This is a genomic window from Halobacillus rhizosphaerae (assembly GCF_046719735.1).
Lineage (GTDB): Bacteria > Bacillota > Bacilli > Bacillales > Halobacillaceae > Halobacillus_B > Halobacillus_B rhizosphaerae.
In genome coordinates this window covers 1-57,671 of sequence record NZ_JAUTWQ010000015.1, presented here as the reverse complement: position 1 = coordinate 57,671, position 57,671 = coordinate 1, and the positions used below count along the sequence as shown (strand labels likewise).

At 42.5% G+C, this 57,671-nt stretch carries 54 protein-coding genes, 2 tRNA genes and 2 pseudogenes (1 of these 58 running past the window's edge); 8 read left to right on the top strand and 50 right to left on the bottom strand.

Translation table 11 applies throughout. The annotated features are described in order from the left end of the window. A protein-coding gene (locus tag Q7A53_RS15890; RefSeq protein WP_411790169.1) for a substrate-binding domain-containing protein crosses the window boundary here: on the bottom strand, positions 1-215 show its 5' end (the start). Its footprint begins 814 nt before the window's first position; the window shows 215 of its 1,029 coding nt (coding positions 1-215); the start codon lies at positions 213-215; its stop codon lies off the left edge, out of view. Positions 216-610: 395 nt separating this feature from the next. On the opposite strand from Q7A53_RS15890, the gene Q7A53_RS15885 reads away from it, so the two are divergent. Continuing rightward, complete coding sequence (locus Q7A53_RS15885; protein WP_411790168.1) at positions 611-2,029, top strand: YfcC family protein; 1,419 nt, start codon at positions 611-613, stop codon at positions 2,027-2,029. Positions 2,030-2,253: 224 nt separating this feature from the next. Here the strand turns inward: Q7A53_RS15885 and Q7A53_RS15880 are convergent, their stop codons facing one another. Both Q7A53_RS15880 and Q7A53_RS15875 read right to left on the bottom strand, forming a co-directional pair. Continuing rightward, positions 2,254-2,592 carry a YciI family protein gene (locus tag Q7A53_RS15880; RefSeq protein ID WP_411790167.1) on the bottom strand — a complete coding sequence of 113 codons (339 nt, stop codon included), beginning with the start codon at positions 2,590-2,592 and terminating at the stop codon, positions 2,254-2,256. A 284-nt stretch (positions 2,593-2,876) separates the two neighbouring features. Then, positions 2,877-3,539 (bottom strand): hypothetical protein, encoded by a 663-nt coding sequence (locus Q7A53_RS15875; protein WP_411790166.1) that lies wholly within the window; start codon positions 3,537-3,539, stop codon positions 2,877-2,879. Between the two features lie 496 nt (positions 3,540-4,035). Between Q7A53_RS15875 and Q7A53_RS15870 the strand changes: the two genes are divergently transcribed. Next, the gene (locus Q7A53_RS15870) at positions 4,036-4,917 is read left to right on the top strand and encodes a sulfite exporter TauE/SafE family protein (RefSeq protein ID WP_411790165.1); all 882 of its coding nucleotides are present in this window, start codon (positions 4,036-4,038) and stop codon (positions 4,915-4,917) included. A 103-nt stretch (positions 4,918-5,020) separates the two neighbouring features. Here the strand turns inward: Q7A53_RS15870 and Q7A53_RS15865 are convergent, their stop codons facing one another. From Q7A53_RS15865 to Q7A53_RS15730, 28 genes and pseudogenes are all read right to left on the bottom strand, one after another. Then, positions 5,021-5,707: a copper homeostasis protein CutC gene (locus Q7A53_RS15865; protein WP_411790164.1), complete on the bottom strand. Its 687-nt coding sequence runs from the start codon at positions 5,705-5,707 to the stop codon at positions 5,021-5,023. Between the two features lie 287 nt (positions 5,708-5,994). After that, on the bottom strand, positions 5,995-7,608 hold the full coding sequence (locus Q7A53_RS15860; protein ID WP_411790163.1) for an ABC transporter permease: 1,614 nt from the start codon (positions 7,606-7,608) through the stop codon (positions 5,995-5,997). Positions 7,609-7,634: 26 nt separating this feature from the next. Then, positions 7,635-8,516, bottom strand: coding sequence for an ABC transporter ATP-binding protein (locus tag Q7A53_RS15855; RefSeq protein ID WP_411790162.1), 882 nt, complete (start codon positions 8,514-8,516; stop codon positions 7,635-7,637). A gap of 87 nt (positions 8,517-8,603) precedes the next feature. Further along, positions 8,604-8,939 carry a hypothetical protein gene (locus Q7A53_RS15850; protein WP_411790161.1) on the bottom strand — a complete coding sequence of 112 codons (336 nt, stop codon included), beginning with the start codon at positions 8,937-8,939 and terminating at the stop codon, positions 8,604-8,606. Positions 8,940-9,056: 117 nt separating this feature from the next. Next, positions 9,057-9,176, bottom strand: a pseudogene (locus tag Q7A53_RS15845) (helix-turn-helix domain-containing protein); the annotation flags it as partial. Between the two features lie 398 nt (positions 9,177-9,574). Continuing rightward, on the bottom strand, positions 9,575-9,796 hold the full coding sequence (locus tag Q7A53_RS15840) for an SHOCT domain-containing protein (RefSeq protein WP_411790160.1): 222 nt from the start codon (positions 9,794-9,796) through the stop codon (positions 9,575-9,577). A 412-nt stretch (positions 9,797-10,208) separates the two neighbouring features. Beyond that, positions 10,209-10,895 (bottom strand): response regulator transcription factor, encoded by a 687-nt coding sequence (locus tag Q7A53_RS15835; protein WP_411790159.1) that lies wholly within the window; start codon positions 10,893-10,895, stop codon positions 10,209-10,211. Next, positions 10,892-12,355, bottom strand: a complete 1,464-nt coding sequence (locus Q7A53_RS15830; RefSeq protein ID WP_411790158.1) for a sensor histidine kinase — start codon at positions 12,353-12,355, stop codon at positions 10,892-10,894. Before Q7A53_RS15830 ends, Q7A53_RS15835 begins: the two co-directional genes overlap by 4 nt. Before the next feature lie 245 nt (positions 12,356-12,600). Beyond that, positions 12,601-13,053, bottom strand: a complete 453-nt coding sequence (locus Q7A53_RS15825) for a DUF6220 domain-containing protein (protein WP_411790157.1) — start codon at positions 13,051-13,053, stop codon at positions 12,601-12,603. A 39-nt stretch (positions 13,054-13,092) separates the two neighbouring features. Further along, positions 13,093-14,685 (bottom strand): FAD-dependent monooxygenase, encoded by a 1,593-nt coding sequence (locus Q7A53_RS15820; RefSeq protein WP_411790156.1) that lies wholly within the window; start codon positions 14,683-14,685, stop codon positions 13,093-13,095. Between the two features lie 719 nt (positions 14,686-15,404). Further along, positions 15,405-24,791: a BMQ_0737 family morphogenetic spore coat protein gene (locus tag Q7A53_RS15815; protein WP_411790155.1), complete on the bottom strand. Its 9,387-nt coding sequence runs from the start codon at positions 24,789-24,791 to the stop codon at positions 15,405-15,407. Positions 24,792-25,089: 298 nt separating this feature from the next. Continuing rightward, positions 25,090-25,341, bottom strand: coding sequence for an LrgB family protein (locus tag Q7A53_RS15810; protein WP_411790154.1), 252 nt, complete (start codon positions 25,339-25,341; stop codon positions 25,090-25,092). A gap of 97 nt (positions 25,342-25,438) precedes the next feature. Beyond that, a pseudogene (locus Q7A53_RS15805) lies at positions 25,439-25,738 on the bottom strand (LrgB family protein); the annotation flags it as partial. Next, the gene (locus Q7A53_RS15800; protein ID WP_411790153.1) at positions 25,660-25,896 is read right to left on the bottom strand and encodes a CidA/LrgA family protein; all 237 of its coding nucleotides are present in this window, start codon (positions 25,894-25,896) and stop codon (positions 25,660-25,662) included. The gene Q7A53_RS15800 and the pseudogene Q7A53_RS15805, both read right to left, overlap by 79 nt. Before the next feature lie 69 nt (positions 25,897-25,965). Beyond that, positions 25,966-28,149 (bottom strand): malate synthase G, encoded by a 2,184-nt coding sequence (locus tag Q7A53_RS15795; RefSeq protein WP_411790152.1) that lies wholly within the window; start codon positions 28,147-28,149, stop codon positions 25,966-25,968. Positions 28,150-28,194: 45 nt separating this feature from the next. Beyond that, positions 28,195-28,365 (bottom strand): DUF1427 family protein, encoded by a 171-nt coding sequence (locus Q7A53_RS15790; protein ID WP_411790151.1) that lies wholly within the window; start codon positions 28,363-28,365, stop codon positions 28,195-28,197. 24 nt (positions 28,366-28,389) lie between these two features. Further along, a complete protein-coding gene (mtnA, locus tag Q7A53_RS15785; protein WP_411790150.1) occupies positions 28,390-29,466 on the bottom strand; it encodes an S-methyl-5-thioribose-1-phosphate isomerase in 1,077 nt (358 codons plus the stop codon). A gap of 34 nt (positions 29,467-29,500) precedes the next feature. Then, positions 29,501-30,109 carry a class II aldolase/adducin family protein gene (locus Q7A53_RS15780; RefSeq protein ID WP_411790149.1) on the bottom strand — a complete coding sequence of 203 codons (609 nt, stop codon included), beginning with the start codon at positions 30,107-30,109 and terminating at the stop codon, positions 29,501-29,503. Positions 30,110-30,120: 11 nt separating this feature from the next. Further along, on the bottom strand, positions 30,121-31,560 hold the full coding sequence (locus tag Q7A53_RS15775; RefSeq protein WP_411790148.1) for an amidohydrolase family protein: 1,440 nt from the start codon (positions 31,558-31,560) through the stop codon (positions 30,121-30,123). Between the two features lies 1 nt (position 31,561). Then, positions 31,562-32,353 carry an MTAP family purine nucleoside phosphorylase gene (locus Q7A53_RS15770; protein WP_411790147.1) on the bottom strand — a complete coding sequence of 264 codons (792 nt, stop codon included), beginning with the start codon at positions 32,351-32,353 and terminating at the stop codon, positions 31,562-31,564. Between the two features lie 21 nt (positions 32,354-32,374). Further along, positions 32,375-33,262, bottom strand: coding sequence for a nucleoside phosphorylase (locus Q7A53_RS15765; RefSeq protein WP_411790146.1), 888 nt, complete (start codon positions 33,260-33,262; stop codon positions 32,375-32,377). Then, entirely contained in the window at positions 33,246-34,094 is an 849-nt protein-coding gene (locus Q7A53_RS15760) for an energy-coupling factor ABC transporter ATP-binding protein (protein ID WP_411790145.1), read from the bottom strand. Before Q7A53_RS15760 ends, Q7A53_RS15765 begins: the two co-directional genes overlap by 17 nt. Positions 34,095-34,116: 22 nt before the next feature. Then, on the bottom strand, positions 34,117-34,965 hold the full coding sequence (locus Q7A53_RS15755; protein WP_411790144.1) for an energy-coupling factor ABC transporter ATP-binding protein: 849 nt from the start codon (positions 34,963-34,965) through the stop codon (positions 34,117-34,119). Further along, a complete protein-coding gene (locus Q7A53_RS15750; protein ID WP_411790143.1) occupies positions 34,965-35,861 on the bottom strand; it encodes an energy-coupling factor transporter transmembrane component T family protein in 897 nt (298 codons plus the stop codon). The genes Q7A53_RS15755 and Q7A53_RS15750 overlap by 1 nt, the downstream gene beginning before the upstream one ends. Before the next feature lie 20 nt (positions 35,862-35,881). Next, on the bottom strand, positions 35,882-36,913 hold the full coding sequence (locus Q7A53_RS15745; RefSeq protein WP_411790142.1) for a LacI family DNA-binding transcriptional regulator: 1,032 nt from the start codon (positions 36,911-36,913) through the stop codon (positions 35,882-35,884). Between the two features lie 233 nt (positions 36,914-37,146). Beyond that, the gene (locus Q7A53_RS15740) at positions 37,147-37,923 is read right to left on the bottom strand and encodes a fumarylacetoacetate hydrolase family protein (protein WP_411790141.1); all 777 of its coding nucleotides are present in this window, start codon (positions 37,921-37,923) and stop codon (positions 37,147-37,149) included. Between the two features lie 189 nt (positions 37,924-38,112). Beyond that, positions 38,113-38,733 (bottom strand): hypothetical protein, encoded by a 621-nt coding sequence (locus tag Q7A53_RS15735; protein ID WP_411790140.1) that lies wholly within the window; start codon positions 38,731-38,733, stop codon positions 38,113-38,115. Positions 38,734-39,227: 494 nt separating this feature from the next. Beyond that, entirely contained in the window at positions 39,228-40,061 is an 834-nt protein-coding gene (locus Q7A53_RS15730) for a LysR family transcriptional regulator (protein WP_411790139.1), read from the bottom strand. Positions 40,062-40,200: 139 nt separating this feature from the next. Here Q7A53_RS15730 and Q7A53_RS15725 point away from each other — a divergent pair, with 139 nt between their 5' ends. Beyond that, positions 40,201-40,533 carry a DMT family transporter gene (locus tag Q7A53_RS15725; protein ID WP_411790138.1) on the top strand — a complete coding sequence of 111 codons (333 nt, stop codon included), beginning with the start codon at positions 40,201-40,203 and terminating at the stop codon, positions 40,531-40,533. A gap of 2 nt (positions 40,534-40,535) precedes the next feature. After that, positions 40,536-40,835 (top strand): DMT family transporter, encoded by a 300-nt coding sequence (locus Q7A53_RS15720; protein ID WP_411790137.1) that lies wholly within the window; start codon positions 40,536-40,538, stop codon positions 40,833-40,835. A 245-nt stretch (positions 40,836-41,080) separates the two neighbouring features. Here Q7A53_RS15720 and groL read toward each other — a convergent pair whose 3' ends face one another. Together groL and groES are read right to left on the bottom strand one after the other, a co-directional pair. After that, a complete protein-coding gene (groL, locus tag Q7A53_RS15715; RefSeq protein ID WP_411790136.1) occupies positions 41,081-42,715 on the bottom strand; it encodes a chaperonin GroEL in 1,635 nt (544 codons plus the stop codon). A 69-nt stretch (positions 42,716-42,784) separates the two neighbouring features. After that, complete coding sequence (gene groES / locus Q7A53_RS15710; protein ID WP_411790135.1) at positions 42,785-43,069, bottom strand: co-chaperone GroES; 285 nt, start codon at positions 43,067-43,069, stop codon at positions 42,785-42,787. 285 nt (positions 43,070-43,354) lie between these two features. Between groES and Q7A53_RS15705 the strand changes: the two genes are divergently transcribed. Genes Q7A53_RS15705 through Q7A53_RS15695 form a run of 3 tightly spaced genes read left to right on the top strand, consistent with a single transcriptional unit; the run spans position 43,355 to position 44,841 of the window. Further along, positions 43,355-44,068 carry a CPBP family intramembrane glutamic endopeptidase gene (locus Q7A53_RS15705; RefSeq protein ID WP_411790134.1) on the top strand — a complete coding sequence of 238 codons (714 nt, stop codon included), beginning with the start codon at positions 43,355-43,357 and terminating at the stop codon, positions 44,066-44,068. A 1-nt stretch (position 44,069) separates the two neighbouring features. Beyond that, positions 44,070-44,267: a YdiK family protein gene (locus Q7A53_RS15700; protein ID WP_411790133.1), complete on the top strand. Its 198-nt coding sequence runs from the start codon at positions 44,070-44,072 to the stop codon at positions 44,265-44,267. A 22-nt stretch (positions 44,268-44,289) separates the two neighbouring features. Beyond that, complete coding sequence (locus Q7A53_RS15695; RefSeq protein ID WP_411790132.1) at positions 44,290-44,841, top strand: GNAT family N-acetyltransferase; 552 nt, start codon at positions 44,290-44,292, stop codon at positions 44,839-44,841. Positions 44,842-44,916: 75 nt separating this feature from the next. On the opposite strand, the gene Q7A53_RS15690 is transcribed toward Q7A53_RS15695, so the two are convergent. The 10 genes from Q7A53_RS15690 to moaC form a co-directional block, all read right to left on the bottom strand. After that, positions 44,917-45,675 (bottom strand): HAAS domain-containing protein, encoded by a 759-nt coding sequence (locus Q7A53_RS15690; RefSeq protein WP_411790131.1) that lies wholly within the window; start codon positions 45,673-45,675, stop codon positions 44,917-44,919. Continuing rightward, on the bottom strand, positions 45,675-46,001 hold the full coding sequence (locus Q7A53_RS15685) for a PadR family transcriptional regulator (protein ID WP_411790242.1): 327 nt from the start codon (positions 45,999-46,001) through the stop codon (positions 45,675-45,677). The genes Q7A53_RS15690 and Q7A53_RS15685 overlap by 1 nt, the downstream gene beginning before the upstream one ends. A gap of 165 nt (positions 46,002-46,166) precedes the next feature. Beyond that, positions 46,167-46,754, bottom strand: coding sequence for a histidine phosphatase family protein (locus Q7A53_RS15680; RefSeq protein WP_411790130.1), 588 nt, complete (start codon positions 46,752-46,754; stop codon positions 46,167-46,169). Between the two features lie 51 nt (positions 46,755-46,805). Further along, positions 46,806-47,090 (bottom strand): hypothetical protein, encoded by a 285-nt coding sequence (locus tag Q7A53_RS15675; RefSeq protein WP_411790129.1) that lies wholly within the window; start codon positions 47,088-47,090, stop codon positions 46,806-46,808. 66 nt (positions 47,091-47,156) lie between these two features. After that, on the bottom strand, positions 47,157-47,681 hold the full coding sequence (locus Q7A53_RS15670) for a GNAT family N-acetyltransferase (protein WP_411790128.1): 525 nt from the start codon (positions 47,679-47,681) through the stop codon (positions 47,157-47,159). A 22-nt stretch (positions 47,682-47,703) separates the two neighbouring features. Further along, positions 47,704-47,892 carry a hypothetical protein gene (locus tag Q7A53_RS15665; protein ID WP_411790127.1) on the bottom strand — a complete coding sequence of 63 codons (189 nt, stop codon included), beginning with the start codon at positions 47,890-47,892 and terminating at the stop codon, positions 47,704-47,706. A 189-nt stretch (positions 47,893-48,081) separates the two neighbouring features. Further along, positions 48,082-49,482 (bottom strand): MDR family MFS transporter, encoded by a 1,401-nt coding sequence (locus tag Q7A53_RS15660; protein ID WP_411790126.1) that lies wholly within the window; start codon positions 49,480-49,482, stop codon positions 48,082-48,084. Positions 49,483-49,524: 42 nt separating this feature from the next. Beyond that, the gene (locus tag Q7A53_RS15655; protein ID WP_411790125.1) at positions 49,525-49,755 is read right to left on the bottom strand and encodes a hypothetical protein; all 231 of its coding nucleotides are present in this window, start codon (positions 49,753-49,755) and stop codon (positions 49,525-49,527) included. A gap of 238 nt (positions 49,756-49,993) precedes the next feature. Beyond that, entirely contained in the window at positions 49,994-50,647 is a 654-nt protein-coding gene (locus tag Q7A53_RS15650) for a redox-sensing transcriptional repressor Rex (protein ID WP_411790124.1), read from the bottom strand. A gap of 14 nt (positions 50,648-50,661) precedes the next feature. Further along, positions 50,662-51,150 carry a cyclic pyranopterin monophosphate synthase MoaC gene (moaC, locus tag Q7A53_RS15645; RefSeq protein WP_411790123.1) on the bottom strand — a complete coding sequence of 163 codons (489 nt, stop codon included), beginning with the start codon at positions 51,148-51,150 and terminating at the stop codon, positions 50,662-50,664. A gap of 167 nt (positions 51,151-51,317) precedes the next feature. Here moaC and Q7A53_RS15640 point away from each other — a divergent pair, with 167 nt between their 5' ends. After that, positions 51,318-53,252 carry an ABC-F family ATP-binding cassette domain-containing protein gene (locus tag Q7A53_RS15640; protein WP_411790122.1) on the top strand — a complete coding sequence of 645 codons (1,935 nt, stop codon included), beginning with the start codon at positions 51,318-51,320 and terminating at the stop codon, positions 53,250-53,252. A gap of 293 nt (positions 53,253-53,545) precedes the next feature. Here Q7A53_RS15640 and tsaD read toward each other — a convergent pair whose 3' ends face one another. From tsaD to Q7A53_RS15605, 7 genes are all read right to left on the bottom strand, one after another. Beyond that, positions 53,546-54,601: a tRNA (adenosine(37)-N6)-threonylcarbamoyltransferase complex transferase subunit TsaD gene (gene tsaD, locus Q7A53_RS15635; protein WP_411790121.1), complete on the bottom strand. Its 1,056-nt coding sequence runs from the start codon at positions 54,599-54,601 to the stop codon at positions 53,546-53,548. Beyond that, positions 54,598-55,044, bottom strand: coding sequence for a ribosomal protein S18-alanine N-acetyltransferase (gene rimI / locus Q7A53_RS15630; RefSeq protein ID WP_411790120.1), 447 nt, complete (start codon positions 55,042-55,044; stop codon positions 54,598-54,600). Before rimI ends, tsaD begins: the two co-directional genes overlap by 4 nt. Further along, positions 55,045-55,731, bottom strand: a complete 687-nt coding sequence (gene tsaB / locus Q7A53_RS15625) for a tRNA (adenosine(37)-N6)-threonylcarbamoyltransferase complex dimerization subunit type 1 TsaB (RefSeq protein ID WP_411790119.1) — start codon at positions 55,729-55,731, stop codon at positions 55,045-55,047. Next, positions 55,728-56,183 carry a tRNA (adenosine(37)-N6)-threonylcarbamoyltransferase complex ATPase subunit type 1 TsaE gene (tsaE, locus tag Q7A53_RS15620; RefSeq protein WP_411790118.1) on the bottom strand — a complete coding sequence of 152 codons (456 nt, stop codon included), beginning with the start codon at positions 56,181-56,183 and terminating at the stop codon, positions 55,728-55,730. The genes tsaB and tsaE overlap by 4 nt, the downstream gene beginning before the upstream one ends. Positions 56,184-56,187: 4 nt before the next feature. After that, positions 56,188-57,171 carry a thiamine-phosphate kinase gene (gene thiL / locus Q7A53_RS15615; RefSeq protein WP_411790117.1) on the bottom strand — a complete coding sequence of 328 codons (984 nt, stop codon included), beginning with the start codon at positions 57,169-57,171 and terminating at the stop codon, positions 56,188-56,190. Between the two features lie 121 nt (positions 57,172-57,292). Further along, positions 57,293-57,369, bottom strand: a tRNA-Asp gene (locus Q7A53_RS15610). Between the two features lie 134 nt (positions 57,370-57,503). Beyond that, positions 57,504-57,580, bottom strand: a tRNA-Met gene (locus Q7A53_RS15605). Positions 57,581-57,671 lie beyond the last annotated feature (91 nt).

The following is a 57,671-nucleotide window of genomic DNA, read 5'->3' as shown; positions in this document are numbered from 1 at the left end:
ACTGGATAAGTGGGAATTACATAAGCAATACGTAGATTTTTCTTCTTAGAAAGAAAACTAGCCGATTTATTCGGTCTGTAATTCAGTTCATCCGCCTTATCCAACACTTTTTTTACTGTTTTCTGACTTACATTTCCTCTGTTATTAAAAACTCGATCAACTGTAGCAGGTGAAATATTTAAATGTTGCGCAATTGTTTTAGCAGTTACCTTCAAAGTAACACCGCCCATCAAATTAGTAAGGAACAAAATGATTAACGTTCATCATTTTAGTTTAATAAAAAAACGATATGATGATACCGCTTTCAAATACCGTTGATACTAGCATAATTCTGTTATCTCCTAATGTCAAACTATTTTTTAAATTATCTGAATATAATCAACTGTTCAACAACCTTGTTTCTCTCCCCCCTTTTATAAAAAAATAGACCATCTCTTTTTCAAATAAAGTTTTAATCATAAAATCCTCCAAATTCCTCATTATTTGATATAATTTTGCAAATATTCCAATTTATTTATATACTATACAATATCTTTTTCAGACCAAACGTAAATACGGAATTATTGGGTGTGAAATTGTATAAATATTCAACAGAAGGGATGAGAAGAATATGAGTTTACCAGATCGATCGTTAAGTCCACAAGCAGAAAAGAAGCGAAGATGGGAAATGCCCGATACATATGTCATTCTTTTCGCAGTCCTATTATTAGCAGTAATTGCAACCTATCTCGTTCCTTCTGGTGCATTTGAACGGGAAACCATTGATGGTGTGGAGCGGGTAATCCCCGGTACATTCAGTTCAGTGGATGGGAGTCCTGCTGGGTTTATGGATATTTTCCTTGCCTTGCAAGAAGGAATGGTACAGTCTGCGGGATTGATATTCTTAGTGTTATTTGCGGGAGGAGCATTTGAAGTTGTTGAACGCTCTGGAGCGATTAAAGGTGGGATTCTGAGAGCAGTACATAAAACGAGAGGGAAAGAATTCTTGCTGATCACGGTGGTTTCTACGCTATTTGCAATCGGAGGCGCCGTTGGAGTGATTGCGAACGCCATTATTCCATTTGTGGCCATTGGGGTCATTATTGCACGAGCTCTGAAGCTTGATGCCATCGTTGCCGTGTCCATCACGTTCGGGGCAACATTCGCTGGATTTAACGTCGGTTTCTTAAATCCTTATACAGTAGGGATCGCTCAATCTTTAGCTGATATTCCTTTGTTTTCTGGAATGCTTTTCAGAATTATCGCGTTTATTGTGATTGTAGGAATCACCATTTTCTATACATGGAGCTATGCGAAAAAGCTGTTAAAAGATCCTTCCAAAAGTTTAATAGGTGTATTGGATGAAAAAGAAGCGAGACAAGAAGACTTAAAGGCGCCTTTTACTGCGCGTCATAAGTGGATCCTCACCTTTGTGGGAGTTGCGCTTATATTTTTTATTTATGCTACGATCCAATTTAAATGGACAATTAATCACATGGCAGCTTTTTTTATTATACTGGGGATCATATCAGGTCTTATTGCCGGGATGAATTATAACAAAGTTGCCTTAACTTTCCTGGATGGATGCCAAAATCTCGTCTATGGAGCGCTGATTATCGGTGTGGCACGTGCCGTTTTAATCGTCATGGAAAATGCAAAGATCCTGGATACAGCCGTAAATGCACTATCGGTTCCACTTGAGGGGCTGTCGCCTGTCTTTGCAGCACTTGGTATGTTCCTCGCCAATGGTGTCTTGAATTTCCTTGTCCCCTCAGGAAGTGGACAGGCCATGATTGCAATGCCTATCCTTTCTCCATTAGCCGATATGGTGGGAATCACCCGACAAGTAGCCGTGCAAGCCTATCAGTTTGGGGATGGATTCACAAATAGTATCTTTCCAACTTCCGGTCCATTAATGGCGAGTTTAGCAGTCGCAGGTGTTCCGTGGATCAAGTGGGCGAAATGGATGCTTCCTTTATTACTGGTCTGGGTTGTGATTGCGGTCGTTATGCTTTCCATAGGGGTGTTGATTAACTGGGGCCCCGTTTAATTAATTGTTTATCGTAAATGATAGGCGGGATCGTTTAATCTTGTTCATCTAGTTATAGCTATCTTTTCCTGCATCCATATCTCCAATAAAATAGAAATGGAAAGATGACCAGAGTCCTTCTCTCTGGTCATTTTTCCATTTCAGAATTCAGAGGATTGTCCCCCTTGGTTGACCTCTACTTAGAGTGAAACGCAACCATCATGAATCAATAATCGCTTACCCACTCACACTGAACCACCTGCATTCCAAAACGGTCGAATCTCAATGACACCATTAGCCCTTGCACAAGGTGTGTTAGAAACAAGGTCGACCACTTCCTCCACATTCTCAGCATCGATAACAGAAAACCCCGCAAGCGGGAGTCCATGATGTTCGTCGGTTCCTTCTGTTACTTTGAGGTTTTTATTCCAATTCCGAACAGCTGTTACTTTCGGCTGCACGGCTGACATCAGGTTTCCCCGCTCCTGTATCACCTTATCTTGAGCCAAGACTTCTTTCTTCTCGCTATCGTTCAATCCATTCCAACCCGCTTCATCTCCATACGCCAAGCAAAGAAACTTCATCGTTCAACCTCTCCTCTTTTAAGTTCGATATGAACTTATTCGCTAGAGCTAAAGTTATTCCTTCTATTAAGTAAACTAAGTTCTAAGAGATAAGGCCTTACCTCCTACCTTTTTATAACTGAGCATCCCGTATTTCTCAAAAGTCTAGATGCTCAACTAATAAAAAGAACCCCATGGTAACTATGAATCAGTTACCCAGAGTTCTTTCACAATAAAGATCATTTAATTACAACTAGTCTAGAATTCAATTCTTGAAAAATTATAGTTGAAGCGATTTTATAACCTTATTCATTATCGCTATTACAATCCGGAAGCAAATGAAGGATATCAAAAGTGAAGGTCGCCTTGTTACCTGCTCGAGAAGCAGCGACTAAGACAGCGACGGACTGTACTCCAGAGTTACAGAAGTCGGGACAAGGATCGGAATCTTCTAATGACGTATAACAGATCACATTATCAGCACACGTTGTTCCCGTACAGGAGAATGGCAAAGTATTGACCAGCGCGCAATTGCTCTGTCCACTATTGAAAAACGTACTGAATTCAAGGTTAAAATAATAGTTGATATATCCTACCGCTCGCACTTCATTCACGGTTACCCCCTCTACATCACCGCACGGGGTAGAAGCTGAGACTTGAACTGGAGTGATGCAGCAGTCTAAGAAAAATGGATCACTTAAAACGTTTACTATAAACGGAGGCTCCACTAAACCCGTTTGAACTGAATTAGCAGGGAACTCTATCGTACACTGATCGAATAGAATTGCAAGACAGTTGGCTTGCTGAACTTCCTGAAGATCTGTCAATAAATCAGTAAGCTGTTGGTGGGTGCTTGAATTACTAGTTTCAGCAAGCTTATCTTCAATTCTTTTAATCATTTCTTCCAGTTTCAGCCTATTATCCTGCTCAGTGTCAGTGTGTCTTCTAACGTTATAATTTTCACGCATACGTACACCTCCTTTCTTGTTTCTATTAGAGTATTCATAGATATAAAGAATGATTGGACAAATACACCCCACCCTAACTCTCGACGCTCCTATCCTTAATTATTCCTTACATGCAGGGGTTCTTTTAAAATGGACTGCGCATGGAGTGACCATCTATTGGGTTAAAATAAAAAAATTCTCCCTTAAGATTGATATTCAAAAGGGAGATTTCCGATTAAATTAAGATTTACGCCCCACTCATCCCCCTCCTTTTTCAAAAAATAAACATAACAAAAATTGCGGAAGAACATATGATAAGAAAATTATTTCTCCCACTTGTTTAAAAATAAGGAGAGGCACGACACACAAATCTCTTCTTAACCAAGAAGAGCTCTTACTTTTACTGGCTTTCGGGTTTTCATATGCTGAAAACCTTTACCAAAATATTTTTTTAAACCCAAATCCGAGTAAATGGATTGGTTTAGTTTACTTACTGAAAAAGGAGAAGATGACACACATGAGGAAATTAATTATTTTTGCTTTTGTCGGTTTCTTTGCACAACTGATTGATGGATCGCTGGGAATGGCTTTTGGTTTAACCTCCTCTTCCCTCTTACTCGCTTACGGTGTTGCCCCCGCTATCGCTTCCGCATCTATCCATATGTCTGAAATTGCAACCACAGCCGCTTCTGGGTTCTCCCATTATAAATTTGGAAATGTGGATAAAAAATTAGTACTTATTTTAATGATCCCTGGGTCAATTACAGCCTTTTGTGGCGCTGCCTTTTTAAGCAGCTTGCCGGGAGAAGCAGCCAAACCATTTATTTCCGCTTTTCTTTTAATTTTAGGATTTTATATTGTTTTCCGTTTCTTATTTCAACCAATCCAGTCAGGGTCAGAAACGAAACAGCTGAAGTGGAAGAAAAGATACTTATATCCCCTTGGAGCCATAGCTGGATTTTTTGATGCAGTTGGCGGCGGAGGCTGGGGGCCGATCAACACTCCCATTCTTCTTTCACAAAAAGGAGCCACTCCCAGGAAAGTAATTGGAACGGTGGATACGAGTGAATTTGCTATCACCATCTCAGCTACTCTTGGATTTATTTTATTTCTTGGATGGGAACAATTTAATTGGCTTTGGGTAGGTGCCTTCGTTATGGGTGGCGTTATCGCTGCCCCCCTTGCCGCCTGGTTAGTCCGGGTTATCCCTTCCTTTATTCTCGGAGTATTAGTAGGGGGGTTTATTATTCTCACTAACGCGAACACCCTGTTAAGTGAATGGAACATTAATGGAAACGCCATTTTAATTATTTATGGAATTCTTCTGGTAGGGTGGGTACTAGCGATTGGAGTATCGATCCGAAAATATAAGACACCGGCGCCAACAAATTATATTTAATTAATTAGTAAAAAGGAGAAGAGATTGTATGAACAGACTCTTCTCCCGACTCTATTTAATTATAATTTTGACCTTCACTTCATTCACTCCTAAACCAAATATTTTAATGAATGATCTGCTTAACTTTTTTAATGTTTTCTTCACTGAAACCTTGAGTTAATAATTGTCCGACTCTAAGCCCTTTACCAAAATGATATTCATCGGACTTTAAAATGCTATGTACTTTCCGTAAATTATCAATTGTTAAACCACTGCCGGGAAGTATCTTTGGACCATTTAACTCTTTTTCTAGTGTTTTCAAGTTGTATAAGGATTTAATCCCTTCAACGCAGTTAGGGGCCCCTCCAGAAGTAAGCACTCTTTTTATATTTTTTTTATACATGATCATGGAACGATAAGCCTCTTCTTGGTCTAAAATTGTATCAAAAGCTCTATGGAATGTTATTTCAATTTGGGGAAAGCAATCGAATATCTCCTCTAAATAATCTCTATCCAATGTCCCATCCTGATTGACAGCTCCCAAAACAAAGGAACGATGTCCCGACTGATAAAATATAGATATATCTTCTTTCATATTTTCTTTTTCACTTTTATTGTAGAAAAAACTATAATGATGAGGTCTGATCATAACCTGAACAGGAATATTTATTTTTTTTAATACATTTTTTATCGTTCCATATGAAGGTGTTAAGCCGTCCAGTGGAATAGCAGACACTAATTCAACCCTGTCTATCCCTTTCATTTCCGCTTCACTTGCGTCCTTTTCATTTTCAACAATACACTCAATCATCTAATAATTCCTTTCTAGCTTTCACTAATTTATACAGTAGTTTAATACCAAACCCCGACGCATTCCCTTCGTTGTTTAAAAACACCTTTGAAGTATTAGCCCTATCGATATGAATCCACTTTACATCATTATTTACAAAATGTTCAATAAAAAGATATTTTTTTGCTTCATAACTCCTGCATATTTCCATGCAAAAAAACCAATCGATGTGATAGAAGGCTTTTCACATCGATTGGGTTGAATTTTTCTATAAAGAAGGCAAGCTTATCACTATATACCTTAAAGGGTTAAGCCCCTTCTACCAAATCACGACGGCTATAACCAAAGAATCCTAGGACCATGAAAGCTATGCTGATCACAGTGATCCCAACAAATATGGACATATCAAAATGTTCCAGAGGCAATCTTGGGATCCAGCTTTGGATGGCTGTATTTGAAAACCATTCTGGCAAGTCTAATATACCTCCGAAATAGTTTAGTAAAAAGGAATAGGCAAGATAGATATACACCACTTTCCCTAGTTTTGGTGCCCAGCCGAGAGCTAATGCCGCTAAACCAGTAAAGAATAACACGGAGGGCAGAAAGTTATAGCCGGCTGCAAGAAAGTCAATCATCCCCATTGTTGATTGCTCTCCCATGACTGAAATGGCTGTCCCGCCAAGGCTGGCAGCTGCTAATAATATTCCGGCTAAGCTGGCAGTCATGGCTAAACCAAGAGTCGTCCAGTAAAACTGACTGCGCGAAACTCTTGTCGCATAAAGCTGGTTTAAGTGCGAACGGCTCTCTTCAGCATAAAGTTTGTTTACTAAAACAATGGGTAAAATGGAAACTAAACCAATCAGGACCATCATGATCGTCCCTGTGAATGATTCTTCAATGGATGCTCCTGAATGCGTAAACATCCGCTGCACGATTTCACTACTCTCCAGAAAAGTTTGCATGTCACCATAAATGGAACCATAGGCAGCTCCCAACACCCCAAAGGTAATCAACCAGCTAATGATCACGCCTTTGTTTAGCCTGATCATTAATCCGCGAACAGACAATAATGATTTCCTCGCTCTTTCTCGTCCTTCTCTTTCAGGCAGATAACCGGCTCCCACATCTCTGGCCCCTTCAAGGGTAAAGGCAAGGATCAGCATGACTACAATGAAAAGGAAGGCAAACATTAACGGACTCCAGTGATTTTCCGTAAAGGGATAGGTTAAATAGGTCCACCCCATCGGATTTAACATGGACAGATCCACATTGGAGACGTCTGTTCCCGCCCGAATAATGTAAAGTAAACCGATCATTCCAAGTGCTGAACCTGTAGCTCCTGAGGAAGCAGGCATTACCTGCGCCATAACGAGAGCAATGCCGGCACCGATAACCCCAGCCATTCCAATGGAAGCGCCGAATAAAAGGGATCCTCCCACCGTAATCGTCTCTGCTCCAAAGCTCATCATTACACCGCTGATAAACAGAGCTAATAGGACGTTGATCAACACCACTTCCATTATTACGGCAAAAGAGTTTGCCTGACGTCCGATTTGAAAGGAGCGCACGATTTCAGTGAGGCCGAGATTTTCCTCTTTTCGAGTGTGGCTGACTACGTGTAGAGCAGCTATGACCATGGCAAACAAGCCACAGAACAACAGCATTTCATGAGAATACATAGCCCCCAACGTATAACCCGCAGCGTTTTCCACCGGTGTCGGTCCTACCATAGCGATCATCGCTGGATTCTTGAGCGTTTCATACATGCCCGCAAACCCCTGCCCTTTCCCGATTTCTTGAAAAGCAGGTACGTAAGCCGCGGAGAATAACCCAAGACCGAACACCCAGACCATGATTTTTTTCCAATCGCGTTTAAGGTAGAGCAGGAACAGTATAGGCCAACGTGCAATTTTCTCTTCCATCGTATTTCCTCCCCCTTTCAAGCCGATTACCCTTCATAATGGCGCATGAACAAATCTTCAAGCGTAGGCGGCACCGATTCAAACTTCTTCACCCCGAGCTTGCTTGCTTCCCTCAAAATATCATCGAGGTATTGATGCTCCGCCGAAAAGATTGCTTGTTGACCCTTTTGCTCAAAATTAAACACGCCCTTCACCCCGGCCATTTCAGCTACATCCCTTTCTGTTGCTATCGTAATGGTGGACCGAGTCAAATGGCGCAATTCCTCTAGACTGCCTTCCTCCACGATCTCCCCCTGGCGAATGATAACCACCCTGTCCGCCAAGCGCTCTACTTCACTCAATATATGAGAGGACAACAGAATGGATTTCCCTGCTGCTTTGAGTTTTTCCACTTCTTCCTGAAAAATGGCCTCCATTAAAGGATCAAGTCCTGAAGTCGGTTCATCAAAAATGTATAAATCCGATTCAGCAGCTAAGGCCGCGATCAGGCCAACCTTCTGGCGATTCCCTTTCGAATATCCCTTGGCTTTTTTCTTTGGATCCAGCTCAAACCGTTTAATTAAATCATCACGTTTTTCCTTGTCTCCCCCTCCATGCAGTTTCAGGAACAAGTCGATAATTTCCCCACCACTCAAGTTCCCCCACAAGTTGACGTCTCCAGGAACGTAGGAAATACGTTTATGAATCTCCAGGCTGTCTTTCCACACGTCCTTCCCAAATATTTCTGCCGTACCTTCATCTCGCTTAATAATTCCAAGTAAAATACGGATGGTCGTCGATTTACCAGCACCATTAGGACCAATAAAACCAACCACTTCTCCAGCGTTTACCGTAAATGTGACGTCACTCAATGCCTGAAATTTACCGAACTTCTTTTGTAACCCCTGAATATTCACAAATTCCGACATAACACTCCACTCCCATTCAAGTATTAATCTCCTATGGACTGTTCTGGCTGCGAATCGTTCACTCTCAAGACGTGTTTTATTCTAACCTTATTTATAGAAGCTGAGTTTTAGTATTTCCGCGTAATACTCCCATTCTTTGAGATACTGCTCTCCGAATTCCCTCATGTTTTCAAAGCTGCTGATTTGCTGAATGACTTTATCCCCAAATCCGAACATCGTCCAATTCAGAATTTCAATCGCCCTTTCAATATCCAGGTCTTCACGGAACTTGGAATAATCGATATCCTGATAGATAATCTTTGTGCCTCGCGCATAGACTTCATCCACTTTACTCTTAATCGTATCCTTTACTTCAGGAGAATCCTCCTGGACACACTTCGCAAGGAAATCAAAGACGTGAGGGAATTTATTGTGAATGTACAATTTCTGTATTCCAATATTTTCGAGTCTTTTAAAAATATCCCTTTCTGTTAAATCTATGTGTTCATAAAGCTGCTCAATCATTTGCACGCTGTAATCAATTAAATAAACATAAAGATCTCTCTTGTTATTAAAATAATTAAATAATGAGCCCTTCGAGATTTGTGCTTCTTTGACAATGTTGTTTGTGGAAGCTTTATCAAATCCATTTTGAACGAATTCCTTGATCGATGCGTTAATAATTAGCTCTTTCTTCTCATTGATTAATTTATGGAAATTTGAATTAATGACTGCACTCTCCCTCCGTTGCTCATTTGACCAATCTGGTCATTTAAAGAATAGCACCAATGACCACATTGGTCAATATCATTTAAGTAAGGTGGAAAAATTATCTATGCCCAGCTTAAAATGAAGATGAATCTTAGTGAATCCTAGAATAAAAAGCCTCTCACAAGTTCCAGTGAACTTGTGAGAGGCTAATGGATTTAAAAGGTTATTTAATACTGGACGTCCATACCCTGAGCATCATGTGAACAAATGCCACGGCACCACATACTTCCGGTAATAAAACAGCAGTCATCATTGTATGGGTGGCTGCTGAATTTATTAAAGGACTCCTGCATAGTCTTCCATTCTACTTAGTCTTCCTCGAAAACTGCCTTTAATCTCTTATATTCATCCACATCAATTTCTCCTGAAGCTAAACGTCTCTCAAGAATTGCTCGGCCTCCTCTTTGGTCCGGACCGTAAGAACACCCCCACCTTCTGCGTCTCCACATGATGATATTGGTGATAAAGAAACCAAGAAATAAAAGAAAGAAGAAGAAACCAAACGGTGGGAAAAATCCCCATTCATGCACATTAATCAACTCCTAATTTTTTATGAATTTGCTGTACTAGTTTGTGCCATGACAAGAGCCAGCTCGGTATAAAAATAATTTGAAGGGCACTCTCCATCGAATTAAGTTAAATGAGACCTTCAACATCATTTTTTGGTTAACCATCTTACAAATTCTATTGTAACGGGCACTTCTAAACTCCCCCTTAACCAATTATTAAAAGTTTATTAACTAGGGAACTTACTTATAGAGGCTAATAAAGAAGGCTCTTAAACATGATTAAACCCGAACAATGAAGGAAGACCACTCCCATCGTTCGGGTTTATCTGCAGGGATTCTTGAGGTTTTCAGAGGACGCTCTATTAGGTTTCCCCCTTTATTCATCCGACCTTAAATTTGTTACATTTTTACATATTATTTGAACAGATTAAAGTTATCTCTTAAAACGATATCCTGCTCCCCAAACCGTTTCAATAAAGGCTGGGGATGCGGGATCAGATTCGATTTTCTCACGTATTTTTCTCACATGGACTGTAACCGTCGAAGTATTCCCCATTGCATCAATCCCCCAGATCCGCTCAAAGAGATGCTCTTTACTAAAGACTTGATTAGGATGTATCGCTAGAAAGGTAAGTAAATCAAACTCCCGGGCTCTTAACTGGACTTCATGACCTTGAATAAATACTTGTCTCGAGGTACGATTGATCGTAAGTTCACGAATATGAACTTCATCCTCGGGGCTGTCTTTCCGAATTAACCGCTCATATCTTGCTAAATGTGCTTTCACCCTTGCTACCAGCTCACTTGGGCTAAAGGGTTTGACAATATAATCATCCGCTCCCAATCCCAACCCTCGAACTTTATCAATATCTTCATTCTTGGCTGTTACCATAAGTATAGGGATATCCGTTTTCTTTCGTATAGTCTTACATAAATCAAATCCGCTCACTTCAGGCAGCATTAAATCCAATAAGATTAACTGAAAGTCTTCTTCTTCCATAGCTTTTAGTCCTGAATGACCGTCCCCTTTTAATTTCACTTCAAATCCTTCGATCTCTAAATAATCTCTTTCTAATTCCGCGATACTTCGTTCATCTTCGATAATTAAGATCCGCTTCATAGACTCTCACCTTCTCCATCCATTTTCGGAAGTGTAAATACAATACTTAGACCATGCTCCAAGCCATTTTCAGCCCAAATTTCACCACCGTGAGCTTTTATGATCTGTAAGGCAATGGCCAAGCCTAAGCCGCTTCCGCCTGTTTTAGAACTTCTTGATGGGTCACTGCGATAAAAACGGTTGAAAATATTCGAAATCTCTTCCATAGATACACCTGAGCCATTGTCACTAATTCTTATCATGACCGTTTCTTCCTGCTCATTCACATCGATTTCTATACGTCCTTTTCCATTTTCCACATAGTTCACACTATTATTTAAGATATTATTCAACACACGGATCATCTTGTTCCGATCTATTGAAACAATCGCATGAGCAGTCTTTTGAACATTTAATGATACTTGTACATTTTCCTGAGCTAATTCAAACTTCAATTCTTCTACATAATCTTCTATGAATGGCGATATTTTGACCTTTTCAAAATTGAATGGCTCTTTTTTTAAGTCAAGCTTTGAATAAAGAAACAATTCATTTATAAGGCGGTCCATATACTCGGCTTTACTACGAATGGTACCTAAATACCGTTCCAGTTTATCCTCTGTTTTAGCAACTCCGTCTTGAATCCCCTCTACATAGCCACGGATAGAGGTGAGCGGGGTTTTTAAATCATGGGAAATACTCGCAATCAGCTCTTTACGATTATTTTCATAGTGTTCCCTGAGTTCCAGTGATTCTTTTAACTTTCCTCTCATATCGTCAAACGTATTCACCAATTTTCCTAGCTCATCTTTATTCTTCGACTCCATGTAAAAGTCCAGGTTACCTTCACTTATTTTATCAGCAGCCTCTGATAATTGCCTGACTGGTTGTAGAATGCGCCGCGCCATGAGATAAGAAAGGATGATATTCGTAAGCACCACAATTAGAAATATGCCAATAAAAATCATAGGGAAGAACCTGCGAGCAAAGTGAAAAAAACGCTCGTTTTTATTAATCAGATACACAGAGCCTTTTGTACCATCTTTGAAGAAAAAGTCATGCTGTCTTATTGAATACTGGTGATGCCCTGCCCATACCATCGGATTGTAGCCTTCGTTCCCGAAAGATGGCAGCTTTTCACCCATGGTATTTTCAAGAATTTCAGATTGGTACACCACTTGATTTTCTTTTCGGACAACGATACCTGAATGATCTTGTTGCAAATTATCAGATAAAGGGTCAAGATAAGCCTTTGTGATTAACTTCTCGGAATGGAGAGAAGCTGTTTTCTTAAGATTAGTAAAGGTTTCATTATCTTCCACAGCTGGCTGAGACTTCCACCCTTGATGAAATTGATTGGTAAAGGTGCGTAGCTCATTCCCAAAAAATAAGTTAAGTAAAATAACATAAAGAATTAACATAATAATTGGCATGAGAATCATAGCTGCATTTGATATAAAGAGACGTTTACGTATGGTCATATCCTTCATCCTCAACATTTTTGATTAACCTTAATTCATGTTCTTCGCGTACTTATGAGTATAATGGAATGAATACTCACACTTGCCTGGGCTTCTTTATCTAATATAGCCTGAGAAATTGATTAAATCCATTCTTAGTAAACCCAAAACAGACAGATAAACGCCTGTTATAACGTGCCATTAACTACAAAAGTATAAATCTAGAGAGGTGGATCAAAAAAAGACAGGCAATCTACCTGTCTTCTCTATCCACCCGTTTGGATGGAATCTTTCACTGTTATCTTTTTCCAACTCATTCGTACTGTATTCGTGGAGGCACCAAACAACATAAGCGCGAATATTACATGTAAAGCTGATAAATAAGGCACTACATCTGTAAGGTTTGCGGTGATATATTGAAGCACAATCATTATGATCATTGCGGTGGTCACTGAATAAAGATCTTTCCCTAATTTTCCTATAATGGCAAAAAGGAGCATGAGTAGAGGAAGAAAATTAAAAATCCTTACGAAGGCCACGTGCTTAGACCAGTTTACAGGGTCTACAAATACGGCCATTCCGGCTAGGAAAACCTGAGTGACGATACACACCACAAAAATAATGGCTGCCCCTAGAAAAAGATACCGTCCATATTTTGTACTCTTCGACAGGACTGGATCTTGCATTAGATTATTCTTGGAACTAGATAATTTCTCCATATTGTCCCTCCTCTTTATTCTTACAAACCCTAAACCGTTTTAATCTTTTTCTTGTACATAGAATAAACGTTCAAATACTTCGTCCATCAGTTCAGCAGGATGATCTTTCATTTGCATAGACCTCCAGGCAATGAAACCGTCAGGACGGATTAGAACCGCTCCATCTTTTTCAATCGTATAGGTTTCTAAAAATTTCCCTCCATCGTTTAAGTCCCCATTGGGTCCAAGCTTATAGCTTGCTACTTGATTAGCCCACTTGGACTGCTGTATAGCTTCTTCCCATTTTTCCCCGTTTTCTCCAGTAAGCATCACCCACTGATCGAGGAATAAGTCGATCGTTGAAACACTTTCCCCACTCCCCTTTAAGTCCAGGTGTGGCGCCCGTGCTCCAGGTACCGCTGTCGGGTTATTCGCATTTTCAAATATTTCTTGATTGAATTGTCCAGTTTCAGGAATAAGACAACCAGATTGATATCGATACCCAAATACCACATAATTATCTGGAATGATTTTCTCTGCAGGTGGAAGTTTGTTACTCGGGTCTTTAAACCAAGCTTGCAGTCGTGCTAACGCTTGCTGCATCGTCTTATAAGCAACGGGTTGTCGTTCTTGTTCATAGGTCGTTAGTAAGTCTTCACCTGCTGGACCTTTAATAACTGCTCCCAGCTTCCAAGCAAGATTATAAGCATCTTGAATGCCAGTATTAGCACCAAAGCCGCCTGTTGGAGGGATGACATGGGCGGAATCCCCAATAAAAAAAGTTCTCCCGACTACAAACTGCTCGGCAATCCATGCAGCCGCTTCCCAACTTCGAATATCGACAATGTTTCCTTTCACCTTATCCCGGCCCATTCCTTTTTTTATTAATTCCTTACATCGTTCCTCGTTATAGTCACTTAGCTTTTCCCCCTTTTGAGGAAAATACTGTACGGACATCGACCACCGTGTTGACCCTTCTCTAGGTACCAATGAACCATTAATATCCTCTAACATCGAAGCCGTAAAAGTGTGGCCATTGATCATAGGTTCGACATCAGTATTAAAAATCACATTTAACCAATTCTGTAGAAGACCAGGTCCTTGCCGATTGACCCCTAACCTTTCTCGTGTTTTACCATTTGTCCCATCAGCGGCAATGACATAAGCTGCATGAATATCCGAAGTTTGCTGGTTACTTAGGTTTTTAATCGATACTTTCACCTTATCCTTGTCTTGTCTTATATCAGTAACCTCTGTATGGAACCTAATATCCGCTCCTAGTTCTACCGCTTTTTCTTTTAAAATCGGTTCTAGTCGATCCTGTTCACAAGTCGCGTGACGGATGGGACTTAGCTGACTAGTGTCCGCCTGTTCAATTTCCATGATTCTATAATCCTTATCTTGCAAATTTTTAGCGATGATCACATTATTGGATTCTTGTCTTTGCCGCTGTTCTCTAATTTCTTTTTCAATTCCTACCTGACGATACAACTCCATAGTCCGAGCAGAAATCCCACTGAACTTATATTGAATGGAAGTCGTCCGATGCCTTTCAATGACGATACAGTCTATATTACGATTGGCTAAAAATAACGCAGCTGACAATCCACATAACCCACCACCAATGATGAGCACGGAAGTTTTCGTTTCCATCTTTTCACACTCCTTAATAAGAACTTTTTTGAAGGCAATTTAAATGTAAAACACGCATCTAATCTCTCTATTAAGAAAATCTTAACTTTTTCTTAAACGTCCATCCTAAAGCGATCTATGCTGGGATACCGGTTTAGCGATCCTGATGCCTGAGTCATATTTTCGAATAAATAAAAAGGCTATCAAAAGTTTTAAAAACTTTTGATAGCCTTTTTATTTTTAGTTGAGTTTTTAAATTTTACTGCCCGTTTGTTATCAAAACCTACGGCGGAAGTGGCTTTGGCGTTTTTCATTATGCCGCCCATGGATGCGCTTAAGTTAATAAAGGGGAATAACCTATAAACGGATGGTTAAAAGCAATACACTTAGGACTATGTTAAAGTTCAGTAATAAAAGAAAATAAACATACCTTTAGATTAGTATGTCAAAAGGTATGTCATTTGTGAAAGCCTATAAAAAATAGTGGATGACTGTAAAAGGTTCCATATGTTAAGAAAGATCACAGCATCTCCTTCAAGCTAAAAGAGTAGTTCATCAATAACCTTTGCATTAAAGTATTATCTTTTCACTGGGTATATAAGGCACTGAAATACAGTATTGCCCCTGAGATTGCCATCAATTTTAAGAAATTCCCCTTAAATTAGAGCTTAATGAATTTTAGAACGCCATCATGATAAAATGACGAAAAAATGTGTTCTGGAAATAAATTATCATATACCTTAACTAAAGTTACACCTAAAAATGAGCCTCTCTCCATCAATAATTATCTCTTTCTCTACACATATCTGAATCCAATCAAGAACACGTGTGACGTTTACACATATATCAGTCTCATACTGCTGCTCTTCCACCTCTTTACCTCTAGCTGAGTTTAACGTACCACCTAATCGCACGGTTGCGTCAGTTTGAGTTTGAAGACTTTGGTTCCAAAATAATCGAAGAATAACAGAACTGAGGCTTCCATTTCTACACTCAAGGTCTACTATACAATCACTTAAAGCGACTGAACAATGGATATTAGTGTCTGGAGGCGCACACATGAGCACTTGGTTACAAATTGTCCGTTGAACCGGATCACTTACACAAACCCCATTTGTACCCTCTATGGTAATGGTTACATCAAAAGTTATAGCTACATTTATGAGTTGCAATTCTACTTGTTCTCCATTCGGCAGCTGCACCGTAACGTTTTCTCTCTGAGTTGGATTCCCAGTCTCATGGCATATGAGATTCTCAATGGTACAGAAGCCCCTTTGATTTTCAAGCAGACACGGATCTCCTACCTCTAATTCGATACGAACATAGGTTGTTTCACCGTTCATTACTTCAATAACCACCGTTTCTGTTTCGTATCCGATCTTGGAAATACGTAAGCGGTAGGTTCCTTCTGGCACATCTTCAAAGTTGAATAGTCCTTCTTCATCTGTAGTGAAGGAAGCAATAATAGTCCCTGCCGTATTTATTAACTCAACGAGTGCTCCGGTTATCGGAAAAGTAGTTTCCTGATCCACAACCTGACCAATGACCCTCCCCAGTGGAATACGCTGAAGAGTGATGGTTAATTCCAATACTTCGCCTGAACCAATTACGATAGTCTGAGTTTCCGGAATATAGTTCTCCCCAGCTACAGATAGGAGAAGCTCGCCCGTTGGCAATCCTGTAATAATCACATCTCCATTGCTGTCCGTCACACCAGAACCGACAACAGTTCCATCAGAGAGAGTAACAGTAACACTCGCACCTGAAATCGGAACTCCTGTCATACGATCTCTTACATTCACTGATAATGTACCAGGTTCCTCTTGAAGAACTATTGTAATCATCGTCGTTTGTCCAGCGGTAATTATGGCGCTTACAGAGGCAGTTTCATACCCTGGTGCTGAGACAACCACTCGATAATTTCCTGGTTCCAAATTCAATACGGTAAATCCACCTAGATTATCTGCCAACAGCGTTTCCACCAGACGCCCTTGTTCATCAAAAATTTGAATACTTATCCCTTGTTCCATAATAGGAAGCCCTTCTGAATCTAATACTTGACCTTCGAGTGAGCCCGTTAAGGAAGTCAATGGAACATCCACTCTCTCGGTAACGTCTGCTTCCACCACAACAGCAACCGTATTCGGACCATATCCTGTAGCGCTTGCGGTGACCGTATAAAGTCCTGACGAAAGTCCAGACACCATATACCTTCCATCCGAATCAGCAGTGGTAGTAGCCACTACAATGGACGTATCCCCAATTACCCTCCTAATGACTAGGTCTGCGCCGATGATTCCTTGTTCCGTTGCCGAATTGAAAACAACTCCTGCAATCGCTCCCGGATTTGGCTGGAGCACCGCATCTACCCCAGTCTCTTCTTCTCCCTGGGAAAGAATGACTCCAATAACCACACTCCCGAATCCAGATGCGCTAAAGATGACAGTATGTGAACCCGGTGGGAGATTACCGATTACATAGGAACCATCAAATGCAGTAACCCCTGTTCCTAAGACCGTCTCATTTTGATCGACTACACGTACTGTCGCTCCTTGAATAGGAGAGCCATCATTGGATGTGACGGTCCCACTGATGGAAGCAGGATTAGGAATTAAGAAAATATCGGCAATCGTCACTTGATTTTCAATCACGGTTGCCCCAACTGCTCCCCTTGCATAACCAGTTAAAGAGGCCGTAACAGTATATTCCCCAGGTGCCACTCCGCTGAACGAATAGAAACCGTCCTGATCCGTTACAGCATTGGCAACAGGAATAAGACTTTGTGCCGGAAATAATTGAACAACTGCTCCGGAGAGCGGAAATTCACCAAACGCATCCAATACTTGCCCTTCAATCATTCCAGGCGATGGATTAAGAGCTGCATTAACAATCAAGGTTTCATTAGCCAGAATCATTGTTCCGATACTTGCTATTTGGAAAGATGGGTGGAAAAATACTAGCGTATAGCTTCCTGGACTCAGCCCTTCCACCCGGTAGCTTCCTTCACTATCAGTCTGAGTAACAACGACAAGAACACCGTTAACATCATACACCGAAACCCTTGTATCCCTTAATCCTTCTCCGGTAACTGCAGAAGTGACGATCCCTTCTACAGCTCCTGCGTCAGGCGAGAGAGCGAGCGTAACCATCGTCGTTGTATCTGCAGTAACGGATACTGTGGCGGTTCGCGAGCCGTAGGAAGGGATGAAAGCAGTTACCGCGTATACCCCTGGGTCCAGCCCCATGACCAGAAATTCCCCATTGCTGTCTGTTGCGGTAGTCTGAATAATGGGTCCTGTCGGAGAAAATTGGCGGATGATAACCGTAACACCGATGAGCGGCTCCCCAGTAAACTCATTAATTACAAGCCCTTGAATGTTACCAGGGTTCTCACTCAGTATAAAATCAGCTTGCGTTAATTGATTCGACGCAATGCGCACATCCTGAACAGCAGTTCCGAACCCAGTAGCCGAGACAACGATTCGATAGATCCCTGCTGATAAGCTGCTGAATTGGTAGACCCCATCAGGGTCGGTTACCAGTGTGGCTACTAAAGCCCTCGTTCCATCAAAAATCTGCACCACGGCTCCAGATATAGGGTCACCAATTCCCTCAGCCGTTACCGTTCCCGTTACTCCACCCGGGTTAGCCACTAACGCCAGTGTTGTTGAAACCGTTGCATTTGGAGTTAGCAAAACTGCAGTCGATGCCGCCCCATATCCAGGGGCAACAGCAGAAACTATAACGGTGGTTGGCGGAAGGCCAGGTATAGAAAAGTTTCCATTTTCATCGGTTACTGTATTTGTGATTGGGAGTCCATTTACATCAGTTACAGAAACGATTGCCCCACTAATAGGAGCAAGTGTATCTGCATCAAAGACTTCGCCGATGATTCGGGCAGGATTTGGGCTTAAAGGAACAAATAGGAATGTAGTCTCCCCTGCTTCAACGAATGCTCCGACAGTTGCCCCCGCAAAATTTGTTGCCGTAATAGAAAGCTGATAAGTTCCTGGAGATAGCCCTGAAATTAAGAATTCTCCCTGGGAGTCTGCTAAGACGGTTTGAATAAGATTTCCTGCTTGATCAAACACTTTAATTTCGATGAAGGAATTCAATATTGGCATTCCTTCTTCATCGGTTACAACCCCAGAAATACTGCCTGCCGCAGGCGACAATGCGATGTCCACCGTTGTCGTCTGCCCGCTTTCAACTAGAGCACCCACGGCGTTTATTGCATAGCCAGCCGCAGAGCTCGAGATCGAATAGGAACCAGGGGCTAGCCCTCCAATCATATAATTCCCATTTCCATCAGTCACAACTGACGCTACAATAACTGGAATACCTCCAACCGTCCTTGCAACTGTAACGGCGCCAATAATCGGCAAACCAGAGGTAAGATCGGTTACTTGCCCTTGAATATTGCCCGGGTTAGGAGTCAGTACAAAATTAACGTTGTTCAATTGTTCCCCAGGAGTTAATATGATTCCTCCAACAACAGTAGCAAACCCTGGTGCACTTACAATAACCTGATGATTCCCTGGAGGCAGATTAGACAATGCATAGTCCCCAAATTCATCTGTAACTGTTGTGCCTAAAACAGATTCGTTTTGATCAAGTACCCGCACAGAAGCGTTTGATATAGGATCCCCCGAGGTGTCACTAACATTTCCTGTAATCGTTGCAGGATTCGGTAGTAAAATAATCGTCGAGCTGCTCGTTTGATTAGGCAATACGCTGATCCCTGTTTGCCCAGTCGAGTAATTTTCAAAAGTAGCGATGAGGGTGTAGGAGCCGGGTGATAATCCAGACAGAGAAAACGTACCGGTACCGTCTGTGATAAGCGTAGCGATAGGTAGTAAGCCTATGGAAGGAAATACCCTTACAGAAGCCCCGATTAACGGATTTGCTTCGGAATCGAGCACCTGACCGATAATTGCTCCTGGATCTGCTATTAAACTCGCATTCACTACTGCCGTTTCATTTGGATTCGTCATGAAGCCAATCGATTGAGTCTGATAATCTGGTCGACCAAACGTAATCGTATACTGACCAGGTGTAAAACCTTCAATTCGATACGTCCCATCTACTTCGCTTTGGAAGGAACCAATCAGTACTCCATTCGTATTAAACAATTGAATAAGTACGTTTGGCAACGGATCTCCTGAATCTGCGTCAGTCACCGTCCCTTCAACATTGGAAACCAGCTGGGTTAAAGTGAAATTCTGTATGGCCATACTTCCAGGTTCAAGCAAAACAGAAGCCGTCTCTGTACCATAGCCTTGAGCAGTTACAATAATGGTAAATGACCCCTCTGGCAGTGAAGGAATTAAATATCCCCCATCCGCATGAGTAATAGCAGTGGCGATAACTGGTCCAGCTGCTGTAAACTGGCGAATCACTATTTCTGCTCCAACGATAGGGTCCCCGTTTTCATCAGTAACGAGTCCTTGCAGGGTAGAAGGGTTCGGGTCCAAGGCAAAACTAGCAATAGAAATTTCATTGGGCTGAATAGTGAAGCTGATGAGTTGATTGCTGTAACCATTTAAACTGGCTACGGCTGTATAACTTCCAAGAGAAAGATTGGTTGCTACATAATTGCCTAAAGCATCGGTTACAGTCGAGAATAAAAAGGCACCAGTCTGGTCAAAAATTTGAACACTTGCTCCTGCAAGCACTCCCCCAGTAACTCGATCGATCACAGTTCCACTCAACGCTCCCGGGTTCGGTGACAAGGACAAGGTTGTCGTAGAAGTTCCTCCCGCCACTAGGAATACAGCCGTCGAAGCGGAACCAAAGTTTGTGGCTGAAGCAGACACGTTATACGTCCCAGCTGGCAGTTTGTCGATTCTAAAATTTCCATCTTGATCCGTGATGGCCGTCCCTACAATCACTCCTGTAAGCGGGGTGATTACTGTCACGGTACTTCCTCTAATTCCCATACTAGATTGAGCGCTGATCACCTGCCCTGTTAAAATAGCCGGGGAAGCATTCAGAGGAATAATAGTTTGCGTCACCTGCCCCGCTTCAACTAGGACCCCTACAGAGCCGGTCTGGTAACCTGGGGCAGTTCCCGTAATGATGTACGTACCCGGGACGACATCCAGAAACATGAAACTCCCATCAGGGTTTGCAAGAATGGTAGAGATGACAACATTAAAGTCGTTCAATAAACGCAATTGCAAGTTTACACCGGTAATTGGATCCCCGTTCGAGTCCACCAACTGTCCATCAATTGACCCACTTAATTCTGATAGGGAAATATTAGCGTTCGTAGTCATGTCACTGACGACTACTGCTCCAGCAGTTTGAGTGCCAAACCCTGTCAATGAGGCCGTCACCGTATAGCTCCCCGGTGCCAACCCGGTAACCGAATAGTTACCAAATGGACTTGTCGTAACCGTAGCTACAATTTGATCCGTCGCCCCAGCTTGGCGAACGACAACAATGGCATTAGCGAGCGCACTTCCTGTATCCACGTTCGTAACCTGACCGCTGATTGATCCAGAGTTTGCAATTAAAGTAAAATTAACATCCGAAACACTTGCCCCTGGTGTCAAAATAATTCCGGATACCACATGACTATATCCAGGAGCTGAAACAACAATGGTTAAGGAGCCTGCCGGCAAATTGCTGACAGAATAGAATCCGCTAGCATCCGTACCAGCCAGACTTATAGGAACTTCAGTCGCATCCAATACATTAATAATGGCGTTAGGAACCGGGTTTCCACCTTCGTCTACTACCGATCCAGAAAACGATGCAGGATTAGCTACCAAAGTAAAGTCCACGACCGTTGTATCGTTTGCATTAACCACTGCCCCTGCAGCAATCGTCGTATAATTAGGAGCACTAGCGGTAAGAATATAGCTTCCCGGAGCTATATTCGTAAATGCATAGACTCCGTTTACATCTGCTAACACACTGGCGATAAAAACGTTATTCGCCGTATAGAGCTGGACAATGGTGTTTAGTTGCATTGGCGTAACCGTTCCACTGATGGCCCCAGGTGAAGCTAAAAGAGAAAGGTTGACAACCGTCGTAGTATTAGAAAGGACAATCGCTCCGCCGACTTTGGTTTGAAAACCTTCCGCACTTGCAATGACATTGTAGTTACCCGGTGCCAAACCAGTCACCGAATACTGTCCAAATTGATCTGTAATCACAGTGCCAAGCTGTACATTGTTCTGGTTAACAACCTGAACAATGGCACCTACAAGTGGATCTCCCGTTGCATCGGAAGTAAGAGTTCCCTCGATAGTTCCTGGATTTGGTGTCAAAGCAATAAGGATGCTCTCCTGTCCCCCAGGGGGGACGGTAACAGTCGCAACATTCGTTTGGAAGAATGGCGCGGAAGCTAAGACAGTATAGGTTCCTGGAGCCAATTGATCCACCAGGAATTCCCCGCTGTTATTCGTGAACGTCGTTTGAACGACTGCCCCATTGATATCCAGCACTCTGACTTCAATCTGAGCCCCTGTAATCGGATCCCCTGTTTGCTGGTTAATGACCGTGCCAATGATGGATACAGGGTTAAGCTCTAAAACGAAGTCTGCCATTGTCGTCATGTTGGACTGGATTAAGACGCCTTGAGAAGCTGTTTGGAAGTCAGAGGCTGTAGCCGTGACGGTATAGGAACCCGGTGCTAATTGAGGAATGGTGTAAAAGCCGCCCTCATCTGCTACTCCTGTACCGACCACTATATCTCCTACACTCGTTCTTACCGTGATCACCGCTCCAGGGATTGGATCAAGGTTCCCTTCCGTAACCGTACCTTGAAGAATGCCCGGATCCTCCAATAAAGTGAAGTTTACTATAGAAGTTTGAAATTCACTCACTAAAGTACCAAGTACCTGGGTTTGGAAGTTCTCAGCAGAAGCTCGAACCGAATAATTGCCAGGGGCAAGATTTGGAAACGTATATTCTCCTGACTCGCTGCTAATGGTAGAAGCGATAGCTACTCCGTTAAGAATTAGCTGCACAACAGCACCACTTATGGGCTGATTATTACTATTTTCTACCGTTCCCTGAATTACACCTGCACGCAGGGTGAGCTGCACATCCAGCACCGTCAGTCCATTTGCAACAATGATTACCCCAAGTGTTTGAGATGCATACCTGGGTTGACTAACGGTCACTGTATAAGACCCCGGAGGAAGATTATCAATGGTATAGTTACCAGCCATATCTGTAGTAGCTGTTGCAATGGTAACCCCGCTCTGGTTAATCATCTGGATAGAAGCCCCCTGAACAGGGTCTCCCGTTGTATCGTCTGTGACTTCACCAGATAATGTTCCTGGCTGATCGATTAAAGTAACATTCTGCATGACGGTCTGGCCTTGAGCAACCGTAAACCCAAGCAGACTTGTTTGGTACAAAGGTGCTAAGGTCCTCAATGTATAGGTTCCAGAAGCCAATTGATCGATCGTATACATGCCTAAAGCGTCAGTGGTTGTAGTCGCAATGACATTATTGGCGAGATCCAGAACTTGAACGGTGGCATTTGGTATCGAGACACTGGCTTGATTTCGAACTGTCCCAGTTACCGTTCCCGGCGACCCTGGGAGTTGGAAATTTTCCACTGTCACCGAATTGGACTGGACTTCTGTCCCCCTTGTTTGAGATTGGAAAGTTGAAGCACTCACCGTAAGAACGTACGCTCCTGGTTGAACGGGGTTAAACGAATAATCCCCTTGGGCATTCGTAACCTGTGTAGCCAAAACCGTATTAAAACTATCGATCAACCGAACTTGCGCTCCTGAGATAGGAACGTTGCCAGCTGTGGTGACAGTTCCCGTAATTGAACCAGGATCTGGAGGCAACAACACATTGACGACTTGGGTTTGACCCGATGCTACCGTAGTGGAACGGGTCGTTGTCATGTAATTAGCAAGGATATAGGTTAACGAATAAGTTCCAGGAGTTAGTGAGGTAAAGTTATAGGCTCCACTACCGTTTGTGGTAGTCGTCGCAATTAATACATTCATGGCATTACGCAACTCAACCATAACGCCTGTTAAAGGTAGTCCATTTAAGCCTGAGGTAACCTGCCCTGTAATCGCCGCAGCGGATTGGACACTTACGGTATTCGATACCGTCTGAACTGGTAGCTGTCCCCCTGTAAAATCGTCAATTCCTGTTGCCGTAATTGTATTCAGCGTTCTCGTTCCGGAAGTTGTAAACGTACCGGTAAGTCCATACGTCAATGTAGCCGTCTGACCAGGATTTAAATTTCCAATATTCCAGGATAAAGTCCTTGTAGAACTGTTAAAAGCTGTCGTCCCCAATGATGAAACAATACTATTAACATTAGTTAACTGATCAATTTGGAAAAGATCATTGATAAATACCTGCCTAGCTAAAGAACGGCCGGTATTCGTAATAGTGACTGTCTGTGACCAAGTCCCTTCATTTCCATTTAAAATACTAAGAGGTCCCGATGTGATTGATTTAGTCACTGAAAGCTCAGCTCGAACATCGACATCCTCTGGAGGTACAGGATTCGTCAAGGCATTAATAAACTGAAATCCTTCACTTACACGTAATGAATCTTTGTTGTAATTATTCGCATTGGCTGATGAGAATATAATAAATTGAAGCGGTGTGCTCTCTGTAATCCCTAACGTCTGAAAAAAGGTACTGGCAGAAAACTGAAAATCTAAAAAATAATCCGGATTCCCACCAAAGTTGGATCCATCATTTGTCAAATTGGCACGAGCCACGTCAAAATTGACGATTGGTCTTGAAAAATTGGGTGCTCCCTGACCATTCGTCCCCTCTGCAGGATCATTCCAGGAGTTGAACTGCCTTACTGTATTTTGAACAAGATTAATGGTGCTATTCAGCCCATTGACGTTCACCAGCCAGTCATACACCCCTGGCGTCCCTGAGGTGTTGACAAGTACCCCCCAGGCAAAGTTTCTAAATCCTGTGAGCTGGTTATTAATGGGATTCGTATTCAGCCGGATCCGAAAATAAATATTCTGCCCGTCGTAGGCGAAAAACCCGGCGGGAAACTGGGTATTACCTACGATGTCCGTTGAACTTGGAGCTTCATCACCTACCACATCAAAGATAGGTTGAGCGCCTAATAATAATGGTTGAAACTGATTATTAGACGGAAATGCCATTCTTTTTCTTCCTCCTTTTTTTCGTTAACATATTGATATTAGTCTATTTTCATTCTGCCTTTTTGACTGTCCGCTTACCCAGTTGTTTAAGAACAATTACAAGTGATTAATTTATTCCGAGGAAAACTCCCACTTATTTCACGAACGGAGTAAACCACTTAGGGTTAAAGATGAAAACCTCTCAAAAGTTTAATGAACTTTTGAGAGGCCAAATTAAATTTATGAAATCATTCAATAAACCCTTCTTGCTCACAATAAGACAATCTATTAATGTAAATGCTCTCCTTGTAATCGTTAATTAAATGAAAAGGGCTATGTAAATTTTAAAAAGGAACAAAAAAAGACACCATTCCCCTACAACAAAATCCACACCAGCGAGGTGCCAATCACATGTGAACCGCCCCCCCATTCCAATCCCCTTCCCAAGATAGTGGTTGATGCCGATCCACTTGAAAAGAGGTGACGCAAAGATAGCTCCGCTGATGCCTACTATGATGACAAACATTCCTGCCATAAATAGAATTCCACCCAGGCTGCTCGCGACATCCATAGAAACTGGTGTCCTGGAGTTTTTCTGAATGATCCGTGTAGATGATGCGTTCACAGAAATGGGTCCATTTCAGAAGAAAAACGGCCGATGTAATGCCCGAGACTGCACCAATGGCTACACTCGACAGAATGGATGTAAGATAACTTTTAAGTATGGATCGTTGTTTGTATAAAGGGTAGGCAAAGGCGACGACGGCCGGACTAAGGAGTTTATTGATCCAATTTGCACCTAACATATAGCTCTGTAAGATACGTGGCAGATCAGTAAAATGATACGAGTAGAATGGTAGAGATAAATACCGGTAGTAAAATGGAGGTTTTATGCGCTTATATAGTTTCGTAGATAGGACATATATGATAAGTGACGGATCAGCAGGTTCGATCCTTGAGCAATCCAATGGGGACTGATCAGTTTGAAAGAGAGCCCCGGAAACAGAAGAAACATAACGATAATGCTCCCGTGAATGAAGAGATGGAATAGTTGCTGAATCCACGTCCCCAGCATATAAAAGAAAGACAGTATGATCAGATGAATTCCATACTTCACTAGTTGCATAGCAGCCCCTCCTATTCAATAGATAGAAAAGAATCACTACCCTTTACCAGGCAGTGATTCCTAGAATGGTTACATCGTTCGCGAAAACTTTTTGGCTTTTGCCTGAATTCTTGCACGATGCAAGATCGGCTCGGTATAACCGCTCGGCTGGTTGACCCCGTCGAAAATAAGACTCCGCGCTGCTTGAAAAGCGACCGATTCGTTATAGTTTGGAGCCATCTTTACATAGTGAGGATCTCCCTCATTTTGTTGATCAACAACGATCGCCATGCGCTCAAGCGTTTCCTCTACCTGTTCGTTGGTGACAATTCCGTGATGGAGCCAATTGGCCATATGCTGACTGGAAATACGAAGCGTGGCGCGGTCTTCCATCAGCCCTACATCATTGATATCTGGCACCTTCGAACAGCCGATTCCTTGTTCAACCCAGCGAACGACATAGCCGAGAATTCCTTGCGCGTTGTTATCAAGCTCCTGCTTGATTTCTTCTTCGTTCCACTGCTGGTCAGGAGAGGTTGGAATATGCAGTACTTGGTCTGTAAAGTCTTGGGGATCGTTAGCCATTTCTTTTTGCACTTCATTGACATTAATGGTGTGATAATGAAGTGCATGAAGAGTAGCTGCTGTTGGAGAAGGAACCCACGCTGTGTTCGCCCCCGCTAATAGCTGGCTGCCTTTTTGATCTAGCATTTCCTTCATTCGGTCTGGCATCGACCACATTCCTTTGCCGATTTGAGCGTGACCTTGTAAGCCTGTCCCGAGTCCTACGGTTACATTGGATTTTTCATAGGCTTGCAGCCAGATAGAATTTTTCATTTCGGTTTTGCGAATCATGGCTCCTGCTTTCATAGAGGTATGGATTTCATCCCCGGTACGATCTAAGAAACCAGTGTTGATAAAGACGATTCGTTCCTTCACTTCGTTGATACAATTTTTCAAATTCAACGTAGTTCGCCGTTCTTCATCCATGACCCCTATCTTAATCGTGTGACGCTCTAATCCTAGCATATCTTCAACTCGGTTGAAGAGCTTGTTCGCAAAGGCCGCTTCTTCAGATCCATGCATTTTCGGCTTAACAATGTAGATCGAACCTTTAGCTGAGTTTTGTCGGCCCCCTTTACGCAGAACATCGTGCTTGGCGACAAGACTGGTAATCACGCCGTCCATGATTCCTTCAGGTATCTCGTGCCCATTCGAATCGAGTATGGCATTGGTCGTCATCAGATGACCTACGTTGCGAATAAACATGAGAGAACGGCCATGCAGCGTTTTCGTTCCGCCAGATGGCGTGGTATAGGAACGATCCTCTCTCAAAGTTCTCGTCACGGTTTTTCCGTTTTTGCTAAAGCTTTCTGATAAGTCGCCTTTCATCAAGCCTAGGAGATTGTGATAGACGAGTTCCTTATCCTCCGCATCAACAGCTGCGACAGAATCTTCACAATCCATTATCGTAGTGGTCGCAGATTCCATCAGGACATCCTTCACTCCCGCATCATCTGATTGGCCGATTGGATGATTACGGTCGATTTGAATTTCAAGGTGTAATCCATTGTTCTTCAATAGGATGGCTGTTGGTTCTTCTCTATTTCCCTGATAACCGATCAATTGGGATGGTTCTTCTAGTGTAGCTTTTTCCCCATTAGCTTTTCTTCCTATCAATTCTCCTGATTCAATTAAATAAGTACATACCTCACGATGAGAAACACCCTGGAACGGGACAGCTTGATCGAGGAAATTCTTCTTGCTGTACTCCACTACTTCGCTTCCTCTTAACGGGTTATAGGAAGATCCCTTTTCCAAGCCGTTCTCTCCACTGATCACATTTGTACCATACAACGCATCATAGAGACTCCCCCACCTGGCGTTTGCTGCATTTAATGCATAGCGGGCGTTATCGACAGGGACAACTAATTGCGGTCCAGCTTGGCTTGTAATCTCTTCATCGACATGACTTGTGGTAACAGCAAAGTCTTCCACTTCTTCTTCTAAGTAGCCAATTTCTTTTAAAAATTCTTTATAAGAATGGTCTTCCTTTGATGCATGACTCTCGTGCCATTCATCAACTTGACTCTGCAATTTTTCTCTTTTGTTTAATAGAGATCGATTCTCAGGGTAAAGATCGTCGATCAACTCTTCAAAATCGCTCCAAAATTGTGTTCCTGATAGATGTGATCCAGGTAAAGCCTGTTCGTTGATAAACCTGTATAGATTCGACGCAACTTGCAAATTCCCCACTTTAATATATTCGGTCATGCATGTTCCTCCTTCTCATTTTCGGTAAGTACTCTTCATCAAAAGTTAGAGGAGGCGGTAGGAAAGGAGTTCTACGATTTTCCCGCCTACATATACGCCCGCTACCCCTAACACGCCTGCGAGTACAGGTGGTGCCGGCAAAGGAAGCTTGATTACTTTAAATACAATCCCGATAAACATGCCGGCTAGTAAGGCCAAGACAGCCTCTTTTACCATAGGGCACCTCCATCATCTATTATCTTAGCTTTGCAGAATTCTTTCCAAATCCAGTTCTTTCTTTAAATTGGTCTCGTAAGGCGCTGTGAATACCCCTTTTTCTGTGATAATGCCAGAAATTAAGTCATTTGGTGTAATATCAAAGGAAGGATAGAGGGCATGTGTCCCTTCCGGTGCTGTTGGCAGACCGTTAAAATGGGTCACTTCCTTTGCTGCTCGCATTTCTACCTCTATTTGACTGCCGCTCTTCGTATGAAAGTCGATGGTATGACTGGAAGTGGCGGTGTAGAACGGCACTTGATGTGCTTTAGCAGCAAGAGCGTGCATGTACGTTCCGATTTTGTTAGCCAAGTCTCCATTAGCCGCGACGCGATCAGAGCCTACGACTACTTTTTGAATGCGTCCCTGACTCATGCAAAACGCGGACATGCTATCGGTAATCAAGGTATGTGGAATGCCAAATTTCTTTAACTCATAGGCGGTAATACGGGCTCCTTGCAGATAAGGACGGGTCTCACATGTATAAACGTGAATGTTTTTGCCTTGTTCATGAGCTGTTCGAATGACGGATAGAGCTCGTCCTCCATAGCCTGATCCCCCTAGTGCACCTGAATGGCAGTGAGTCATAATGGTATCACCGTCTTCGATTAACGATGCGCCATGCTCACCGAGTTGGTATTCGAATAGCAGCTGCCGTTCTAATACTTCAATTGCTTTATCCTCGAGCTTTTCAATCAAATCCGCTCCTGATCCGCTGGCAGCTGTAAGCATTTCGTCTACGGTTTTCATTAAATTAACTGCAGTTGGACGGGTACTCTTAAGCAGGGCACCTGCCTCTTTGACAAAGTTCTCATCTCCATTGGATTGCAGGGCGGCAAAGAACATTCCGTATGCCCCACAGATGCCAATCGCCCCAGAACCGCGAATCGTCATGGACCGAATCGCTTCCGCTAGTTCATTTACGGTTGAGAAACTGTAGACCTCTTCCTTAGATGGAAGCTTCTTTTGATCAAGCACCTTTAAGCGATTATTCTCAAACCAGATAGGAAGAGCTAACTGTTGTTCCTGTAATCGTTGGACCAAATGTTCCATTCGTTTCATCTCATCCGCTCCTTTTCAAATCATTTGGAAAAGCTTAGTTTGGGACTGGGGCTTTTGAATGGGCGCGCAGCTGGGAAACGATATAGGCTTGTTTGGCTGTAGCTTCTGCCAAATCGACGACATTGTAGGCTTCTTCCAACGTTTTCCCTACAGAACAGACCCCATGATCTTTCATTAGAGCAATGCGAATATCTTGATTCTTCACGTAAACGTCAGTCACATATTGAGCGAGTTCCTTAGAACCTGAAGGAGCTTCTTCTGCTACTGGGACATACCCCAGTAATTTGCGTGCCGTCACGGTTGGCAAAGGCAGTTCCATCCCTAAACATGCATAGCCAACCGTATAATTTGGATGACAGTGAACAACGGCATTGACATCAGGTCGTACTTTATAGATACCTAAATGGAACCCGATTTCCTTCGAAGGCTTTCCTTGCCCTTCAACAACCTCTCCGTCCATGTCGACGATTAGCGCGTCCTCTATGCTAACCTCTCCTAAACTGACACCGCTTCGTTTTATTAACACATGATCCGTACCAGGTATTCGAACACTAATATTCCCACCCGTCGCTTGGGTAAAGCCCTTTTGATAAACTTTATGAGATACATATTGCAGCTCTTTTTTTAATAATTGAAGATCCATTTAAACGCCTCCTATTGATAAAAATCTTGATAAAATTGTTTTACATATGGCTTGAGTAAATCAGCAAACTGTAAAGAATCCTTACTATTAGACATCCTTTGTTCCGTTCTTTCCTTGATCCGGTCGATCACTTCTTGTTCGTCAAAGCTGATAATCTGTCTATTCCGCAGAATCCAATCCCCTTTGATCATGACAGATTCGATCGAATGACCTGTCTCTTGAAAGACAAGCTGAGAGAGGACATCTTGTGTGGGAGCCCACGGGATCGTGTTATTTGAAAGAAAGACGAGGTCAGCATCATAGCCTTCCTTAATTTTCCCCCGGAGACTCCCGCTCTCCATGATGGACGCTCCCCCAACCGTCGCCATGTTCAATGTCTCTTTTGGGGTGGGCCAGGTTTCATAATCTGGCTGGTTGAGTCGAGGCAGCATGGCTGCGAGTCTCATCGCTTCAAAAAGATTGTGCTGTGTTCCGCAGTTGGATGAATCGGTTCCAAGCCCGATGGTCATGCCACTTTTCACATAATTAGATAGAGGAGCTCTTCCGCTGCCGAGCATCATATTGCTAACAGGGTTATGAATCACTTGGACTTGTCTCGCTTTCAGAAGTTCCCTTTCTTCTTCAGTTACCCACACTGCATGGGCAACAGAGAGTCGGTCGGTCAGCAGCCCCTTATCCTCCATAAATCCTATAATGCCATTGGGATATGTTTGATCCCCTATCTGTTTTTGCATTTTGGTTTCGAGCAGATGGGTGTGCACCTTCAATTCATATTGATCACGTAGCTCTCGACATAGAGTTAACATCTCATCTGAACAGCGCTGAGGTGCATTGGGTCCAAGCATGATATGAATCCTGTCGTGTTTTCGGTGCCAGCTTTTGATTAGTGAATCATAAAGGTCTTTCATAGCCTCTACGGACATGGGCTGTTGCTGATTTAACTTAGACTGAATAGAAGGTGGAAAAGATAGAGACAGGAATTGATGGTCCGTCACATCCTGCATCATTGGAGCAAAGGATACTTGCATCCCTGATGTCTCATAGGCGTGAAGCGCAGACTCCATTCTAGGGAGGTGGGGAAAATGATCGACGCACCCTGTCACCCCTCCTCGAATCATCTCGCTGGCTCCTAGCAATACAGCCAAATAAATGTCTTCATCTGTAAGTGAATGGCCGTAAGCTACAGTGTAAAGAGACCATAATTCCAACGGGAGCTTATTCTCGGTCCCTTTTAATAAATTAGAGTAAGAGTGGTAATGGGCGTTGGTCATCCCCGGCATCACCAGTTTTCCTTCACAATTGACCACTTCATCTAGGTCATCCCCTGATATCTCATCCCCAGCAGGAATCACTCGAGCGATCTTTCCGTCTGTGATTAAGACGTGCCCCTTCAATAAGTCAACATCCTTGTCCATGGTTACAAGTTCAGCATTCTTGATAAGAGTTTTCATTTTAGTTTGCTGAGGCGGCTAGCTTGTCTTTTCGAGCAGATAATGCCCGTTGATAGGCATCATGAGCAATCGAAGGCTGATCTTCTTGGATCATTTCGATCGATTTCAAAAATAAGTCTTTTAACTTTTGTTGATTATCTTTGACGACATTTTTGTGGGTATCTAAGTCTGGCGGTACCTCTGTAGTCCCTGCAGCTAAATCGGTAGAGAGGCATACCACGGCGTAGGCAATTCCAAGCTCTCTAGCAAGGGCTGCTTCAGTTCCATTGGTCATGCCGACCACATGCATCCCCCAGTTTTTATATACATTAATTTCTAGAGCTGTCTCGTAGCGCGGACCATCTACGCAAATGTAGTTAGCTGTTGGACGTATGGTCAACCCAAGCTCACCGGCCGCTTCGATTACGTTTTGGCGGAGGTTAGGACAATACGGTTCGGTCATCTCTACCGAATATTGATCAAATGTATTCACACGATTGGTGGTGACATCCATAAACTGATCTAAGAGTGCCAGGGATCCAACAGGGATTTCGGTTGTTAACGAACCTACCGCACACATGGCAAGGACGTGATGGATACCCAACTGTTTCAGTGCCTTCATGTTGGCACGATAATTAATTTGATGAGCCAGGCTGTCATGGTGCTTTCCGTGTCTAGGTAAGAAGTAAATATCCTTATCCTTATAAGAGCCCTTGTAGACAATCCCTTCTCCATACTCCGTGTTCACACGAAGTTCTTCCATTTCATCTACTAAATCATAAAAACCTGTTCCACCAATAATCCCTACTTTCATTCCGGTTCCTCCCTGCCTTAATTATTTTGGAGCGATGACTTCTTTCTCTTTTTGTACCTCTGAAGCTAATAACGATGGAAAGAAGTACGGCTTTCCTGAACGTTTCTTCAGTTCGTCCCAGTGGCTCAAAATTTTTACCGCTTCGGTTGCAACAGCAATCGATTGTTCCACTCCGCTTCCTTTATATTCAAATTCATCACGAACTCGATTGGCGACAGCTGTGAAAATAGCTCCAGCACGTAGTTGGAATAAACTGCTAAGCGTTAACACGGTAGCTGCTTCCATTTCAAAATTCTTCACGCCTGCATTCTGCATATCCTCCATGATCGTCTCCATCCAGCTTTGTTGATAATTGTTGAAGCCGGGACGTCCTTGACCACAGAAGAAGGAGGCAGCTGTGTAACCAATACCGACATGGTACGTCACTCCTAAGCGTTCAGCTGCTTCAATTAAAGCCATGACCACTTCCTGGTTGGCAATAGCCGGATACTTGGCATCGACATATTGATCCGATGTCCCATCATAGCGAACAGCTCCTGCACAAATAATCAAGTCGCCGGGATTAATGTTCTCTTGCATCGCTCCGCAGGTTCCTACTCGGATAAAAGTATCGGCACCAATCTCCGCTAACTCTTCCAGGGCACTAGCTGTGGAAGGTCCACCAGCTCCAGTGGAACAGGCAGAAATGGGTACTCCTGAAACATCGCCTGAATAGGTCACGTGTTCTCGATAGGTAGCCACATGCTTCTTCGTATCCCAAAGCTCAGCCATACTCCCTACTCGTTCTGGGTCACCTGGTAGTAATACATACTTTGAAACATCACCTGGGCGGCACCTTATATGATATTGCGATTGATCGGCTGATTCGGGGCGGTTTGCTTTAGCTTTCCATTTAAGATCCTGTACCAATTTTAACGTCCTCCTTTTGATTAACTGCTATTTCTTTAAGTATGGAATCGATGGTTAAGTACGTTTGTTCTTGATTCAGAGTTGAGATTTTACTAGCAAAGGTAGTAATCTGCGGAGGCTGCAGTCCGGCTTCTTCCATAATCCCTTTGTCGGAAAAGACCTGATCTGCTTTGTCATCGGCAATAATTTCACTTTGGTTCATGACAACAGTGCGGCAATTCAACTCACCAATTAAATTCATATCATGCGTAATTAAAACCACTGTGTGTCCTAAATCCTTGAACATTTGCACCAGATGCAGAACCCGTTTACATCCCTTATGATCCTGTCCTGTGGTAGGCTCATCCAGCACAATCACTTTTGGAGACACGGCCATAATCGAGGCCATGGCTACTTCTTTCCGTTGACTCGAATTCAAATCAAACGGGTTGTCTTCCAAGCGATCATGAAGTTCGAATAATTCAATCGCTTTGTCTACTCGTTCTTCGATTTCATCCTCCTCCATATTTAAGTTCTTACATCCATAAGACAGCTCTTGTTCGACCGTCGAGAGAAAGGTTTGGTGGTTAGGGTTCTGAAAAACGTAGCCAACGAGGCTCGATAAGGTTGAGATCTTTTCTTTTTTGGTATTTAATCCTCCAACTTCAATTGTTCCTTTGGTCGGCTTGAGCAGCCCATTGAAATGTTTTACAAGCGTTGTCTTGCCTGATCCATTACTGCCCAGTATTGCGACAACTTCTCCTTCATAGATTTCTAGATTTATATCTTTAATCGCTGTAACTCCATTTTTGTAAGTATGCGAGACATTTTTAATGGAAATATACGCATCCAATCTAGACACCTCCCAGGGGATATTAATTGTATTCGCTTTCAAAACTGGTAACAGCTTCTCCCACCGTCGTAGCAAGCTTGGCGCGTCGGTTAAATTGGCGGTTGTATTGATAGAGAAACCCCGTTACTTGTGGAGCATTTAACTGCAGCTGCTGAAGCAATTCAATTTGAGTGAACACTTCTTCCGGAGATCCAAATGCTTTGACTTGCCCTTCATCTAGAACGAGAATCTTGTCACAATAGGTGGCGATTCTTTCTACTTCATGGTCGATAATGATTCCAGTCATATTAAATTCCTTTAAATTCTGAAGCACGTCATAGACCTCATTTTTCCCTTTCGGATCGAGCATCGAAGTAGGTTCATCCATAATCATGATGGAAGGTCTCATCGCCATAACAGAAGCAATTGCCAGGCGCTGCTGCTGACCCCCAGAGAGGGCAAGCGGGCTGCGTTTTTCAAAGCCGCTCAGACCAACCTGTTCAAGGGATTCCTTAATTCGGTTAATCATTTCCTCTCGTGCCACACCTAAATTTCCCATTCCAAATGCAATTTCTTCTTCAATCGTCATTTGGCTTAATTGATTTTCTGGTTCCTGAAACACAAAGCCCACATGTTCTGAAATCTCAGCGACAGAAGTTTCATTTATGTTTTTTTCTTTTACAAACACATCTCCTCTTAATTCTCCCTCAATGACTTGAGGAACTAATCCATTTAAACACATCGCTAAAGTCGACTTTCCGGCACCAGTTGGGCCGACAATCCCGAGAATCTCTCCAAAGTGAAGAGTGAAATTAATATTCTTCAATACTTCTTCTTCCGTATCAGGATACTGAAAGGTTAAATTCTCTACTCTTACGGCTTCATTGGTCACTATGACACCTCTCCTCCGACCATCCCATGTAGTCGTTTGTATAGGAATTTCACAATCAAGAAACTAAAGATAATCCACGTTCCAATAAGTGAATCAATTAATAACGAGTTCGTTGTAAAGTGAACGGAGCTCATCATGAAGAGCTTTAAGTAAACCTCAAATAACAGGACAACAAGCATAGCTAGTAAAAAACTATAATCAAGTGAGGTAATCTTAGTCTCTCGAAGACTTGTTTTCGTCCCCTTTCTACTGAACGCTCTGCACTCTAACACGTAGGATAATTGGTGTACCTTCATGAACGTGATGATGAATAATGGGGCAAACATCGGAACTAGATTTTTAACTCGTTGTACTAAGCTACCTTTCACATCCAGGCACCTCGCTTGCTGTGCCTCCATTACGATTTTTGCTTCACGAGCAATGATCGGGATGATCTGGAAGGTAGATAATAGGATAAACGCAAATGAATGAGGAACCTTCCATTTCACTAGCGCCGCTGCCATATCAGATGGATGAGTCGTCATCACAAACAATACGGCCGCTGTTCCTATCACTAAGATCCTAAAAGACATGACGGAGGCAAATACCATCGATTCATATTTGAACGTAAATTCTCCGAAAATTTCAAAGATCGGTGTTTTCCCAACCGGATTATAGATGCCGTGAACGGTCATAATTAATACGGCAAACAAAATTAAAAATTGGATGGAAATGAGGTACGGCTTCACCAGCTTGGACATGACCACTAGTGGAAGAAGTGCCGCTAATAGAATCAATTGCAGCGCTGGATCATTTAAAAGGAAGGAACTAATCACGACAAACAGGACGAAAATCATTTTAGTACGCGGGTCTAAACGATGAAGCAAGCTATCCTTTGGGATATACAAGCTATTCATGTTCGACTTCCTCCTTTACGTTATTGAATTTTTCTAATTACCTCTTTACTAAGAGCCTGTGTGGATTGCTGCTCCATCAAAGTAGGTTCGAAGGTAATCGTTTCTTTAAAGTTCTTCTTATCTTCTGCTATCTCCACAATCAGTTGGACTGCTTTTTCACACATTTCTTGAATCGGCGTTTTTATTGTCGTTAATTTTGGATAAACAATCTCAGAAAACAGAGAATGGTCAAAACCAACGACGGATATATCCTCAGGGATACGAAGACCAAGTTCTCTAGCAGCGTTGTAAACTCCTACACCAATGGCATCATTCCCTGCAAAGATTGCCGTTGGGCGGTTCTCTTGGGAGAGCATTTTCTTACCATTTTTATAGCCGCTGTCGACTTTAAATTCATCTAAGATAATGTTCTCTTCAGAAGGAGAGATCCCATAATCTTTTAAGGCTGTTTCATATCCTTTTTGTCGTTCAATGGTCGAATACGATTCCGGTTGACCGCTGATATAGCCGATTTGTTGATGACCTAATTGCAGGAGATGTTCCGTGGCCAAATATGCACCCTGGAAGTTATCGACTAAGACTTGATCCACCTTCGCCCCATCGACTTCACTGCCTAAAAGAATAATAGGAAGGTCCGGCTTTGCTTTGACGAGTTCACGGATGTTCTTATCCTCGACTTCTGGAGTTGAGAAAATGATTCCGTCGATTCCTTTCTGTACAAGAAACTCAATATATTCCCTTTCTTTATTCAAGTCATTGTCTGTATTACAAAGAATGACGTTAAATCCAAGTTTGTGAGCTGTATCTTCCACTGCTCTTGTTAAATCACCATAAAATACGTTTTTAATATCCGGGATGATTAAGCCAAGCGTTGCTGTTTGCTTACTGATCATCGCAGCAGCAACTAGATTTTTTTGATAGTTCAATTTTTCGACTGCATGATATACACGATCTTTCGTATCTTGACTTGTATATCCGCTATTGTTTAAAACTCTGGAAACGGTTGAAATGGATACATTTGCTGTTTTTGCAACATCTTTTATCGTTGACATCTTCCCAACTCCTATTATTATGTGGAAACGTTTCCTCAAGTTAAGAAAAAAATATAGAACCACTAGAAACATTTCCCAATTATTAAATCACCATTATACCCTCTACTATTTATTAGAACAATGAATTCGAATGAATATTCCGATATTTTAATAGCCAGTATTTCTAGTGTGGGCTTCTATGAAAACCTGTTTCCACATAATATCATCACCACTTTAGGATAGGGCAGTAAGGGTTATACTTTCGCTTTTTGATTAACTTGAACAACTGAATTAAGTAAAGAACCAATTCCATCGACGACGCACTCAATGTGATCTCCGTCTTGTAGAAACTCAGCTCCGACTGGGCTTCCTGTTAAAATCACATCACCTGGCTGAAGCGTCATAACTTTACTTAAGTAAGAAATCATTCGGTTTATCGAAACAATCATGACGTCCACACCACTATCCTGTTTCTTTACTCCATTCTGGACTGCCTTAATTCGAGCAGTTTCCACATCTAGATTTGTTTCGATCACAGGTCCTAGCGGCGTAAATGTGTCAAACGATTTTCCTAGCGTCCAGTGTCCATCCTGATGGAAATACTGAGGCGCCGTCACATCATTTCCGACCGTAAACCCAAGAATATAATCGGAAACTTCATGCTCCTCTATATCTTTTGCTTGTTTACCGATCACGACAGCAATTTCGGATTCGAATTTCACCGAATCAATGTCTGCAGGGATTTTAATCGTATCCTCCGGTCCAATGACAGAAGAAGCAGGCTTGAAGAAAAATACCGGCATCTCTGGAGGATGACTTGGAAGCTCTTCTTTACTTTTAACGAAATTCGCGCCAATTCCAATCACTTGATTAGGCTCGATTGGAGCTAGTAAGGTCACTTCATTTAATAAAAACGTTTCTCCTGTATAATGCCAGGTAGAAAACAAATCCCCGCTGATTTCTTTAATTCCTTCTGTAGAAAGAACCCCCATTTTCACAGTAGATTCACTAGTAAAGCGGACAAATTTCACTTATTTTCCTCCTTCAAAAGTAATGATAGGCCAGAGTAGCGATCAACCTGACCTATGCAGGAATCTTTATTTTCAAATTCTTTAATCTTTTTGTTTGATCTCCAATCTATTCTTCTATAAGATTGGGATTAAGGTAGGAGCATCAATCAGCGAATGGTCTCAAGCAGTCGTTGATTTGATGTTCTTTTTTTATGCAGAGATTTTCTTTTTGCTTCTTTCCCCTTTTTTAACTATGCCGATCTTACTTTTAATCTCTTTAGCATTCGGTAAAAAGCGAACAGGAAACATCTTAAGAATCATCCATACAATCCAGAACGTAAGTACTTTATCAACAATGGTCCCAGGAAGGGTCGCCATAAAAGCAGCATTGAAGATTTTTTGTCCAGATGCAATGAGTCCAGCTGTCAGTACATCCATCGTATGACCAGAGAATCCTCCAAACACATAAACAGAAATAATAGTCGCAACGGCTGACGCCACTATACCAGTGATAGCACCGGAAGTAATTACCTTCCAAGACTTCTTATACCATCCTTTTCTAAAGAAGAAATAAGATAAAAAGGCAACAACAACACCTACTAATGCGAACGGAAGATAAGTCCACCGTACAATGAGTGCTAAAATGACATTCGTCATGATTGCGGTTACTGCGCCCCATACCGGTCCAAGTACAATCGCATTTAACACCGTACCGATATTGTTTAAAAACAATGGAAGCTTCAACATTTCGACGATCGAGTTCGCTACCCAGTTTAACGCAATACCAGCAGGAATCATCGCCACTATGAAACTCTTATTTTTTCTTAACATGTGGTCCCTCCTATTTTTTTGTTAAGGTAAGCTGTTTGAATTTCCCTCCCTTCCCATTTTGAATCCAAATCTATGCTAGAGACTGGGATGGACCGAAAGCTCGTCCTATCCGTTTGACATAAAAACGTTTCCACATTTTTGTAAAAAATTAGGGCTTAATTAGTCTGGAAACCACAATATCTGAGATAGATTCCAAAGAATAAACCAATTTATGTAAGCCCTTTCAACTTCTGATATGTTGTGAAAACGTTTTCTTATGATTTGTATTATACGCATCGATTTTTGTAAATTCAACACTATTTTTACAAAAATCTAAAAAATCTAAAAATTATCAAACCCCCATCTCTTCCGTTCCTCCCCAGATCCGAATGGGGACATTGGGGACAGGAACCTTGTCCCTTCGAGTTTAGTTACCTTAAAAAAAGGAGGTTGAATATTGAACGATATAACAATCTTCCAATTAGGTTTTGAGTATTCGGAAGGTCTAATTTTTATTAAATATCTGTAAATAGACCATTCAAGTAATCAAGGTTCTCATACGTTCTCGCATAAAGATACAAATCTCGTTTAAAAGGGGTGTTTTGAATCGGTAAAAACACCACACCACGAAATTCCACTTGTTGGACCATCATCTCTGGAAGGTAAGCGATGCCCATTCCAAGTGCCACCAATCCTGCCATGGCGTGGTACTGGGTTTCCACAACTTCACCTGTAAATTCATAATCCCGCATAACGATCTGCAGTTTCTCAGATAAAGGACCTTTTGTAGGGACGATTTGCGTTTCTTCCAAACATTCCTTGAGAGTGACTTCTTGTTTCCCAGCTAATGGAGAAGAGATAGGGATGGCGGCCACAAAATGATCAGTGAGCAAGTAGGAAGACAGAAGCTTTTGATAAGAAGGTGTGTCCTGTATGATTGCTGCATCAATTTCCCCTTCCTCTAGTAATGGAAGAAGATCTTTACTATCATCTTTAACTACAGTCACATGTAGATTCCCTCTTGCAAGCTTTTCGAAATACTTGGGCAAATAATAGGAAGTAAGCACAGGCGTGGAACCAAAACGAATTTTATCTTCATGAAATTGGTATTGTTTTACTGTTTGATGAATACGCCCAAATAGCGGAGTTAGCTCGTCCACCATTCCTCTCCCTTTCTCCGTCAGCTCTACTCCGTAAGAAGCCCTGTTGAAAAGCGAGAAGCTCAGTTCGTCCTCCAACCTTCTCATCTGTTTGCTCAGTGCTGGTTGAGAAATGTATAAAGCTTCCGCTGCTTTCGTAAAACTCTGTTGTTTAGCTACTTCGATAAAAGCGTTTAATTTCTTCAGCAAGCTGCCTCCCCCTTTCGTTATTTCCTAGCCACTTCTATTATAACCTCAGGTTATGATGTTATGACAAATCCATTGTTCCTATCTGCCTTGATTTTCTATTATCCTAAGTATAGACGAAAGAAACGAGGAGGGATCGACCATGAAAACCTATCTTTTATTAGGGATTTCCATTTTGTTTGAAGTTGCCGGAGCGACAGCCATGAAATATTCCGAAGGGTTTACAAATTTCACTGCCAGTATGGTAGTCGTTGGCTGTTATATTCTCGCTATTTCTATGTATATATTTATTACAAAAGACAATGAAATCGGTATGATTAACGCCTTATGGTCTGGCGGTGGTACGCTCCTTGTTATGTTATTAGGTGTCGGATTATTTCATGAATCGGTGACGATGTCCAAAGTTGTCGGACTGACGCTGATTATAGCAGGAATGATGGGGCTGACTGTACCTGGAAAAGAAAGGAGTGTATAACTATGGGTTATTTAGTCCTTTCCCTAGTATTAGCGACCATTGCCAATATTTCAGTAAAGTTCTCATCGGGCTTTGAGCGTTTATTTCCTAGTATCACTTCGTTTATTTTTTTCGGTGCCTGTCTATATTTTCTTACGATGAGTGTACAGACCATCGAAGTCGGAATCGCTTATGCTATTTGGGGCGGTGTCTCCATTATGGCCACCACATTATTTGGAATTCTTCTTTTTAACGAAAGAGCTAGCAGAAAAAAATTCTTCTTTATCAGTTTCATTATCCTTGGAATCGTAATTATTAAATAAAAGGAGAGAGGGACTCCTTTCTCTCCAGTTATGAAATACTTGAATAAAAGAGCAAGTTTAAACCGATGCAGAATCTAAAGGCAGTAAATATGAGCTTAAATTATGGTTTGTTTCAGCTAAAAAAGCAATAAAAAACCACTCTTAAGATAATTATCTTAAGAGTGGTTTTTAACTAGTTATAGAAATTAAGTCAAAACCTATTTACAAAGTAAGAAAACCTTGTCATACCAGTGTTTGGGGCATGATTACATCATGCCGCCCATTCCGCCCATGCCACCCATGTCAGGCATACCGCCACCGCCGTTGTCTTCTTCTGGAAGGTCAGCGACTACTGCTTCAGTAGTTAAGAACATAGCTGCTACGGAAGCTGCGTTTTGCAGTGCGGAACGAGTAACTTTGGTTGGGTCTACGATACCTTGTTCAACCATGTTTACCCATTCGCCTGTTGCTGCGTTGAAGCCTACTCCGACTGCTTCGGATTTCAAGCGTTCAACGATGATGGATCCTTCAAGACCAGCGTTGTGAACGATTTGGCGTACTGGTTCTTCAAGCGCGCGTAGAACGATGCTTGCGCCAGTGCCTTCGTCGTCGACAAGACCTAGTCCTTCAACAGAGCTGATGATGTTCACAAGAGCTGTACCACCGCCGGCAACGATTCCTTCTTCTACTGCTGCGCGAGTAGAGTTCAGGGCGTCTTCGATGCGTAGTTTGCGTTCTTTTAGTTCTGTTTCAGTGGCAGCACCAACTTTGATCACTGCTACTCCGCCAGTAAGTTTCGCAAGGCGCTCTTGTAGTTTTTCTTTATCGAATTCAGAAGTAGATTCTTCTGATTGTGCACGGATTTGTGCGACACGAGATGCGATTTGGTCTGGGTTACCAGCACCTTCAACGATCGTTGTGTTTTCTTTCGTAATAACCGCTTTAGTTGCACGGCCAAGCTGATCGATAGTTGTATTCTTCAGATCAAGCCCAAGGTCTTCTGTAATAACCTGACCGCCAGTTAATGTAGCAATATCCTCAAGCATTGCTTTACGGCGATCACCGAATCCTGGTGCTTTAACGGAAACAGCGTTGAATGTTCCACGTAGTTTGTTCACAACAAGTGTAGCAAGAGCTTCGCCTTCTACGTCTTCAGAGATAAGAAGTAAAGGTTTAGACTGCTGAACAACTTGCTCAAGTACAGGAAGAACTTCCTGAATGTTGTTGATTTTCTTATCTGTAATTAGAATGTAAGGGTCATCAAGAACCGCTTCCATTTTATCCTGGTCAGTAACCATGTATGGAGAAGCATAGCCGCGGTCGAATTGCATACCTTCAACCACTTCTAGTTCTGTATTGAAGCCTTTAGATTCTTCAATTGTGATAACGCCGTCGTTTCCTACGCGTTCCATAGCTTCAGCAATGATTTGTCCAACTTCATCATCAGAAGCAGAGATGGAGGCTACCTGAGAAATGGACTCGCGGCCTTCGATCGGCTTAGAGATTTTGCGCAGTTCTTCTGTTGCGACAGCGACTGCTTTTTCAATTCCGCGGCGGATACCGACTGGGTTAGCACCAGAAGTAACGTTTTTAAGACCTTCACGGATCATTGCCTGAGCAAGAACCGTTGCAGTTGTTGTACCGTCACCGGCTACGTCGTTTGTTTTAGAAGCTACTTCAGAAACAAGCTGAGCACCCATGTTTTCGAAGTGATCTTCAAGCTCGATTTCTTTGGCGATGGTTACACCGTCATTGGTAATTAATGGGGAACCGAATTTCTTATCCAGCACCACATTACGTCCTTTTGGTCCTAGTGTTACTTTTACAGCGTTTGCTAATGAATCTACCCCGCGAAGCATCGCGCGGCGTGCGTCTTCACTAAATTTAATTTCTTTAGCCATAACTATATGTCCTCCTTATCAAACTCGTATCGAAATCATGTATTGTTTTTTAATAATTACTCTAAGTAATTACTGAATAACGGCTAGTACGTCAGATTCACGAAGAATTAAATATTCGCTTCCTTCATACTTCACTTCAGTACCTGCGAACTTAGAATAGATGATACGGTCGCCTGTAGCTACTTCAAGAGCGACTTTCTCTCCATTGTCTGTGATACGGCCTGTACCCACAGCAACGACTTTACCTTCTTGCGGCTTTTCCTTTGCTGAATCCGGAAGTACAATTCCGCTTGCAGTTGTTTGTTCTTCTTCCACTAATTCAATAACAATACGATCACCTAATGGCTTTAACAATTAGGACACCCTCCTCGATAAGGTCAATTATCATTTTTTGTCGATTATTAGCACTCAACACTCACGAGTGCTAACACAATTATTATCATAATCAATTCGCTATCATTTTTCAAGTAAAAAAGCTGAAATTTTTAACATCTTTTTCTTGTTCAGAAACCGTTATTCTTATGTGAGGTTTTTAAATTGTGATAAAATACATAAAGTAAGAAAAGTGGAGAGCGGCCGTATGGTATTCAACCTGCGAAATCCTCTTTCCTGCTAACATAGAAAAGGAGCCGTGAACCTATGCCTAAGCGTTATTGGGGTATTATACTCAGCTATGTACTCATTGCCCAGCTGTCTGCCATTGTTGGGGTTAAATTTCTATATGAAACAACCGGGCTAGATAAATACCACGCCGTGGCGATCTGGTCTGTGATTTCTTTTGCGATTACAACCTTAATTACTTTACTGTGCTTAAGACCGGATATGAAGGAAGCATCAATGAGAAGCGATAAGGCAAGCGCTGGGAAAACAGCCTTGTGGGCCATTGCCGGTGTCTTCTTAGCTTTATTCTCTCAAGCAATAGCTGCCTATATTGAAAGCTTGTTCGGCATTAAATCCGCTTCGGAAAATACGATGAGTTTAATGGAAATCGCACGCAGAGCTCCCATTTTCATTCTTATCCCAGTGATTTTTGCGCCGATTCTAGAAGAAATTATTTTTCGGAAGATTGTCTTTGGATCCATTTATAAACGAACCAATTTCCTCATAGCTGTTGTCATTTCAGCACTGGTCTTCGGACTGTTTCACTTTGACATTACTCACTTATTTGTTTACTTCGCCATGGGAGTCGTATTCGCCTTCCTTTATGTGAAAACAAATCGAATTATTACTCCGATCATTGCTCATATGGCGATGAATTTACTGGTCGTACTGACGCAGTTTAATTTAACGGAGGAGAAAATCAGACAGCTTCAGGAACAAATGCAAACCATATTTACTGGAGGCTTTATGTAATATGAAAATTTCCCCGTTTGTTATGGCCCTTCTATACTTGGGAATGGGGGCCGGGTTTACCTATATCGCGTCACAGGCGGTAGAGGAAACGATCTGGAATGCAACGACGTTGATTCTAGCGATGGTTGCTACCGTGAATATTGCGGTATCGATCCGTCTGTTCAATCTTCATGTCCGCATTCGCAACTCACAGAAATAAGTAATCAAAAAGGAGAATTCGGATGACTCATTTATTAACTGGTTCCCGTATTAAACTTTCTACTTTAACAGACGAAAACTTACACGTACTTTCTAGCTGGTATTTAGATTCCCGATTTCTCCGACTCTTTGATGCTCTGCCGCCAAAACCTAAGACATTTGAAGAGTGTAAGAACTGGCGCGATGAAGCTTATAAAAGTGATAATCACTTCTTATTTGCGATTCACGAATCTAATCAATTTATCGGCTACATAGAATTAGAAGGGATCATTTGGTCGCGCAGAAACGGATGGATCACCATCGGCATTGGAGATGAAAACCTGCAAGGCAAAGGTTATGGTACGGAAGCCATGGAACTGATTATGGAGTATGCTTTTCAGGAATTGAATTTACACCGTCTGCAGTTAACGGTCTTTGAATATAATCGACCCGCCATTAAGATGTATGAAAAATTAGGTTTCACCTATGAAGGAGCTCACCGTGAATTTATCCTGCGGGATGGCGAAGGGTATGACATGTGTTTATATGGAATGTTGAGACGGGAATGGTTAGAAAAGCGCAAAGAAAAAGAGTGAAATATAAAAGAGGCAGCTCCCCTATTTAAGGAAGGCGGCCTCTTTTTTTTAGTCTTAGACTTCTAACCCAAGCGATTAATTTTCGCCAGCATACAATTTCTCTTTCCTCCATACCATTAACAAGTAAACAGCCATGCCGATAAACACAACCAGGCTTGATAAGATTGCTTTCGTGCTTTCTTGAACATCTACTGCCTCCAGGACGAGATCAGGGATAAACAACAGGGCAGGAATGATGATGGTGATCCATGTCTTTGACCAAATCGCCATACCGATAAAAACAGCGATAGCGAAACCAGCCGCAATAATGTTCCAAGTCATTGTAAACACGACGGTGGGGGTGCTATATGCCTTGTTTAAAACCAATAAACCTACAAATAGAGCCACCGGGATGATCCCTATCATTGAAAATAAAACCCACTGCCTGATTATATTTATACCGGAGACGGCAATATAACGAAATGACATAATAACAACTCCCGTATAAAACACCGCAATAAACGGATAACCAATCAACTGCAAAAGAGAGTACTCGATACCTCCTTTAATCGCATCTCCTAATAGAATATAAGCAAAAGCCCCCACTACAATCAGCACACTGTATTTGAGGATATCCTTCATACCTAAAGGCAGCTCACCTGATATTTGCTGCAAATACTCTTTCGGCGACTGGCCGATCACATCGTCCACACTTTTGCCTTGTTGTTCTGCCTGAAATAAATGATCCTGCAATTCATGTACGATTTCGTCAATGTCCTCCTGCTGCTTACCGCTTGAGACTAAATACAAGCGTAAATGATCTAAGAATTCCCGACTTTTACCCGATAATTCCATTACCCTTCCTCCTCAATGAGCCGATTCACACTCTTCGAAATAGCACTCCAATTGTGCTTAAATTCTTCTAATTCCTCCTGGCCTTCTAGGGTGAGCCGATAATATTTCCGTTTCGGGCCGCCGGAAGGTAATTTCTTCTGAGTGGTCGTCACCAAGCCTTCCTTTTTCATTCTTAGTAACAGAGGATAAATACTGCCTTCTTTCACCATGTTGAATCCATAATCATTCAATTTCTCAATCATTTCATAGCCATACGTTTCGCCTTTACCAATAATCGATAACAGGCATCCTTCCAATATTCCTTTTAAAATTTGAGTGGATGACAGGATTTCTTCCTCCGTTTCCTTTTAAATATTAACTTGTTATACAAGATAGTTATCTAAAAAAACACTTGCAATACAATATAGTTTTATCTTAGCAAAGTATTCCAGTAAATCAACACTTTATTTAAATCTCCCGCGGTCAGCAGCTTGATGGTCCAAACTGCCATTTCAATCCACTTCAGACTCCCGCTGCTGAGTCAAAGAGTAACTCGTACAATTCCAATGCTTCGCGCCTGGCCTTCTCCTGCCTGACCACCCCTTCTTTCTAAGCACTCGTGCGATCATTCGATTAAAGAATCCATGCCCCACTAACACCACTGTTTGATGGGATTCTGCGGATTCAATTAATTTATCTGCTGCTTGTAATGCTCTCCTCTTCGTAGATCTATAAGACTCGCAGCCTTTGGAATAACCAAGAAGCCAAATCACTCGTAAACTGACTGCCCACAAACCAGGAGGCATTTTCACCTTAAGAATGTCTCTATTTATGTGAGGCAGCTCCGCTTCCCGAAATAACGAATCACTCACCGTTCCCTCTGCATTTAATAGAGTTGCCGACTCTACTGAACGAGGTAGATGACTGGAAAACACAATGCCAGCTGTTGAAATCCTTGTTAGGGCGACTAGTGGATACTCGACCTCGTCCAGAACCCCCGCAAGGTTATAGTTATCGACCCATGACTTAAAAGCAGAACTCTTCATACGATTCTTCACTACATAAGTGGATCTGCCATGCCTAATGATTGTTATTTCCATAATGATCTCCTGAATTGTAGAATTTAAATATCACTCTGATAAACGGACTTATCAGAAATCTGTAAGAGTTATTAATAGAACTAAGGCAATAAAAAAACCTACATATATAATCAGCATAATGATGTCATGGTTACTTCGTTTCGTATTATAAATAGAGAGCTTACAAAGATAAAAAATACTGCCTGTGAAGGTAACAAGTAACAACAAAGCATTCTCGAACTTTTCATTGGTTGGAAGAGCAATGAGAATGATTAATAATATGCCAAGAGCTTTTTTAGTGTTTGAATGTCTATGTTTATTAAAGATCACTTCTTTTATTGATGTTTTCTCTTCCATAACTCCCTCCAATCTGCAAAACCTAATCAATGGAATCCTCATATCGTGTCTTTTCACGGGTCTCAATTAAACAAACTTATACATTAATACATCATCCGCATAACGGTCCTCAGAAAACTTGATATCTTTAACTTTGCGACCTTCCTCCACAAATCCAAGACCCTCATATAACCTGATGGCCCGTTCATTTGTAGAAAGCACACCGAGACAAACCTTTTCGATAAGCGGGTTTTCAGCTGCCCAGTCTAAGATATACATAATCAGCGCTTTTCCTATTCCTCTGTTTCGAAAGGAAGGCTTGATCATCATCCCTATCGACCCGGTATGTGCTAATCTGCTGCGTGAACTCGTTTGGAATGCAATCCAGCCAACTACTGCTCCATCTATTTCAGCTGCAACAATCGTTTCTCTTTCACTTTGTATTACCTTATGTATCCATTCCTGTTGTTCTTCCACCGTTTTATTAAACTCTTCCGGCGCAGTAATTAAGTAATCTAGTTCCGCTACTACACACTCTTGAATATCTAGAATTACAGCTGCATCCGCTTCTGTTGCTTCTCTTAAAATCAAATTATTTTTCAGTATTCCCATCCTCTCTATGGCTTAGCTTATTTTAATTAGAAGTCATCATATGAACGAATCGTACAAAGCCTCGGAGCATCCAGAAAACCATTCTCGCCAACAGTACAAACAGGCCTGGCACCCAATCCAATAAATCAAAGACAAAGTCCCAGACCGAATAATGACCGGTTTGTTTACTTTTTCTCAGCACGACTCTTTTACTCTCGAGCCATTCTTTCATCTTCCAGCCCCTCCCTTAAGGTCCTCTGCTTTTTTACGTATCACAACACAGGAAAGTTTCATTCCTCTACATTAACAATACCATAAAATGGCAGATATCGATCTGGAAGCGATTAAATTCCCAGATAAAAAAGCAGTTCACCCCAGCGTACAATGCTGTACACGAGTTGAACTGCTTGAGCACGTCTACCTATTCTTTCTCACTTTCCACTCCCTTTAAAATAAAGGAAAACGGCAAGGCAATAATCAGCACTGCTGCCGATACTAAGAACGCTTCATTCAGCGTTTGCAGCGCAGCCGCCGTTTTGTCCATATCTGTGACAGACATAATCTGCGCGCGTCTTACTTCATAATAAATCGAGAAGAACACGATCCCAAGCGATGAGGAGATTTGCCGGATAATATTGTTCATCGCTGACCCTTGAGCGACGAGCGACTCAGGAATCGCGTTCATTCCTGAAGTTGTGGCTGGCATATTTCCCATACCCATTCCAAGTCCGCGGACCGTGTTCAGAGCAAGGATCAGCCAGTAAGGCGTCGACAGCTTTAACATACCTAACCCTATCGTCGCCGCAGCCATAATTGCCAAACCGGGCGGCACGACGTATTTTGGTCCTTTTTTATCAAGAATTCTCCCGCCTATGGACATAAATATTCCGCTTGCCGCTGCAGCAGGCAGAAAGAGTACCCCTGTCATGACTTCATTTAATCCATACACATTTTGAATTAATAATGGCAGCAGGAAAATCCCTGAAAACAGGCCGATCGAGGCCGATGAAGTGACGAGAATTGAAACGGTATAGGTCGGCACTTTGAAGACAGATAAGTTGAGCAGCGGATCGCTTTGCCGGTTTTCATAGAAAACGAAAGCAATAACCGCTGCGATTCCTGCAATAATTAAAGTCAAATTCAGTGGATCTACAAGATTTTCAAGCGTCTTTCCCCGGCCTAACGCATAGAGAACACTTCCAATGCCGAGGGTAATGATAAGAAACCCAACTAAATCAAACTTCTTCTCTGGATCTGTTTCTGTCCGCTCCAGAAATTTAAAGGATAAAATAAGTCCCGTTAAACCAAATGGAATGTTGAAAGCAAACAACCACGGCCAGTCCAAATACTGAATTAAAAACCCGCCGACAGTTGGCCCAACAGCCGGGGCTACCATCGCTGCGACACCGTAGACTCCTACGGCCAGCCCTCTTTCATGACGGGGGAATGAGTTGAAAATCAAAGCCATCGCAATCGGCATCATCAAGCCGCCGGCCATGCCTTGAATGGCTCTTGAGATAATAACCATAGGCAGTGTACTGGAGAAAAAACCAGACAACGAACCGAGAATAAAGATGGAAAGTCCGGTCAAATACACCTTTTTCTTCCCAAACCGATCTCCAAAGTAACCAGTTAAAGGCATCGTCATTCCCATGGAAACCATAAAAATGGTAAGAATCCAGCCTACTGCGACCGCATTAGAATGAAAGATCTCAATAAACCTGGGGAGGATCGGATTTAACATACTATTGTTTAATATCACCGTAAACGTTCCAAACAAAACGGATACAACCACGAGCCATTTATTCTGTACCTTACTCATCATAGACCCTCCAATCTTTCGCCTTACGAAGTTCCCCTTAACCTAAACACTTACAAATATATAGAGCTGAAACAGCTGAATGATCAGAATAAGTCCTAGACAGATCACATTTGATTTAACATTCTTTTTCAAGAAGATCAAGTTCAAAGCGGTAAGAAACCCAATGATTCCTATAATGATAGCTAGGTAAATGGTTAAGCCTGCAACTGTAAAAGTAAACGTAAACAAAGGAAACAAAAACATTAAAGAGATGTGATCCTTTTTTCTGTCCATAATACCCTCCTTTAACGTAGAGCCAGCATATGCGATTGAACTTGCTCCCTCACTTATCGTCTCTCCCACACTTTTATGTGAAACGGTACCGTCCGTTATAGAAGAGACCAATCAAATACTCCCCGTGCACCCACTCAACCTTTTCTTGTTATTCTACGAACCCTTATCATCTTCCCTTTTACCCTCTATTAGAATTCCAGACAAAAAAAGGACAACCAGAACGGTTCCCCTTTTTTCTTCATTCATCCTCCTGCATTTCTGAGAGCGGATAATGCTTCAAGAAATAAACAAGCGCTTGTAATTCAATAGACAAATCAATATGGTGCACCCTGACATTGGCAGGAACGCTGATCCGCGCCGGTGTGAAATTCAGGATACCAGATACCCCGGCTTCAACCAGTCGGTCGGCAATCCCTTGTGCTGCGGATGCCGGTACCGTTAAAATAGCTACGGACAGATCTCCCATTTTCTTTTCCAAATTATCAATATGTTCAACAGGTACTCCGCCAACTTCCTGCCCGACCCGGTCGTAATTCGCATCAAATGCCACTTCGATCTTCGTATTATTATTTTTCGTAAAGTTATAGTTTAGAAAAGCGGTGCCCAAATTCCCAACACCAATCAATGCTACCTTTGTGGTTTCATCCTGATCCAGAGTTTTTCTGAAAAAAGAGAGTAAGTATTCAACATTATAGCCGTAGCCTTTCTTGCCAAGTGCCCCGAAGTAAGAAAAGTCTCTGCGTATCGTTGCGGAATCGACCTTCACCGCTTCACTAAGCTCTTTGGAAGAGACTCGCATTTTTCCCTGGCTGTGCAGATTATTTAAGAAACGGTAATAAAGCGGAAGCCGCTTTGCCGTCGCCTGGGGTATTTTGGTTTGTTCAAGATCCATTTGACTTCCTCCTTCTACCGGTCTTTCCTCTGGTAATCTCCGTTCTTCCCGCCTGTCTTCTCTTCCAGGTAAGTCGGTCCGATTACCATCCCTTTATCTAACGCCTTGCACATATCGTAAACCGTCAACGCCGCTGCGGATGCGGCCGTTAGCGCTTCCATTTCCACACCGGTACTTCCCTTTGTTTTCACTGAAACATGGATGTGCAATTCCGGTTGTTTACCTTCCACGTCCCAATCGAAGGTTACATCTACGCCTGAAAGAGACAGCGGATGACACATGGGAATCCAGTCGGACGTTTTCTTCGCTGCCATAATGCCTGCTACCTGTGCGACGGCGAGCACGTCCCCTTTTTTTATCGAGTTATTCGCTATATGATTATAAATCTCTGCATTGACCTGCACACTCGTACGTGCGGCAGCCGTGCGGACGGATTCTTCTTTGTCAGAAATATCGACCATTCGTGCTCGGCCCTGAGTATTAAAATGGGTAAACTCAGCCATTTGAATGCCCCTTTAACTATTAAATTTCACAATCTCAACACTGAAAGACTACTCTTATTCTACCAAAAAATCAACCTTAAGTCGTTAAAGATTTCACAAACTGCGAACTAGAACCTTGCTACTCTCTTCCTATATAAGATACACTTATTTCATTGAGGTGAAACGACATGATTCTCATGCAGCTGAATCAATTAACGAAGCGCTTTGGCGCGGAATTAATTTTATCGAATATTAAATTGGAAGTACAAATGAATGATCGAATCGCGATTGTCGGACGGAATGGAGCCGGAAAATCGACGCTGTTGAAAATGATGGCGGGCGAAATGAGCCATGATTCCGGTGATATTTTTAAACCGAAAGAAACGACCGTCGGTTATTTAGCGCAGAACACAGGTCTGCAGTCAGATCAAACGATTTATAAGGAAATGGAAATGGTCTTTACCCATTTAAAGCAGCTGGAAGCAGAGCTGCGAACGATGGAAGCGCAAATGGCCGATCCTGATTTATTAGATAACCCGCAGCAGTACGAACAGCTGCTGGCTGAATATGACCGCAAGCAGGATTACTTTAAGACCGCTGGCGGCTATCAGTATGAAGCGGAGATTAAATCCGTGCTGAACGGGCTGAATTTCACTAAGAAGGACTGGGACACGGCGATTACGTCGTTAAGCGGAGGCCAGAAAACACGGCTCGCTCTCGGCAAACTGCTGCTGACCAGTCCGGATGTCTTAATTCTGGACGAACCGACCAACCACTTAGACATTGACACACTCGCCTGGCTCGAGGGCTATCTGCAGTCTTATCAGGGAGCTGTAGTGATCGTTTCCCACGACCGCTACTTCCTCGATAAGATCGTCAATACCGTTTACGAGATTGCTTACCAGGCTTCTAAGAAATATCCAGGCAATTACAGTGATTATTTAAAGAAGAAAGAAGCAGACTTTGAGCTTGAAATGAAACGATTTGAAAAGCAGCAGTCGGAAGTAAAGCGGATGGAAGATTTTATTCAAAAGAATATCGTCCGGGCCACCACCAGTAAACGAGCGCAAAGCCGCCGAAAGCAGCTTGAGAAAATGGATAAACTGGAAAAGCCGAAAGAAGACGGCCAATCAGCCAAGTTCAGCTTTCAAATTAACCGCAAAAGCGGCAATGATGTGTTAAAGCTCCGAGATCTTTCGTTCAGGTATCAGGCAGATAAGCCGCTGCTGTTTCAAGATTTGAACGTGGATTTAAATAGAGGGGATTCGGTCGCCTTAGTGGGGCCGAATGGTGTTGGAAAAACTACGCTGCTTAAAACGATCCTGGGAACTCTCACTCAAGCGAACGGAGACGTGAAGCTTGGCACCAATGTGCAAATTGGCTATTACGATCAGGAGCAGACGAACCTGAACCCGAAGAAAACTGTACTGCAGGAGTTATGGGATGACTATCCGCTTACGAATGAGAAAGATATTCGCACCGTGCTTGGAAACTTTCTCTTTTCCGGAGAAGATGTGCTAAAGCCCGTATCAGCGTTAAGCGGCGGAGAAAAAGCCCGCCTCTCCCTTGCCAAGCTGATGATGCAGAAGGCGAACTTTCTAGTGCTCGATGAGCCGACCAACCACCTGGACCTCGATAGCAAAGAGGTCCTAGAAGCAGCACTTGTCGATTATCCCGGGACCCTTCTGTTTGTCTCTCACGACCGCTATTTCATTAACAAAATAGCGACCCAGGTCGTGGAAATGCAGCCGGATGCAACGCGCATGTTCCTCGGAGATTACGATTACTATGTTGAGAAAAAGCGAGAGGAATATGAGCTGGAGCAGTTAGAAGAGCAAGAACGCCAGCAGGCAGCTGGTCCAGAAGAGGAACCGAAGGCGAAAAACAGCTTTGAACAGGATAAAGCGGCTAAGCGTGAAGAACGTAGAAAAAATCGCCGAATTGAAGAGATAGAAGAAGAGATTGAGCAAATTGAAGCACAGTTAGAGGAGAATGAAACGCTGCTGTGTGATCCTAAAGTATTTCAAGACCATGAACGTTCCATGGAAATCACCGAAAGCAACGAAGCACTGAACACCCAGCTGGAAGCACTCATGGAAGAGTGGGAATCTCTCCATAGCTAGATGTTAAATCCCCCGAAGGCTTATACCAATGGCCTACGGGGATTCTTTTTTATTCTGTTTGTATATTGTTGTATGAGAGGCAAATATATTATCCACAGTTCTATCCACTTATCAACGTTGATATTATCGAACTTAAATCATTTATGCACATTATCCACATTTGTCCACAGAGTTATACACATTTATGTTAACGATTTCTTTACACAAATAAACATACCATTAACAACTTATCCACTGCATAATTATTCATCTGTGCATAACTTTTCAGCTAAAAAAAGACCTTTCTTAGACTCCTAAGAAAGGTCTTCCTTATAACTCATTAATTTTCTATCTCCATAATTTTCAAGATCTAAGCCCGGATTTGCATTTAAATCCCAGCCTGCCCTGTGACCCTGATTAAACGCGACAGCCCCTGCTGCAGCAATCATCGCCGCGTTATCCGTGCAAAGGTGAAGGGGTGGAATAAGCAACTCTGCTCCTGCGTCTTTGAACTTTTCCTGAAGCGCTGCACGCAGTCCTTTGTTAGCAGCAACTCCCCCGGCAACGATCACTTGTTTCACGTTGTAATCCTGCGCCGCTTGATATGCTTTTGTGGATAACACATCAATGACACTCGCCTGAAAACTTGCAGCAATGTCTTCTGGCTTTAATTCTTCGCCTTTTTGCTTGGCATTATGAAGCCTGTTGATAACTGCGGATTTCAAGCCGCTGAAGCTAAAATCGTACGATCCTTTTTCAAGCCAGGCTCGCGGAAAGTCTATTGATTCCTCTCCTTTTGCTGCGAGCTGATCTATATACGGCCCTCCTGGATAAGGGAGCTTCAGCGTGCGGGCCACTTTATCATAAGCTTCTCCAGCTGCATCATCTCTCGTTTCTCCAATCACTTCAAAAGAACCATGTTCCCTCATCAGGATTAGTTCCGTATGACCGCCTGAGACCACTAAAGCAAGCAGTGGAAACTCAAACTCTTTTTCTAATCGATTGGCATAAATGTGGCCGGCAATATGATGAACACCGACGAGCGGTTTCTGCTTGGCAAAGGCTAATGACTTCGCAGCATTTACACCGATTAACAATGCCCCTACCAGACCAGGTCCTTCAGTAACGGCAATCGCATCCATATCCTCAAGCGTAAGACCAGCTTCGGTAAATGCTTCCTCTAACGTTAAGGTAATTTGTTCAATATGGTGTCTGGAAGCAATTTCTGGAACCACTCCGCCAAATCGCTTGTGACTCTCGATTTGAGAAGCCACAATGTTCGTAACAAGTTCCCGTTCATTCTTCACAATCGCCACTGCGGTCTCGTCACAGCTGGTTTCTATTGCTACAATATATTGATCATTTTTCATTTTAATCCCACCCACATTACTAAAGCATCTTCTCCATTATCGGTATAATAATTTTTTCTAATTCCTCCAGGGACGAGCCCGAATTTACGATATAAGTGCTGTGCTCCTGTATTGGATACCCGTACTTCCAGCGAAAGCTGCACAGCCCCCCGGTCAATCGCTTCTAATAAGGTTTGTCTGAATAACTCTTCTCCGTACTTCATTCCTCGAAATTCGGGATGTATGGCGATGTTGGTAATGTGCGCTTCATCAATAATCAGCCACAAACCACAGTAGCCAACAACCTTCTCATCAACTTCTGCCACAAAATAGTGAGCATACGGATTATCATTGATCTCGTTAAAAAAGGTTTCCTCAGTCCAGGGCACAGCGAAGGAAGCGTACTCCACCACCATGACTTCCTTTATGTCCTCATCTTCCATCGGTCTAATCAGCACTGTCATTTATTTGTTCTCCTGCTGGGCGAGCCACTTGGCTTCTGCTTCCGGCAGTCGTAAGTAATTGGGCACAAGTTCATGAATGGAACCAGCTTCTTGCTTCATCCCTGCCAAAGCTACAGCTGCCGGTCGTGCGTAGTGGTAAGGGCTTTCCGGAATAACCGCCTGCTCCCCTAAGATCTCGCGAATCAATGCTTCATGGAGTGATAGATCCTGACTAATGAATAGAACCTGCTTATCCAAACCTTGCAGCTCCTTCAGCCAATCCTCCATCAATACGTTGACTTCCTTCTTCTCCAGTTCCATGGAGCTGTTATAAAGCCCAGTATAAACCAGCCCACGTCTCGCATCAAAAAACGGACAGATATATCCATCAAAAAATACTCCCTGCCGCGCTGCTGCCTCAAGACTGGAAACTCCAACTACAGGAATGTTTAAGGCCCACGCCATTGTCTTCGCCGTCGTTAATCCGATTCTCACGCCTGTATAAGAACCCGGCCCTTGTGCAACTGCGATCCTATCCAGTTCTTCAGGTGCCGTACCTGTCTCCTTCATCAAATCGTTGATTGCCGGCATTAAACGGACGGAGTGATTCTTCTTAATATGGGTAACCAACTCCCCGGCAACGGCACCATTTTTTAAGATTGCCACACCCATTACATAGTTTGATGTATCTATGGCCAATATGTTCATCTGCCTAACTCCTTACAAACCTCTTCAAAATGCTGTGAAGAAGCTTCTAGCATTATGGTACGTTTTTCGTCATCCACATACTTGATCTGGATGGCCAAACGCTGTTCCGGTAAATATTCTTCAATAAAATGCGCCCACTCTACCACCGTGACGCCCTCTCCTTCAAAAAATTCCTCAAATCCTAAATCTTCATCACTATCTTCCAGACGATAAACGTCCATATGGTAAAAGGGCATCCGCCCCTTATATTGTTTAATAATAGTAAAGGTTGGGCTATTGATCGTACGCGTGACCCCGAGGCCACGCCCCAAACCTTTTGTAAAGGTCGTTTTTCCCGCCCCAAGATCTCCTTCTAACGTTAACACATCTCCAGGGGAAAGCTCCCGTCCTAACCGTTCAGCAAATTCCATCGTTTCTTCAGGAGAAGTGGTTTGCAGTTCAAAAGTTGTCAACGTATTATTCTCCTCCTTTTAAATGCGTATAACCCGATTTTTTAAGCACAGCAGCTTCGCTATTTTTATGCAGGATAACTTGGCCAAACTCCTTCGCTTTTTCTTCGACTTGACCGATGATGTGGATAGGAAGATGCAATTCATCGGCTGCTGCTTGTACTGCTTGCCAATTCTCTTCAGCGACCGTACCTAGAAGTTCAAAATCTTCTCCGCCCGACAACATCCACTCTTGTGAATCATTAGGAAACAGAGCAGCTAAGGCTTGGGAACAAGGAAGCCAATTATTCTCAATATGAAGATCAACCTGAGAAGCTGCCGCAATTTCATTTGCTTCATTGGCTATCCCATCACTTACATCATTTAACGCAAGTCGATCGATATCATGGATCGAAGCAGCGAAACGCACACGCGGAGATGGCTGTCGATGTCTCTGTATTAAATAAGCAGCTGCCTCCGAAGAACTATCCATTTGGTTAAGAAGTAATTCTAAACCACCCCTGGAATCACCCAGAGTACCGGTTACAAAGATACGGTCTCCTGCTTGAGCGTGAGAGCGATACCGAGCTTCACCTATTTTAACATAACCCATTACAGTAATGGAGATCGACAGTTCCTTGCCAGAAACCGTGTCTCCCCCAATTAAATCTACCTGATAAGCTTCAGCGAGTTCCTTCATCCCTTCATAGATCCCTTTCAATTCCTCATGGCTGTAATCTTTAGGAACGACAAGCGACACGAGATAAAAAGCAGGCACACTCCCCATCGCTGCAAGATCACTTAAGTTAGCCGCAAGGGCTCTGTATCCAATATGGAAGGGCTCCATCGTGTCTTTAGAAAAGTGTACACCATCCACCATGGTATCCACAGTAGTAACCACATCCCTATTACCAGGACGAAACACCGCAGCATCGTCATCAATTCCTTGAATAAGTGATTTCTGATGAAGATAGGCAGGGCGGATAGATTGTATAAATGCAAATTCATCCACAAACATTCACCTCAATTACTTCCATTCACTATTTCTATTATACCAATGGAAGCGGACAATTAAAAAAATCCATAACAAAAGCCTTAGGAAAAGTTCCTAAGGCTGAAAAATTAAAATTAAATGGCGGTCCGGACGGGACTCGAACCCGCGACCTCCTGCGTGACAGGCAGGCATTCTAACCAGCTGAACTACCGGACCACTAAAATGAAATACTAGTAAAAAAATCCTCTAATAAAACTACAAAATTTAATGAACTACTAAGTAATCCATTAAATAAATTGGGTTGCACTTACGTGCTATATTGGATGCACTGAAGTGCTGCGGTTTAAAATTGGTTGCGGGGGCAGGATTTGAACCTGCGACCTCCGGGTTATGAGCCCGACGAGCTACCAGACTGCTCTACCCCGCGATAATGTAAAAGCGGTAATGCTCTTACTAAATATATGAAATTTAAAATCAAACAACGTGGCGACGTCCTACTCTCACGGGGATCGACCCGA

Bases quoted from the DNA above. Each gene is read 5' to 3' on its own strand.
- Q7A53_RS15885 (WP_411790168.1), top strand. From the start codon at position 611: ATGAGTTTACCAGATCGATCGTTAAGTCCACAAGCAGAAAAGAAGCGA.
- Q7A53_RS15880 (WP_411790167.1), bottom strand. From the start codon at position 2,592: ATGAAGTTTCTTTGCTTGGCGTATGGAGATGAAGCGGGTTGGAATGGA.
- Q7A53_RS15875 (WP_411790166.1), bottom strand. From the start codon at position 3,539: ATGCGTGAAAATTATAACGTTAGAAGACACACTGACACTGAGCAGGAT.
- Q7A53_RS15870 (WP_411790165.1), top strand. From the start codon at position 4,036: ATGAGGAAATTAATTATTTTTGCTTTTGTCGGTTTCTTTGCACAACTG.
- Q7A53_RS15865 (WP_411790164.1), bottom strand. From the start codon at position 5,707: ATGATTGAGTGTATTGTTGAAAATGAAAAGGACGCAAGTGAAGCGGAA.
- Q7A53_RS15860 (WP_411790163.1), bottom strand. From the start codon at position 7,608: ATGGAAGAGAAAATTGCACGTTGGCCTATACTGTTCCTGCTCTACCTT.
- Q7A53_RS15855 (WP_411790162.1), bottom strand. From the start codon at position 8,516: ATGTCGGAATTTGTGAATATTCAGGGGTTACAAAAGAAGTTCGGTAAA.
- Q7A53_RS15835 (WP_411790159.1), bottom strand. From the start codon at position 10,895: ATGAAGCGGATCTTAATTATCGAAGATGAACGAAGTATCGCGGAATTA.
- Q7A53_RS15830 (WP_411790158.1), bottom strand. From the start codon at position 12,355: ATGACCATACGTAAACGTCTCTTTATATCAAATGCAGCTATGATTCTC.
- Q7A53_RS15825 (WP_411790157.1), bottom strand. From the start codon at position 13,053: ATGGAGAAATTATCTAGTTCCAAGAATAATCTAATGCAAGATCCAGTC.
- Q7A53_RS15820 (WP_411790156.1), bottom strand. From the start codon at position 14,685: ATGGAAACGAAAACTTCCGTGCTCATCATTGGTGGTGGGTTATGTGGA.
- Q7A53_RS15815 (WP_411790155.1), bottom strand. From the start codon at position 24,791: ATGGCATTTCCGTCTAATAATCAGTTTCAACCATTATTATTAGGCGCT.
- Q7A53_RS15810 (WP_411790154.1), bottom strand. From the start codon at position 25,341: ATGGATGTCGCGAGCAGCCTGGGTGGAATTCTATTTATGGCAGGAATG.
- Q7A53_RS15800 (WP_411790153.1), bottom strand. From the start codon at position 25,896: ATGCAACTAGTGAAGTATGGAATTCATCTGATCATACTGTCTTTCTTT.
- Q7A53_RS15795 (WP_411790152.1), bottom strand. From the start codon at position 28,149: ATGACCGAATATATTAAAGTGGGGAATTTGCAAGTTGCGTCGAATCTA.
- Q7A53_RS15790 (WP_411790151.1), bottom strand. From the start codon at position 28,365: ATGGTAAAAGAGGCTGTCTTGGCCTTACTAGCCGGCATGTTTATCGGG.
- mtnA (WP_411790150.1), bottom strand. From the start codon at position 29,466: ATGAAACGAATGGAACATTTGGTCCAACGATTACAGGAACAACAGTTA.
- Q7A53_RS15780 (WP_411790149.1), bottom strand. From the start codon at position 30,109: ATGGATCTTCAATTATTAAAAAAAGAGCTGCAATATGTATCTCATAAA.
- Q7A53_RS15775 (WP_411790148.1), bottom strand. From the start codon at position 31,560: ATGAAAACTCTTATCAAGAATGCTGAACTTGTAACCATGGACAAGGAT.
- Q7A53_RS15770 (WP_411790147.1), bottom strand. From the start codon at position 32,353: ATGAAAGTAGGGATTATTGGTGGAACAGGTTTTTATGATTTAGTAGAT.
- Q7A53_RS15750 (WP_411790143.1), bottom strand. From the start codon at position 35,861: ATGAATAGCTTGTATATCCCAAAGGATAGCTTGCTTCATCGTTTAGAC.
- Q7A53_RS15745 (WP_411790142.1), bottom strand. From the start codon at position 36,913: ATGTCAACGATAAAAGATGTTGCAAAAACAGCAAATGTATCCATTTCA.
- Q7A53_RS15735 (WP_411790140.1), bottom strand. From the start codon at position 38,733: ATGTTAAGAAAAAATAAGAGTTTCATAGTGGCGATGATTCCTGCTGGT.
- Q7A53_RS15725 (WP_411790138.1), top strand. From the start codon at position 40,201: ATGAAAACCTATCTTTTATTAGGGATTTCCATTTTGTTTGAAGTTGCC.
- Q7A53_RS15720 (WP_411790137.1), top strand. From the start codon at position 40,536: ATGGGTTATTTAGTCCTTTCCCTAGTATTAGCGACCATTGCCAATATT.
- groL (WP_411790136.1), bottom strand. From the start codon at position 42,715: ATGGCTAAAGAAATTAAATTTAGTGAAGACGCACGCCGCGCGATGCTT.
- Q7A53_RS15705 (WP_411790134.1), top strand. From the start codon at position 43,355: ATGCCTAAGCGTTATTGGGGTATTATACTCAGCTATGTACTCATTGCC.
- Q7A53_RS15700 (WP_411790133.1), top strand. From the start codon at position 44,070: ATGAAAATTTCCCCGTTTGTTATGGCCCTTCTATACTTGGGAATGGGG.
- Q7A53_RS15695 (WP_411790132.1), top strand. From the start codon at position 44,290: ATGACTCATTTATTAACTGGTTCCCGTATTAAACTTTCTACTTTAACA.
- Q7A53_RS15690 (WP_411790131.1), bottom strand. From the start codon at position 45,675: ATGGAATTATCGGGTAAAAGTCGGGAATTCTTAGATCATTTACGCTTG.
- Q7A53_RS15680 (WP_411790130.1), bottom strand. From the start codon at position 46,754: ATGGAAATAACAATCATTAGGCATGGCAGATCCACTTATGTAGTGAAG.
- Q7A53_RS15675 (WP_411790129.1), bottom strand. From the start codon at position 47,090: ATGGAAGAGAAAACATCAATAAAAGAAGTGATCTTTAATAAACATAGA.
- Q7A53_RS15670 (WP_411790128.1), bottom strand. From the start codon at position 47,681: ATGGGAATACTGAAAAATAATTTGATTTTAAGAGAAGCAACAGAAGCG.
- Q7A53_RS15665 (WP_411790127.1), bottom strand. From the start codon at position 47,892: ATGAAAGAATGGCTCGAGAGTAAAAGAGTCGTGCTGAGAAAAAGTAAA.
- Q7A53_RS15660 (WP_411790126.1), bottom strand. From the start codon at position 49,482: ATGAGTAAGGTACAGAATAAATGGCTCGTGGTTGTATCCGTTTTGTTT.
- Q7A53_RS15655 (WP_411790125.1), bottom strand. From the start codon at position 49,755: ATGGACAGAAAAAAGGATCACATCTCTTTAATGTTTTTGTTTCCTTTG.
- Q7A53_RS15650 (WP_411790124.1), bottom strand. From the start codon at position 50,647: ATGGATCTTGAACAAACCAAAATACCCCAGGCGACGGCAAAGCGGCTT.
- moaC (WP_411790123.1), bottom strand. From the start codon at position 51,150: ATGGCTGAGTTTACCCATTTTAATACTCAGGGCCGAGCACGAATGGTC.
- Q7A53_RS15640 (WP_411790122.1), top strand. From the start codon at position 51,318: ATGATTCTCATGCAGCTGAATCAATTAACGAAGCGCTTTGGCGCGGAA.
- tsaD (WP_411790121.1), bottom strand. From the start codon at position 54,601: ATGAAAAATGATCAATATATTGTAGCAATAGAAACCAGCTGTGACGAG.
- rimI (WP_411790120.1), bottom strand. From the start codon at position 55,044: ATGACAGTGCTGATTAGACCGATGGAAGATGAGGACATAAAGGAAGTC.
- tsaB (WP_411790119.1), bottom strand. From the start codon at position 55,731: ATGAACATATTGGCCATAGATACATCAAACTATGTAATGGGTGTGGCA.